The 55,168-nt window shown below is 69.1% G+C and carries 55 protein-coding genes (2 of these 55 running past the window's edge); 28 read left to right on the top strand and 27 right to left on the bottom strand.

Features of this window, described 5'->3' with window-relative positions:
• From mnmG to H1Q64_RS04530, 5 genes are all read left to right on the top strand, one after another.
• Positions 1–427: the final stretch of a tRNA uridine-5-carboxymethylaminomethyl(34) synthesis enzyme MnmG gene (gene mnmG / locus H1Q64_RS04550; protein ID WP_237904558.1), read on the top strand. 1,442 nt of this gene lie to the left of the window's left edge; only the last 427 of its 1,869 coding nucleotides appear in the window; its start codon lies beyond the left edge, outside the window; its stop codon occupies positions 425–427.
• Positions 427–1,041 carry a 16S rRNA (guanine(527)-N(7))-methyltransferase RsmG gene (rsmG, locus tag H1Q64_RS04545; RefSeq protein ID WP_237904557.1) on the top strand — a complete coding sequence of 205 codons (615 nt, stop codon included), beginning with the start codon at positions 427–429 and terminating at the stop codon, positions 1,039–1,041. Before mnmG ends, rsmG begins: the two co-directional genes overlap by 1 nt.
• A gap of 49 nt (positions 1,042–1,090) precedes the next feature.
• Positions 1,091–1,885, top strand: coding sequence for a ParA family protein (locus tag H1Q64_RS04540; protein WP_237904556.1), 795 nt, complete (start codon positions 1,091–1,093; stop codon positions 1,883–1,885).
• Complete coding sequence (locus tag H1Q64_RS04535) at positions 1,885–2,796, top strand: ParB/RepB/Spo0J family partition protein (RefSeq protein WP_237904555.1); 912 nt, start codon at positions 1,885–1,887, stop codon at positions 2,794–2,796. Before H1Q64_RS04540 ends, H1Q64_RS04535 begins: the two co-directional genes overlap by 1 nt.
• A 114-nt stretch (positions 2,797–2,910) precedes the next feature.
• A complete protein-coding gene (locus H1Q64_RS04530) occupies positions 2,911–4,290 on the top strand; it encodes an esterase-like activity of phytase family protein (protein WP_237904554.1) in 1,380 nt (459 codons plus the stop codon).
• A gap of 54 nt (positions 4,291–4,344) precedes the next feature.
• Here H1Q64_RS04530 and holA read toward each other — a convergent pair whose 3' ends face one another.
• From holA to H1Q64_RS04510, 4 genes are all read right to left on the bottom strand, one after another.
• Positions 4,345–5,367, bottom strand: a complete 1,023-nt coding sequence (holA, locus tag H1Q64_RS04525) for a DNA polymerase III subunit delta (protein WP_237904553.1) — start codon at positions 5,365–5,367, stop codon at positions 4,345–4,347.
• Between the two features lie 49 nt (positions 5,368–5,416).
• A complete protein-coding gene (lptE, locus tag H1Q64_RS04520) occupies positions 5,417–5,851 on the bottom strand; it encodes an LPS assembly lipoprotein LptE (protein WP_237904552.1) in 435 nt (144 codons plus the stop codon).
• Positions 5,852–5,966: 115 nt separating this feature from the next.
• Positions 5,967–8,537: a leucine--tRNA ligase gene (leuS, locus tag H1Q64_RS04515; RefSeq protein ID WP_237904551.1), complete on the bottom strand. Its 2,571-nt coding sequence runs from the start codon at positions 8,535–8,537 to the stop codon at positions 5,967–5,969.
• Between the two features lie 110 nt (positions 8,538–8,647).
• Complete coding sequence (locus H1Q64_RS04510; RefSeq protein WP_014238944.1) at positions 8,648–9,187, bottom strand: DUF3576 domain-containing protein; 540 nt, start codon at positions 9,185–9,187, stop codon at positions 8,648–8,650.
• 343 nt (positions 9,188–9,530) lie between these two features.
• On the opposite strand from H1Q64_RS04510, the gene H1Q64_RS04505 reads away from it, so the two are divergent.
• Together H1Q64_RS04505 and H1Q64_RS04500 are read left to right on the top strand one after the other, a co-directional pair.
• On the top strand, positions 9,531–10,703 hold the full coding sequence (locus tag H1Q64_RS04505) for a porin (RefSeq protein ID WP_237904550.1): 1,173 nt from the start codon (positions 9,531–9,533) through the stop codon (positions 10,701–10,703).
• 405 nt (positions 10,704–11,108) lie between these two features.
• On the top strand, positions 11,109–12,266 hold the full coding sequence (locus tag H1Q64_RS04500) for a porin (RefSeq protein ID WP_237904549.1): 1,158 nt from the start codon (positions 11,109–11,111) through the stop codon (positions 12,264–12,266).
• A gap of 91 nt (positions 12,267–12,357) precedes the next feature.
• On the opposite strand, the gene H1Q64_RS04495 is transcribed toward H1Q64_RS04500, so the two are convergent.
• Positions 12,358–12,894, bottom strand: a complete 537-nt coding sequence (locus H1Q64_RS04495; protein WP_237904548.1) for a hypothetical protein — start codon at positions 12,892–12,894, stop codon at positions 12,358–12,360.
• 99 nt (positions 12,895–12,993) lie between these two features.
• Here H1Q64_RS04495 and H1Q64_RS04490 point away from each other — a divergent pair, with 99 nt between their 5' ends.
• Positions 12,994–13,701: a YggS family pyridoxal phosphate-dependent enzyme gene (locus H1Q64_RS04490; RefSeq protein ID WP_237904547.1), complete on the top strand. Its 708-nt coding sequence runs from the start codon at positions 12,994–12,996 to the stop codon at positions 13,699–13,701.
• 6 nt (positions 13,702–13,707) lie between these two features.
• Here H1Q64_RS04490 and H1Q64_RS04485 read toward each other — a convergent pair whose 3' ends face one another.
• From H1Q64_RS04485 to ribA, 3 genes are all read right to left on the bottom strand, one after another.
• Positions 13,708–14,229, bottom strand: a complete 522-nt coding sequence (locus H1Q64_RS04485; protein ID WP_237904546.1) for a L,D-transpeptidase family protein — start codon at positions 14,227–14,229, stop codon at positions 13,708–13,710.
• Positions 14,230–14,279: 50 nt separating this feature from the next.
• Positions 14,280–15,239 carry a hypothetical protein gene (locus H1Q64_RS04480; protein WP_237904545.1) on the bottom strand — a complete coding sequence of 320 codons (960 nt, stop codon included), beginning with the start codon at positions 15,237–15,239 and terminating at the stop codon, positions 14,280–14,282.
• A 179-nt stretch (positions 15,240–15,418) separates the two neighbouring features.
• Positions 15,419–16,576, bottom strand: a complete 1,158-nt coding sequence (gene ribA / locus H1Q64_RS04475; RefSeq protein ID WP_237904544.1) for a GTP cyclohydrolase II — start codon at positions 16,574–16,576, stop codon at positions 15,419–15,421.
• 265 nt (positions 16,577–16,841) lie between these two features.
• Between ribA and H1Q64_RS04470 the strand changes: the two genes are divergently transcribed.
• The 3 genes from H1Q64_RS04470 (at position 16,842) to H1Q64_RS04460 (ending at position 19,453) form a co-directional block, all read left to right on the top strand.
• Positions 16,842–17,531, top strand: coding sequence for a response regulator transcription factor (locus tag H1Q64_RS04470; protein ID WP_109069931.1), 690 nt, complete (start codon positions 16,842–16,844; stop codon positions 17,529–17,531).
• Positions 17,532–17,651: 120 nt separating this feature from the next.
• On the top strand, positions 17,652–18,095 hold the full coding sequence (locus tag H1Q64_RS04465) for a DUF2231 domain-containing protein (protein ID WP_237904543.1): 444 nt from the start codon (positions 17,652–17,654) through the stop codon (positions 18,093–18,095).
• Positions 18,092–19,453, top strand: coding sequence for a PQQ-dependent sugar dehydrogenase (locus tag H1Q64_RS04460; RefSeq protein ID WP_237904542.1), 1,362 nt, complete (start codon positions 18,092–18,094; stop codon positions 19,451–19,453). Before H1Q64_RS04465 ends, H1Q64_RS04460 begins: the two co-directional genes overlap by 4 nt.
• Positions 19,454–19,469: 16 nt before the next feature.
• Here the strand turns inward: H1Q64_RS04460 and H1Q64_RS04455 are convergent, their stop codons facing one another.
• Positions 19,470–20,201: a hypothetical protein gene (locus tag H1Q64_RS04455; protein WP_237904541.1), complete on the bottom strand. Its 732-nt coding sequence runs from the start codon at positions 20,199–20,201 to the stop codon at positions 19,470–19,472.
• A 245-nt stretch (positions 20,202–20,446) separates the two neighbouring features.
• On the opposite strand from H1Q64_RS04455, the gene H1Q64_RS04450 reads away from it, so the two are divergent.
• Together H1Q64_RS04450 and H1Q64_RS04445 are read left to right on the top strand one after the other, a co-directional pair.
• Positions 20,447–21,322, top strand: a complete 876-nt coding sequence (locus H1Q64_RS04450) for an MBL fold metallo-hydrolase (RefSeq protein WP_237904540.1) — start codon at positions 20,447–20,449, stop codon at positions 21,320–21,322.
• A gap of 160 nt (positions 21,323–21,482) precedes the next feature.
• Positions 21,483–22,298: a YcbK family protein gene (locus tag H1Q64_RS04445; RefSeq protein ID WP_237904539.1), complete on the top strand. Its 816-nt coding sequence runs from the start codon at positions 21,483–21,485 to the stop codon at positions 22,296–22,298.
• 3 nt (positions 22,299–22,301) lie between these two features.
• Here the strand turns inward: H1Q64_RS04445 and H1Q64_RS04440 are convergent, their stop codons facing one another.
• From H1Q64_RS04440 to H1Q64_RS04400, 9 genes are all read right to left on the bottom strand, one after another.
• On the bottom strand, positions 22,302–23,474 hold the full coding sequence (locus H1Q64_RS04440) for an ABC transporter permease (protein WP_237904538.1): 1,173 nt from the start codon (positions 23,472–23,474) through the stop codon (positions 22,302–22,304).
• Positions 23,471–24,469, bottom strand: coding sequence for an ABC transporter permease (locus H1Q64_RS04435; RefSeq protein ID WP_119507538.1), 999 nt, complete (start codon positions 24,467–24,469; stop codon positions 23,471–23,473). The genes H1Q64_RS04440 and H1Q64_RS04435 overlap by 4 nt, the downstream gene beginning before the upstream one ends.
• Before the next feature lie 4 nt (positions 24,470–24,473).
• Positions 24,474–26,366: an ABC transporter substrate-binding protein gene (locus tag H1Q64_RS04430; RefSeq protein WP_237904537.1), complete on the bottom strand. Its 1,893-nt coding sequence runs from the start codon at positions 26,364–26,366 to the stop codon at positions 24,474–24,476.
• Positions 26,366–28,294, bottom strand: coding sequence for an ABC transporter ATP-binding protein (locus tag H1Q64_RS04425; protein WP_237904536.1), 1,929 nt, complete (start codon positions 28,292–28,294; stop codon positions 26,366–26,368). Before H1Q64_RS04425 ends, H1Q64_RS04430 begins: the two co-directional genes overlap by 1 nt.
• On the bottom strand, positions 28,291–28,848 hold the full coding sequence (locus H1Q64_RS04420) for a hypothetical protein (protein ID WP_237904535.1): 558 nt from the start codon (positions 28,846–28,848) through the stop codon (positions 28,291–28,293). Before H1Q64_RS04420 ends, H1Q64_RS04425 begins: the two co-directional genes overlap by 4 nt.
• Positions 28,849–28,851: 3 nt before the next feature.
• Positions 28,852–29,652 carry a polysaccharide deacetylase family protein gene (locus H1Q64_RS04415; RefSeq protein ID WP_237904534.1) on the bottom strand — a complete coding sequence of 267 codons (801 nt, stop codon included), beginning with the start codon at positions 29,650–29,652 and terminating at the stop codon, positions 28,852–28,854.
• Positions 29,653–29,766: 114 nt separating this feature from the next.
• A complete protein-coding gene (locus tag H1Q64_RS04410; RefSeq protein ID WP_237904533.1) occupies positions 29,767–30,924 on the bottom strand; it encodes a glycosyltransferase family protein in 1,158 nt (385 codons plus the stop codon).
• 18 nt (positions 30,925–30,942) lie between these two features.
• On the bottom strand, positions 30,943–31,398 hold the full coding sequence (locus tag H1Q64_RS04405) for a cyclic nucleotide-binding domain-containing protein (protein WP_237904532.1): 456 nt from the start codon (positions 31,396–31,398) through the stop codon (positions 30,943–30,945).
• 28 nt (positions 31,399–31,426) lie between these two features.
• A complete protein-coding gene (locus tag H1Q64_RS04400; protein ID WP_237904531.1) occupies positions 31,427–34,066 on the bottom strand; it encodes an ABC transporter ATP-binding protein in 2,640 nt (879 codons plus the stop codon).
• 193 nt (positions 34,067–34,259) lie between these two features.
• Here H1Q64_RS04400 and H1Q64_RS04395 point away from each other — a divergent pair, with 193 nt between their 5' ends.
• From H1Q64_RS04395 to H1Q64_RS04375, 5 genes are read left to right on the top strand one after another with little or no spacing between them, the layout of a single operon-like run.
• Positions 34,260–35,492: a glycosyltransferase family protein gene (locus H1Q64_RS04395; RefSeq protein ID WP_237904530.1), complete on the top strand. Its 1,233-nt coding sequence runs from the start codon at positions 34,260–34,262 to the stop codon at positions 35,490–35,492.
• The gene (locus tag H1Q64_RS04390; protein ID WP_237904529.1) at positions 35,489–36,763 is read left to right on the top strand and encodes a glycosyltransferase; all 1,275 of its coding nucleotides are present in this window, start codon (positions 35,489–35,491) and stop codon (positions 36,761–36,763) included. The genes H1Q64_RS04395 and H1Q64_RS04390 overlap by 4 nt, the downstream gene beginning before the upstream one ends.
• Before the next feature lie 41 nt (positions 36,764–36,804).
• Entirely contained in the window at positions 36,805–37,785 is a 981-nt protein-coding gene (locus tag H1Q64_RS04385) for a sensor domain-containing diguanylate cyclase (protein ID WP_237904528.1), read from the top strand.
• 31 nt (positions 37,786–37,816) lie between these two features.
• Positions 37,817–39,028, top strand: coding sequence for a glycosyltransferase family 4 protein (locus tag H1Q64_RS04380; RefSeq protein ID WP_237904527.1), 1,212 nt, complete (start codon positions 37,817–37,819; stop codon positions 39,026–39,028).
• Positions 39,025–39,612: a histidine phosphatase family protein gene (locus tag H1Q64_RS04375; RefSeq protein ID WP_237904526.1), complete on the top strand. Its 588-nt coding sequence runs from the start codon at positions 39,025–39,027 to the stop codon at positions 39,610–39,612. Before H1Q64_RS04380 ends, H1Q64_RS04375 begins: the two co-directional genes overlap by 4 nt.
• Before the next feature lie 17 nt (positions 39,613–39,629).
• Here the strand turns inward: H1Q64_RS04375 and xth are convergent, their stop codons facing one another.
• Both xth and H1Q64_RS04365 read right to left on the bottom strand, forming a co-directional pair.
• Entirely contained in the window at positions 39,630–40,424 is a 795-nt protein-coding gene (xth, locus tag H1Q64_RS04370; RefSeq protein WP_237904525.1) for an exodeoxyribonuclease III, read from the bottom strand.
• Positions 40,425–40,449: 25 nt separating this feature from the next.
• On the bottom strand, positions 40,450–41,133 hold the full coding sequence (locus H1Q64_RS04365; RefSeq protein ID WP_237904524.1) for a fumarylacetoacetate hydrolase family protein: 684 nt from the start codon (positions 41,131–41,133) through the stop codon (positions 40,450–40,452).
• Between the two features lie 397 nt (positions 41,134–41,530).
• On the opposite strand from H1Q64_RS04365, the gene H1Q64_RS04360 reads away from it, so the two are divergent.
• Positions 41,531–42,025 (top strand): MarR family winged helix-turn-helix transcriptional regulator, encoded by a 495-nt coding sequence (locus tag H1Q64_RS04360; RefSeq protein ID WP_145676155.1) that lies wholly within the window; start codon positions 41,531–41,533, stop codon positions 42,023–42,025.
• An 88-nt stretch (positions 42,026–42,113) separates the two neighbouring features.
• On the opposite strand, the gene H1Q64_RS04355 is transcribed toward H1Q64_RS04360, so the two are convergent.
• Positions 42,114–42,875, bottom strand: a complete 762-nt coding sequence (locus tag H1Q64_RS04355) for a gamma-glutamyl-gamma-aminobutyrate hydrolase family protein (RefSeq protein ID WP_237904523.1) — start codon at positions 42,873–42,875, stop codon at positions 42,114–42,116.
• A 304-nt stretch (positions 42,876–43,179) separates the two neighbouring features.
• Here H1Q64_RS04355 and speD point away from each other — a divergent pair, with 304 nt between their 5' ends.
• Together speD and speE are read left to right on the top strand one after the other, a co-directional pair.
• Positions 43,180–43,593, top strand: a complete 414-nt coding sequence (gene speD, locus H1Q64_RS04350) for an adenosylmethionine decarboxylase (RefSeq protein ID WP_236778146.1) — start codon at positions 43,180–43,182, stop codon at positions 43,591–43,593.
• Positions 43,590–44,450: a polyamine aminopropyltransferase gene (gene speE / locus H1Q64_RS04345; protein ID WP_237904522.1), complete on the top strand. Its 861-nt coding sequence runs from the start codon at positions 43,590–43,592 to the stop codon at positions 44,448–44,450. The genes speD and speE overlap by 4 nt, the downstream gene beginning before the upstream one ends.
• Positions 44,451–44,468: 18 nt before the next feature.
• On the opposite strand, the gene H1Q64_RS04340 is transcribed toward speE, so the two are convergent.
• Positions 44,469–45,422 carry an alpha/beta hydrolase gene (locus H1Q64_RS04340; RefSeq protein WP_237904521.1) on the bottom strand — a complete coding sequence of 318 codons (954 nt, stop codon included), beginning with the start codon at positions 45,420–45,422 and terminating at the stop codon, positions 44,469–44,471.
• 47 nt (positions 45,423–45,469) lie between these two features.
• On the opposite strand from H1Q64_RS04340, the gene H1Q64_RS04335 reads away from it, so the two are divergent.
• Positions 45,470–45,955: a hypothetical protein gene (locus H1Q64_RS04335; RefSeq protein WP_237904520.1), complete on the top strand. Its 486-nt coding sequence runs from the start codon at positions 45,470–45,472 to the stop codon at positions 45,953–45,955.
• 356 nt (positions 45,956–46,311) lie between these two features.
• Here H1Q64_RS04335 and H1Q64_RS04330 read toward each other — a convergent pair whose 3' ends face one another.
• The gene (locus tag H1Q64_RS04330; protein WP_237904519.1) at positions 46,312–47,064 is read right to left on the bottom strand and encodes an SDR family oxidoreductase; all 753 of its coding nucleotides are present in this window, start codon (positions 47,062–47,064) and stop codon (positions 46,312–46,314) included.
• A gap of 148 nt (positions 47,065–47,212) precedes the next feature.
• Between H1Q64_RS04330 and H1Q64_RS04325 the strand changes: the two genes are divergently transcribed.
• Positions 47,213–47,899 carry a TetR/AcrR family transcriptional regulator gene (locus tag H1Q64_RS04325; protein WP_237904518.1) on the top strand — a complete coding sequence of 229 codons (687 nt, stop codon included), beginning with the start codon at positions 47,213–47,215 and terminating at the stop codon, positions 47,897–47,899.
• A gap of 79 nt (positions 47,900–47,978) precedes the next feature.
• On the opposite strand, the gene catB is transcribed toward H1Q64_RS04325, so the two are convergent.
• Positions 47,979–48,614: a type B chloramphenicol O-acetyltransferase gene (gene catB, locus H1Q64_RS04320; RefSeq protein WP_237904517.1), complete on the bottom strand. Its 636-nt coding sequence runs from the start codon at positions 48,612–48,614 to the stop codon at positions 47,979–47,981.
• 305 nt (positions 48,615–48,919) lie between these two features.
• Between catB and H1Q64_RS04315 the strand changes: the two genes are divergently transcribed.
• From H1Q64_RS04315 to H1Q64_RS04300, 4 genes are all read left to right on the top strand, one after another.
• Positions 48,920–49,120: a hypothetical protein gene (locus tag H1Q64_RS04315; RefSeq protein ID WP_137139539.1), complete on the top strand. Its 201-nt coding sequence runs from the start codon at positions 48,920–48,922 to the stop codon at positions 49,118–49,120.
• A 393-nt stretch (positions 49,121–49,513) separates the two neighbouring features.
• Positions 49,514–49,900, top strand: a complete 387-nt coding sequence (locus H1Q64_RS04310; protein WP_237904516.1) for a MarR family winged helix-turn-helix transcriptional regulator — start codon at positions 49,514–49,516, stop codon at positions 49,898–49,900.
• A gap of 97 nt (positions 49,901–49,997) precedes the next feature.
• Positions 49,998–50,477, top strand: a complete 480-nt coding sequence (locus tag H1Q64_RS04305) for a YchJ family protein (RefSeq protein ID WP_237904515.1) — start codon at positions 49,998–50,000, stop codon at positions 50,475–50,477.
• Positions 50,478–50,499: 22 nt separating this feature from the next.
• A complete protein-coding gene (locus H1Q64_RS04300; protein WP_237904514.1) occupies positions 50,500–51,261 on the top strand; it encodes a YkgJ family cysteine cluster protein in 762 nt (253 codons plus the stop codon).
• A gap of 129 nt (positions 51,262–51,390) precedes the next feature.
• Here H1Q64_RS04300 and H1Q64_RS04295 read toward each other — a convergent pair whose 3' ends face one another.
• The 3 genes from H1Q64_RS04295 to murJ form a co-directional block, all read right to left on the bottom strand.
• Positions 51,391–52,008 (bottom strand): pyrrolidone-carboxylate peptidase, encoded by a 618-nt coding sequence (locus H1Q64_RS04295; protein WP_237904513.1) that lies wholly within the window; start codon positions 52,006–52,008, stop codon positions 51,391–51,393.
• 25 nt (positions 52,009–52,033) lie between these two features.
• A complete protein-coding gene (gene trpS / locus H1Q64_RS04290; RefSeq protein ID WP_237904512.1) occupies positions 52,034–53,032 on the bottom strand; it encodes a tryptophan--tRNA ligase in 999 nt (332 codons plus the stop codon).
• 61 nt (positions 53,033–53,093) lie between these two features.
• Positions 53,094–54,668, bottom strand: a complete 1,575-nt coding sequence (gene murJ / locus H1Q64_RS04285) for a murein biosynthesis integral membrane protein MurJ (protein WP_237904511.1) — start codon at positions 54,666–54,668, stop codon at positions 53,094–53,096.
• Positions 54,669–54,862: 194 nt separating this feature from the next.
• Between murJ and H1Q64_RS04280 the strand changes: the two genes are divergently transcribed.
• Positions 54,863–55,168, top strand: the beginning of a protein-coding gene (locus H1Q64_RS04280; protein ID WP_237904510.1) for an ATP-binding protein. 2,208 nt of this gene lie beyond the right edge of the window; only the first 306 of its 2,514 coding nucleotides appear in the window; its start codon is at positions 54,863–54,865; its stop codon lies beyond the right edge, outside the window.

Below are 55,168 nucleotides of genomic sequence, written 5' to 3'. Positions count from 1 at the left end.
CCAGGCCACCCCGGCGGAGCTGCAACGGCAGGGCATCACGGTCAACCAGGACGGCGTGCGGCGGACCGCCGCCGACCTGCTGCGTTACCCAGACCTCGACCTCTCCACTCTCGCCCGGCTGTGGCCGGAGCTGTCGGCGATCCCTGCCGACGTTGTCGAGCAGTTGGAGATCGACGGGAAATACGCCGGCTATCTCGACCGGCAGGAGGCCGACATCCGTGCCTTCCGCAAGGATGAGGCGCTGGAGCTGCCCGATGATCTCGATCCCGACAGCATCGGCAGCCTGTCGGCGGAGATCCGGCAAAAGCTCCGGCAAGCCCGCCCGGCGACCTTGGGCGCCGCGGCCCGCATTCCCGGCATGACCCCGGCGGCGCTGGTCGCCCTGCTCCGCCACGTGAAACGGCGCGACGTGAAGGTGGCCGTCTGATGAGCCTGTTCGATGCCGCAGCCTTCCAGGCTGAGACCGCTGTTTCACGTGAAACGCTCGACCGCCTCGCCGCTTACGAGGCGACGCTGCGCAAGTGGCAGCCAAAGATCAACCTCGTCGGCCCCTCCACCCTGCCCGACGCCTGGCGCCGTCATTTCCTCGACTCCGCGCAGCTCTACCCGCTGCTGCCCGAAGGCGCCCGGGTGCTGGTCGATCTGGGCAGCGGTGCCGGCTTCCCCGGCCTGGTCCTCGCGATCATGGGTGTGCCGGAGGTTCATCTGGTGGAGAGCGACTCCCGCAAATGCGCCTTCCTGCGCGAGGTGGCCCGCGTCGCCGGAGCGTCGGTCACCGTCCACAACAAGCGGATCGAGGCGGTGCCGCCGATCGCCGCCGACGTGGTGACGGCCCGCGCCCTGGCGCCGCTGAACGACCTGCTGACCTGGGCCCATCCCTTCCTGCAGGACCGGGGTGCGGCACTGTTTCCCAAGGGGCAAAATGTGGCGGACGAATTGACCGATACCACCAAATATTGGAAGATGCGGACCGAGCGCTTCGACAGCCGCACCGACCCCACCGGAACCATCCTGCGTGTGAGTGGTATCGCCCGTGTCTAAGACCGCGACCCTGATGCATTCCCGCTCCGACGCTTCCCGCGAGGCTGACATGCCCTCCGCCCTTCCCTCCGCCCGCGTCATATCGATTGCCAACCAGAAAGGCGGCGTGGGCAAGACCACGACCACCATCAATCTGGCAACCGCCCTGGCCGCCATCGGCAAGCGTGTTCTGGTGATCGATCTCGATCCCCAGGGCAACGCCTCCACCGGCCTCGGCATCCCGCGCGCCGACCGGCGTGTCGGCATCTACGACGTCCTGTTCGACGGCATGCCACTGGAAGACGCCGCGACGGTGTCAACGGTGCCGAACCTGTCGATCATCACCTCCTCCGTCGATCTGTCCGGCGCCGAGGTCGAACTGGTCACCTCCGAGCGGCGCGAGTTCCGGCTGCGCGAGGCGGTGGACAAGAGCGCGCTGGAATACGACTACGTGCTGATCGACTGCCCGCCGGCGCTCGGCCTCCTGACGCTGAACGCGCTGGTCGCCTCCCACGCTGTGATGGTGCCGCTGCAGTGCGAGTTCTACGCGCTGGAGGGCCTCAGCCACCTCGTCCGCACCATCGAGCGGGTGAAGCGCGCCTTCAACCCCGAGCTGGACATCCACGGCGTCGTGCTGACCATGTTCGACAAACGCAACAACCTGTCCGACATGGTGGCCGCCGACGTCCGCGGCTTCTTCGGGGAGAAGGTCTACGACACCGTCATCCCGCGGAACGTGAAGGTCTCGGAGGCGCCGTCCCACGGCAAGCCGGTGCTGATCTACGACATGCGCTGCCCCGGGTCGCAGGCATACATCCATTTGGCCGGCGAGGTGCTGCGCCGTGAGAAGAGGCTGAGCGCGTGATGGAGGATACCAAACGTTCGGACGGCGGTGCCCGCCGCGCCAGCCTGGGTCGTGGCCTGTCCGCCCTGTTCGGCGAGGCGGCGGAGGACTATTCCGCGCTCGATAAGGTGCGCCAGTCCAAGCAGGTGCCCATCGAGTTCATCCATCCCGGCAAGTACCAGCCGCGCCGCACCTTCGACGACGAGGCGCTGCAGGGGCTGGTCGAGTCGATCCGCGACAAGGGCATCCTCCAGCCCCTGCTCGTCCGCCGGGATTCGGAGACGACCAACTCCTATGAGCTGATCGCCGGCGAACGCCGCTGGCGGGCCGCGCAGATCGCCGGCCTGCACGAGGTGCCGGTCGTCATCCGCGAGCTGTCGGATCGTGAAGCGCTGGAAATCGCGCTGATCGAGAACATCCAGCGCCAGGACCTGACGCCGCTCGAAGAGGCTGAGGGCTACAAGCGCCTGATGGAGGAGTTCGAACACACGCAGGAGGATCTGGCGCGCTCGGTCGGCAAGAGCCGCAGCCACGTCGCCAACATGATGCGCCTGCTCGCCCTGCCCGACCCGGTCAAGGGCATGGTGCAGGAGGGGGCGCTCAGCGCCGGCCATGCCCGCGCGCTGCTCACCTCTTCCGATCCGGTGTCGGTGGCACGCGAGGTGGTCAAGCGTGGGCTGAACGTGCGCCAGACCGAAGACCTGATGCGTGGCAGTGCGCCGGTCAAGGCCAAGAAGACCGGCGGACGCGGCGGTGCCGCCACCGACCCGACGCTCAGGGACGTCGATCTGGTGAATCTGGAGGAAGAGATCTCCGCCCGCATCGGGCTGAAGGTCGCGATCACGCCGCAGGGCAAGGGCGGCTCCATCACCATCCATTACCAGACGCTGGACCAGCTTGACGACGTGCTGCGCCGGCTTGGTGGTGAATAGGAAGTCGCGGAACCAAACTGTCACTTTAGTGAAACGGCACTAACATGATCTCCCCCTAAACAGGGTCGTCCGGCCGCAGCGACGTGGCCGGAGCCGACAAAGAGGGGGAGATTCATGAAGCCCATCCACGGCCTGTGCCTTGCCGGCCTTACCGCGGCCCTGATTGCGGGGCCGGCTCTTGCGGACCAGAAATTCCCGGCGGAGTTGGCCGGACACGGTGTTATCGACGCGGCGACCTTTGTGGCGCCGCCCGCCGACGCGCCAGACCTCTTCCGCACCTCCGGCAAGTTCACCGCCGCCGACCGCAAACGCGTCGACCAGTCCCGCAGCATCGACGGCACATCCTTCCTGTCGGCACCCGGCGCGGCGCGCGGCACCGGCATGGCACTGCCCTTCGAGGGCCAGCCGGTCCAGGGCTTCTCCGGGATCAAGGCGCTTGGCGACGGCAGCTTCCTGGTGCTGACCGACAACGGCTTCGGCAGCAAGAGCAACTCCGCCGACGCCATGCTGACGGTGCACAGGCTGACCATCGATTGGAAGACCGGCGCGGCGGCGGTGGCCGAGACGCTGTTCCTGCGCGATCCCGACCGCAAGGTGCCCTTCCCCATCGTCACCGAGGCGACCAAGGAACGCTACCTGACCGGCGCCGACTTCGACGTCGAGAGCGTGCAGATCATCGGCGACCGGATGTATTTTGGCGACGAGTTCGGCCCCTACATCCTGGTGACCGACCGGACCGGCACGCTGCTGTCCCTGCATGAGAGCAAGGTGGACGGCAAGCCCGTGCGCTCCCCCGACCATTACGCGGTGTCCACCCCGGCTGTGCCGGGCGCTGTCGGCTTCGAGGTGCGCCGCTCGCGCGGCTTCGAGGGGATGGCCGCGTCGAAGGACGGCCGGTTCCTCTACCCGCTGTTCGAAGGGCCGTTGTTCAACGCCCAGCTTGGGACGGGTGGTGCCTGGGAGACCAAGGACGGGCGGGAGTATCTGCGCATCGCCGAGTTCGACGTCGCCAAGGGCGACTTCACGGGCCGCAGCTTCAAGTACCTTCTGGAGGCCAACGGCAACAACATCGGCGACTTCAACATGATCGACGCCACCACCGGCTTGATCATCGAGCGCGACAACGGCGAGGGCGACCCGGCCAAGGGCTGCAGCGGCCAGCCCACCCCGGACTGCTTCAACGTCCCGGCGCAGGTCAAGCGGGTCTACAAGATCGACTTCGCCCAGGCCGACGCCGAGGGCTTCGTGAAGAAGGTCGGTTACGTCGACCTGATGGACATCGACGATCCGAAGGGCATCGCCCGGCTCGGCGGCGACAAGGGCAAGTTCACCTTTCCCTTCGTGACCATCGAGAACGTCGATGTGGTGGACGCCGAGCACATCGTGGTCGGCAACGACAACAACCTCCCCTACTCGTCGGGCCGCGCGCTGGGCAAGCAGGACCACAACGAGCTGATCCTGCTGCGCGTGCCGCAGTTCCTGGCCACGAAATAAGGGGCCGCGAAATAAGGGGCCGCGAAATAAGGGGTCGCGAAATAAGGAAGAGGTTCAGCGCCGCGCCAGCGAGGCGAGCTGGAAGAGGACGCGGGCGCACAGCGTCTGGTCGGGCATGTTGGTCCGCTTGCAGTCGGCCTCGGCCTCGACCAGCCGCTCCAGCGCCTGCCGAACCAGCGGCGCCGGCCAGCGGCGGGCCTGACCGGTCAACCGCGGCTTCATCTTGAAGAACACCGGCGGGCGCAGCGCCTCCACCGCGGCGTCCGCCGACTTGCCCGCCGCCACCTGCCCGGCGACCAGTTGCAGCCGCTGGAAATGACGCTGGGCGGCGCGCAGGATCGGCACCGGGGACATGCCCTCGGCGAACAGCCGGGCCAGCGAGCGGTCGAGCGTCGCGAAGTCTCCCTCCGCCGCCGCCCAGATCGGCTCGTCGAGCGACAGGGCCGCGCTGTCGCCGACGCAGGCCTGGGCATCCTCCAGCCGGACGCGCGTCTCCGTGCCCATGTAGAGCGCCAGCTTCTCCATCTCGCCGCGCGCCACCATGCGGTCGCCGACCAGATTGCCGGCGAGGAAGGTCAGGGCGTCGGGATCGGCGGTCAGGCCATGGCCGTGCAGGATGTCGGCGATGACCCGGCCGAGCGCCGCCTCCTCCTCCACATAGCAGGGGATGGCGACGGCGCCGTCGGCCCCTTCGAACAGGGTGCGCAACTTCGACCGGTTGCCGAGATCGCCGGCTTCGACGATGACGAGGCTGTCACCGGGCGGCGGGTCGGCCAGGAAGGCGGTGAAGGCGGCGGCGACGTTGTCCTCCGCCTCGCGCACGCGGATCAGGCGGCGGCCCCCGGTGAAGGACAGGGCGGCGGCCTCGTCGGCCAGACGCGCGGGGTCGTCGGCGACGGCGCGGCCCAGCATCTCGGTGACCCGGAAAGGGTCGGACAGGTCGGCGACCACGGTGCGGCCCAGCCCCATGGCGCGGTCGCGCACCAGACCGGTGTCCGGGCCGTAGAGCAGGACCGCGCGGATCTTGGGATCGGGGCTGCGCAGGAAGCCGTCGATCGCCCGGGCTTGCAGCTTCACGAAGACACCGTCGGTGGCGGAGGACCGGCCTCCGGTTGTCCAGTGTGGATCAGAGCTTGCGGCCGAGCTGGGCGGCCACGCGGGTGGTGATCTCGTTGGAGATTTCCAGAATCGCGCGGTCGTAGGCGTTCTCGACCGTGACCAGGGCGCCGTACTGCTGCTCCAGCACGTTGTAGCTGATGTAGGAGCGCGCGTTGGCCTGGAACAGGATCGCGCCCGTCGCCGCGTCGATGAGCTGGTAGGGGGCGTTCACGACGAGCTGGGCGCGTGTGGCGGTCGCGTCCTTCTGAAGGGACAGCTTCTGCTCCGACGCGGTCAGCACGGTCTCCAACCGGTAGCGTGGGGCGGCGGGACGGCCATCGGCGTAGAAGCGGTCGATCAGGAGATTGCGCAGCTTCTGGCCATAACGGTCCTTGATGCCGCCGATCTCGACCTGCTGGAGCTCGGCGGTGCCGATGCTGTTCGCCCCGAGGTTTCCATACATGGGCTGGAAACCGCAGGCCGCCGTGGCAAGCACCGCCGGCGCAAGCAGGGCGAGGGCCAGAAGCCCTCGCCGCCGTACGCCGGCTTTGCGGTTACGGCCATTGTCATTAGGGAGGTCAGACGACGACATTGATCACCCGGTTCGGGACGACGATGACCTTGCGCACCGGCTTGCCCTCCAAGGCGCGCTGGACGTTTGGATCGGCCAGGGCGGCCTGCTCCGCGGCATCCTTCGCCATGTCGCGCGGCAGCTCCAGCGTCGCGCGCAGCTTGCCGTTGACCTGCACCGCCATGGTGACCGAGTCCTCGACCACCAGGGCGGCGTCGGCCTGCGGCCAGGGCTGGTTGACAAGCAGCGTGGCATGGCCGAGCTGCGCCCACAGCTCCTCGGCGAGATGGGGCATCATCGGGGCGATCAGGCGGACGGTGGCCTCGAAGCCTTCGCGCAGGACCCAGGCTTCGCCCTCGCCCGTGCCGTCCAGCTCGGCCAGTGCGTTGGACAGCTCTCGCACGCGGGCCACCGCCTTGTTGAAGCGGAACTTCTCCAGGTCTTCCGAGATGCCGGCGATGGCCTTGTGGACCAGACGGCGGGTGGCCTCGGCCTTGGCGCTGAAGACGTCCGGCTTCGGCGTCCCGGCGGGCGGCAGAGCGACCGGCGATTCCGTCACCATCCGCCACAGGCGGTTGATGTAGCGCCAGGCGCCGTCGATGCCGGCTTCGGTCCATTCCAGGTCGCGTTCCGGCGGGCTGTCGGACAGCATGAACAGGCGGGCGGCGTCGGCGCCGTAGGTGCCGATGATGTGCGCCGGATCCACCACGTTCTTCTTGGACTTCGACATCTTCTCGACGCGGCCAACCGTCACCGGGCCGTCGTTGTCGTTGCGGATGTAGTCGCCGAGATCGTTCCTGCGGATGTCGGTCGGGGCCAGCCAGGCGCCGGTGCCGGTGTCCTTGTAGGTCTCATGGTTGACCATGCCCTGGGTGAAGAGGCCGGCGAAGGGCTCCTCCACGTTCAGGTAGCCGCACTGCTTCATCGCCCGCGTCCAGAAGCGGGAATAGAGCAGGTGCAGCACGGCATGCTCGATGCCGCCGATGTACTGGTCCACGGACAGCCAGTAGTCCACCGCCTCGCGCGTGAAGGCGACATCCTCGGCTTTGGGCGAGCAGAAGCGGGCGAAATACCAGCTCGACTCGATGAAGGTGTCGAAGGTGTCCGTCTCGCGCACCGCCGGCTTGCCGCAGCTCGGGCAGCTCGTGTGCTTCCACGTCGGGTGGTGGTCCAGCGGGTTGCCGGGCTTGTCGAAGGTCACGTCGTCCGGCAGAACGACCGGCAGATCCTGCTGCGGAACCGGGACGATGCCGCAGCTGTCGCAGTGGATGACCGGGATCGGGCAGCCCCAGTAACGCTGGCGGGAAACGCCCCAGTCGCGCAGGCGGTACTGGGTGGTGCGCTCGCCCTGCCCCTGCTCCTCAAGCCGCTTGCCGACCTCCTGCTTGGCCGGCTCGACCTCCATCCCGTCGAGGAAGCGGGAATTGCGCAGCAGGCCGGGGCCGGTATAGGCCTCGTCGCCGACCGCGAAGGTCGCGGGATCGGCGTCCGCCGGAACGACCACCGGCGTGACCGGCAGGCCGTACTTGCGGGCGAAGTCCAGGTCGCGCTGGTCATGGGCCGGGCAGCCGAAGATGGCGCCCGTGCCGTATTCCATCAGCACGAAGTTGGCGACGTAGACCGGCAGCTCCCAGGACGGGTCGAAGGGATGCACCACCCGCAGCCCGGTGTCGAAGCCGCGCTTCTCAGCGGTTTCGATCGCCTCCTCGCTGGTGCCCAGGCGGTTGCACTCGGCGATGAACTCGGCCAGCGCGGGGTTGCCGGCGGCCAGTTCGGCGGCCAGCGGGTGGTTGGCGGAGATCGCCGCGAAGGACGCGCCGAACAGCGTGTCGGGCCGGGTCGTGAAGACTTCCAGCTTGTCCGTCCGTCCGACGAGGTCGAAGCGGAAACGCACGCCGGTGGACTTGCCGATCCAGTTCTCCTGCATCAGGCGCACGCGCTCCGGCCAGCGGTCCAGCGTGTCCAGCCCCTTCAGCAGCTCGTCGGCGTAGGCGGTGATCTTGAGGAACCACTGCGACAGCTTGCGCTTCTCGACCAGCGCCCCGGTGCGCCAGCCGCGACCGTCGATCACCTGCTCGTTGGCGAGGACCGTGTTGTCGACCGGGTCCCAGTTGACCCAGGACTCCTTGCGGTAGGCCAGGCCTTCCTTGAGGAAATCCAGGAACATCTTCTGCTCGTGGCGGTAATACTCCACGTCGCAGGTGGCGATCTCGCGGTCCCAGTCGATGGACAGGCCCATCGTCTTCAGCTGGGCGCGCATGGCCGCGATGTTCTCGCGCGTCCATTTGGCCGGATGGGTCTTCTTCTCCAGCGCGGCGTTCTCCGCCGGCAGGCCGAAGGCGTCCCAGCCCATCGGGTGCAGAACGTTGAAGCCACGGGCGCGCTTGTAGCGCGCGATCACATCGCCGATGGTGTAGTTGCGGACATGCCCCATGTGGATGCGCCCCGACGGGTAGGGGAACATCTCCAGCACGTAATACTTCTCACGGGAAGCGTCCTCGCGCGCGGTGAAGCAGCCCTGCCGCTCCCACTCGCCCTGCCACTTCGCTTCGGTTTCCTTGACATTGTAACGCGACATGACCGCAGACGCCGTTCCGTGAGTTTCGTGGATCTAGACAAATAAGGCGCCGACGGCGGGGCAACAGGCGGCGGACCGATGACCGCGCCCCACCCCGCCCGGCGCCCCGTTCAGCGTGCCGCGGCCTGCTGGGCGACGCGGATCTGGCGGGCGCGGGTCAGCACCGCGTCCTCCAGCGTCGTCGCCGTCTCCGGCCCGACCGCGCTGTCGCGCCAGTCCGACCCGGCGCGCTGCTGCTTGAACACCGACACCCGCACGCCGTCGGCGCGGAGCTGGCGATCCATGATGTACAGGTTGACCTTGAAGCGCTCGTTCGGGGTGTCCGGCGGGGTGTACCAGTCGGTCAGGATGACGCCGCCGAACGGGTCGGCGGAGACGATCGGCATGAAGGACAGCGTGTCCAGCGAGGCGCGCCACAGGAAGCTGTTGACGCCGATGCCGTTGGGATCGCCCTGCTCGGCGCCGTTGCGCTTGTTCTTGCCGAACAGGCTGAAGCCGCCGTCGGTGCCGAGAAGGCTGCCGAACTTGTATTCCTTCTTGATCTGCTCATCGACGGTTTCCGTCTGGCCGCCCCAGCTGGAGCAACCGGCCACGGCGAGCGACGCCGCGAGCACGACGGGGGCAAGGCGAAGGACACGGGAACGGCGCATGGTCGGAACCTGGATCAATAAATTCGGGGTACCGCGCACGATACCGCGGCGGATGCCGGTGAAAAGACCATAAAAGCCCGCCCGCGGCAACAGCCGATGCGGGGCGCAGCCTGTGCCTTTGCTGTGTCCGGGGCGATGCCGGAGCCCTGCGGACGGGATGGCGCGGGCGGCGGAATTCCAACGGCGGCGCACAATCAAGGTGTGTTCCGTCGGACACACTGTTCCTTCATTGCTGCAACTTTTCGATTTCCGGCTTGCTGGCGTCCCCGCATCTGCGTACCACAGAGCCAGCCAGGACGTTAACCGGGCTGAAAATTCTGCTGCCAGGATGGAGGCAACAATCATGAACCGTTATCTGCTCGCGGGCTGCGCCGCTGCCGCTCTGGCTCTGGGTGCCGGCGCTGCCAACGCTCAGGCCAAGTTTGAAGTCAAGGTCGGCGGCGACGCCTACTTCGAAGGCGGCTACGTCAACGAAGACCGCGACCAGGGCGCCCGTTCGGTTGACTTCCGCAACCGCTTCCGCGTCATCGTGACCCCGACCGCCAAGGCCGACAACGGTCTGGAGTACGGTGGCCGCATCCGTATGCGCGCCAACTCGGGTGCCAACAACGCCCGCACGATGGACGCCGACCGCGGCTACATCTTCGCGCAGGGCGCGTTCGGTCAGGTCCAGATGGGCGTGACCAACTCCTTCAACGACGCCACCTACGTCACCGCTCCGCAGGATTACCTGCAGCTCGGCATCTATGACGGCGTCGCCGCCTGGATCGGCCAGACCTCCGACATCGGTGGCGGCCTCGCCGGTCTGAACGGCTCGATGCTGAGCCAGTCGCTGGTCGTCGAGAACAACGCGACCAAGATCGTGTACTTCTCGCCGCGCTTCGCCGGCCTGCAGGTGGGCGCCAGCTACACCCCGCGCAACGACGACTCGCACGCCTCGGTCAACCGCGCTGACCTGACCCCGGTCACCGCCACCGGCCGCGGCTTCTCGACCACGTTCGAGGATCTGGTCGAAGTCGGCGCCAACTACAGCAACACCTTCGGCGGCGTTTCGCTGAAGGCCAGCGCTGGCTACTACTGGGGTTCCGCTGCCGGCACGACCACGGTCGGCGCCAGCGTCGAGGACCTGAACGCTTGGCAGGTTGGTGCCCAGCTCGGCTACGCCGGCTTCTCGCTCGGCGGTTCGTACACCGACTTCGGTGAGTCGGGCCAGATCCAGACCGCGACCTCGGACAACGAGAAGAGCCGCCTCTGGGTTGTCGGCGCTCAGTACACCGCTGGCCCGATCGTCGTCGGCGCCAACTACAAGAGCGGCAAGGACGCCGGCAGCCTCTATGCCGCTGGCGACCGCACCCTGGAAGTCATCGAAGTGGGCGCCGGCTACACCGTCGCTCCGGGCCTGACCCTGCAGGCTCAGTATGACTACTTCAAGGCCGAGAGCGACCTGAGCACGGCCGCTGCGGACCTGGACAACGACGGTCACGTCGTCCTGCTCCGTACGGTCCTGGCGTTCTAATCTGCGGTCATCCGTGGATGGAGAAGGGCGGTGGCTTCGGCCACCGCCCTTTTTCTTTGTCCATCTTCCTTGCCTGTCGCGCTGCCCTTGCCTGTCGCGCTACGCCTTTTCCGTGCGCTTTCGCCCGCCGGTTCGCCGTCCGCCCTGGTGCTTTTCGGTGCGTAAAGTTTGTTCATCGCGCCCAAAATCTGGACAAGCAATGTGCTATATTTACGGCATGCGGGAAAAACCATTAGACACCAAACACTTATGACTGTGTCGGAATGGCAACTGTGTTACAGTTGCACCGTTGCCCCTGTCGAATCGCTCTTGTCGGGTGAGCGAACGGGTGGCTTAGTAATTGATGGGAAGCACAACCGCACGGCTCCAGTCTCCTTGGGAGCCTGCTAGAAGGATGGACCATCAATGAAGCGTTCTCTTGTTACGGGCTGCGCAGCCATCGCGATCATCGCCTGCAGCGGCATGGCTTCCGCCCAGACCAAGTTCGAGGTCAAGGTCGGCGGTGACGCTTTCTTCCAGGGCGCCTATGTCGAACAGGACCGTGATGAAGGCACCCGCTCGACGGAGTTCGCCAACCGCTTCCGCGTGACCGTCACGCCGGTCGCCACGGCCGACAACGGTCTGGAGTACGGCGGCCGCGTCCGTATGCGCGCCGCCAACGGCGCCGGCAACGTCCGCACGATGGACTCCGACCGCGCCTTCATCTTCGTGAACAGCGGCTTCGGCACCCTGCAGGCCGGCACGATCAACGGCTTGTCCGACGAGTTCGGCATCATCGGCCCGAACGTCGAGGGCATCGCCGGCGGTCCGGACAACAACACGGTGGAGTTCCTCACCGGTTCGCAGACCTACTCGCTGCTGCCGACCACCACCAACAACTTCCGCGCCTTCGCCTCGGGCGACGTCGGCACCAAGGTCATCTACCTGACCCCGACCATCGCCGGTTTTCAGGGCGGCGTCTCCTACACCCCGCGCACGGGCGACTCGCACACCTCGATCAACCGTCGTCAGGACAACGGCGGCTTCCAGGACGTCGTCGAGGCCGGCGGCACCTACACCAACGAGTTCGGCGGCTTCAGCGTCGCGGCCAGCGCCTTCTACCAGTTCGGCGATGCGGTCGATGACGGCGTCGGCGTCGGCGCCACCCGCTTCGAGAAGCTCAGCTCGGTCCACGCCGGCCTGAACGTCGGCTACGGCGACTTCAAGATCGGAGGCAGCTACGCCTACAGCGGCGACAGCGGCTACGACAAGTCGCTGACCGTGAAGGAGAAGCAGGACATCTGGATCGTCGGCGCCCAGTACGCCACCGGCCCGTTCATCCTGGCCGCCAACTACTCGCAGTCGCGTTCGAACGGCACCAGCCCGAACACCGGCTTCGTGGCCCCGGTCAAGGCCGAGCTGTATCAGGCCGGCGTGACCTACACCATCGCGCCCGGCCTGACCACGGGCCTGGAGTACAGCTACCTCGACCTCGACTCGAAGATGACGACGCTCGACAACGGCGGCATCAACCCGGACGACCGCGCGCACATCATCATGATCGACACCCGCCTGGCCTTCTGATCGGCCTTGCGGCAACTCTGACAAAAACGGCGGCGGATACCCATCCGCCGCCGTTTTCTTTGGGTGCCGGGCCTTGCTTCCCCAGTGACCCTTACTTCTTGGTCGCTGGCGCCGCTTCGGTCTCGCAGAGCAGCAGGATCGCCGCGTCCTCCATAGGGGTCCAGACGGCCAGCAGGCGCTGCTTGGCCTTTTCCGCCGTGTAGGCGGTGGTTCCCGCATCGCGGATGGAACGGACCTTCACTTCGCCCAGCTTCCAGCCAGCCTTGCGAAAGCCGCCGAGGGTGGATTCGAGAATCTGGTCACGGCGGGCGTCGTCGTCCTTCTTGAACTCCCAACCATAATTTTCCTGCTTGGTGCAGCGCCGGTTGAGGTCGGCGGCGGCGGCGCCCAAGAATTCCTTGTAGGTGCCGTCGTCCTGCAGCGGGAACGGTTGCACGGCGAAGGGCGCCTGGGCGATGGCCGACCCCGCCGCCGTCTTGGGAGCTTCCTTGCCGGCGGCGGGCTTGCCGCCATTCTGGCTTCCGGCGTTTGGGTTCCCGGTGCCTTGGGCAAGGGCGTTGCCGGCCGTGAACGGCGCGGCCCCCAGAATCAGCGCCGACAGGATCAGGGGACGCATCCAACCACGCATGCCTTGTTCTCCTCGGGGTGCTTGCGTTTCGTCGGTCCGTCCGTTACCACGCCCTCCGGTTCCTGTACAGGCAGGCGCCAATAAAGGGGGAGGGCCGGCATGTCCGCTTCGCACACCGATACACCAGACGGCACCGTCACGGCCCGGCTGGAGTCCGTCCGCCGCTCCATCTTGGACGGCTGCGTCGCCAGCGGGCGCGATCCCGGCGCGGTGACGCTGGTCGCCGTTTCCAAGACCCACCCGGTCGAGGCGGTGGAGGAGGCCCTGGCCGCCGGCCAGCGCGTCTTCGGCGAGAACCGCGTGCAGGAGGCCAAGGCGAAGTTCCCCGCACTGCGCGAGCGCTTTCCGGACCTGGAACTGCACCTGATCGGCCCGCTCCAGACCAACAAGGTCAAGGACGCGGTGGCCCTGTTCGACGTGATCCAGACAGTGGACCGGCCCAAGCTGGCCGAGGCGCTCGCCGAGGAAATGGCGCGCAGCGGGCGCCGCCCGCGCTGCCTGATCGAGGTCAACACTGGCGAGGAGCCGCAGAAGGCCGGCATTCCCCCGGCGGAGCTGGACGCCTTTCTGGCCGCCTGCCGCGACAGCTGGAACCTGCCGGTGACCGGCCTGATGTGCATCCCGCCGGTGGACGAGGAGCCGGCGATGCACTTCGCCCTGCTCGCCGACATGGCGCGCCGCGCCGGTCTGCCCGAGGTCAGCATGGGGATGAGCGGCGATTACGAGACGGCGATCCGCTTCGGCGCCACCCATGTGCGGGTCGGCACGGCGATCTTCGGCGCCCGCCCCACCCCCGCCGCCGGATAGCGCCGCCTATTCCGCCGGGTCCGCCACGGTCAGTGCGGTGCCCGGCGCGCAATCCTTGAGAAGCCGCAGCAGGTCCGGCAGGGGCAGCGCGACGCAGCCCGCCGTCGGCGCCCGGTCGGGCCGCGCCACATGCATGAACACGGCGCTGCCCAGACCCGGCACCACCGGATCGTCGTTGTGTCCCATCACCACGATGACGTCGTAGACATGGTCGTCGCGCCACAGCTCCTCGTGGCTGGCGGCGTAGGGGCGCTTGACCGGATGGTTGTAGGCGGGATCCGCAGGGTCGTCGCACCAGCCGTCGTCTGGCGCGATGGGCGACGCTGGCAAGCCTGTCTCGGGCCGCTCCAGACGGTCGTCGCGCCACAGCACGCGGCGCAGCGCGAAGCGGCCGACCGGGGTGGCGCCGTCGCCCTCCCGCTTGTCGGAGCGGATGCCGCCGCGGCCGAGAACGCAGCGGAACGAGCCGCCGGGCCAGTCGAGACGGCCATCGGACGGCGGGTCCGCAAGACGAACCGTGATCTCCATCGCCCTTCCCTCGCCCGTTTCCGGCCTGTCCGTTTCTGGGGTCATTGCGCTCAGCCCGACACCCGCAAGCTGGGCGCCGGGGTCTGCGCGGCCCGCCGGCCCTGCTCGTACTTGGCCAGATTGCGCATCATCGTCTCAGACAGCATGTCCGGCGTCACGGGTGCAAAGGCATTGCTGTTGGCCGCCGCCGGGGCGGCGTTCGCCTGCGCCAGCGTGTTCGTTGGCACATTCGCCGCCCCGGTACCGGCCACGGCGTCCGGTCGGGCCGCCGCCGCCGGCGCCTCCGCGGGTTTGCGGAAGCCGGAGGGAGCCGCGGTGGCGGCGAAGCCGATGGTGGAGGGGTGCGGCTTGGCGGCGTATTTGGCCATCAGGCTGTTCGCCAGCGGGGTGTCGCGCGCCGGCATCCGCGAGGGGTGCGGCGTGTCCGTCAGGCCATCGCGCCCGGACCCGCCCTCCGCCGCCCCCACCCCATGAGGCGGCGCTGCGGGCCGCTTGGCGTCCGGCAGCTCCGCCGTGACGGTGCGGGCCGGCTGGGCGGCCGGCGCCGCAGCGGCCATGGCCGGTGCCGAGGTGCCGGAGGCGGAGTCCGGCAGGGTGGTGACCGCGGTGGCTCCGGCGGTGCCGGCAGCGGCATCCCCGTCGAAGCCGAGCGAGGCCATGATCTGCCCGCCGATGTCCTTGCCCTGGGCCTGTTCCACCACCGCGTTGGCGATGGACGCCATGCCGCCCAGCGGGCCGCCGAACAGAATGCCGCCAATGACCTTGGACGACGGACTGATGGTGTCGCCGGTGATCTCCCGGTAAACGGTGTTGACGATGGGGATGTGCTGGAGCGGGTTGATGATGTCCAGCAAGTCGCCGAAGGACATCTCGGCCTCGGCCTCGTACCGGTCGGGGCTGTCCCGGCTCTCCATGACCGTCAGGGCGGGCGTCGCTTGGCCCGGCGACCGCTCGCGCTGCACCGGCCGCGAAGCGGCGGCTGCGTCGATGGTGGTGGCGTCGATGGCCATGGGCGGTCTCCCGTCGCGGTGTCCAGCCCTGTCCTAAGCAACCGGTGTGCCAGTTCCCTGGGCTGGAATCCCGTCGTCTCGGGCGCTTTCGGCATGGGTCCGGACGGCGACCCGGCAAGAGCTGCCGGGCAAGGGGCGTTTCCTGCCCCCTGAAGAATCGATTCTCGGAAGATGTGGTCTCAGAACATATGCCCGCTGCGCTCCGCCTTGGTGCGCAGATAGCCTTCGTTGTGGCCGTTGGACGGGAAGATATGGGGAACGCGCTCGACCACCTCGATCCCGCAGCGGGCGAGCTGGCGCAGCTTCTCCGGGTTGTTGGTCATCAGCCGCACGGCGGTGAAGCCCAACTGCCGCAGCATCTCCGCCGCCGGCAGATAGACCCGCTCGTCCGCCTCGAAGCCGAGAATCTCGTTGGCGTCCACCGTGTCGAAGCCGCGGTCCTGGATGCGGTAGGCGCGCAGCTTGTTGACGAGGCCGATCCCCCGCCCCTCCTGCGCCAGATAGAGCAGGACGCCGCTGCCCTGCCGGGCGATCTCGGCGATGGCGCCGCGCAGCTGCTGGCCGCAGTCGCAGCGCAAGCTGCCCAGCAGGTCGCCGGTGAAGCATTCCGAATGCAAGCGGGCCAGCACCGGCTCGCCCGCGACCGGGTTGCCGACGATGATCGCCAGATGCTCCGGCCCGCCGTCGATGGGGCGGAAGGCGGCGATGCTGGTGTTCTCGGCGCCGGACAGCGGGACGCGGGCCTCGGCCACCCGGCGCAACGTGCGCACCACATGGACACGGTAGTCGGCGATGTCGCGGGCGCGGACCAGCAGCAGGTCGTGCTTCGCCGCCCATTCCGCGGCGCTGCCGGTGTGGCCGGCGGCGGGGGCGACAATGGCTGCCGGCAGCAGACGCGCCAGCCGGGCAAGGTCCACCGCCGCCGTTTCCCGCGACCCGGGGTCCATGGCCGTGGCGGTCAGGCCCTCCGGCATCGCCCCGTCCGGGCGGTGTTCGGGGTCGGCCAGCGTGTGGGCCTCGTCCGCGGTCAGGCAGCGGGGAAGCGACAGGGCGACGACTCCCGTCCCCTCCCCCATCAGCTTCAGCACCGTGGCGCGGCGGCGGGTGACCGCCAGGACCGGCGCGGCGCCGGTCAGCTGCACCAGCCGCTGCACGGCGTCGATCGCCACGGATTCCACCGACACCGCGGCGCCGACGCTGCCGTCGGCGGTCTCGATGGCGACGGCCTCGCCCCGGCGCAGGGCGGCCGTGGCCCGGTCCACCGCGCGCATGGCGGCTTCGTCCATGGGCAGGACGGCTTCGGGCGGGGCGGAGTCGGAAGGGGCGTCGGCGTACATAACGGAGGCTTCGCGTGCTGCGCCCCGAAGGGCGAAAGATCCCGACATGGGTCGGAGAGCGCGGGAAGCAAAGCGCAGGTGGCGCACCCCTGTCCAGCAAATCCCGCGCGCCACACCGTTGCCGACGGCGCAACGATGCTGGAAACCGCCGCCGGTGCGGGCGAAACCGGATTGTGCCATGCTCAGGCCTTTCCGATAAGTCTAGGGCAATCCCGCGCGGGCCATGATAAGTTCCGCGCCCGGAGCCACCGGTGAACGCCCCCGAATGACGCTTGCGAAACGCATCCTTCTGATCGACGACGACACCGCCCTCCGGCAGTCCCTCGCCGAGCAGCTCCAGCTTCTGGAGGAATTCGAGACGGTGGAGGCCGGGGACGGCGCCTCGGCGCTGGCCGTGGCGCGGGAGGGCGGTTTTGCCGCCATCCTGCTCGACGTCGGGCTGCCGGACATGGACGGGCGCGACCTGTGCCGCCTGCTGCGGCGCGAGGGGGTGCGCTGCCCGGTCATCATGCTGACCGCGGCGGCCTCCGACGCCGACACCATCCTCGGGCTCGATTCCGGGGCCAGCGACTACGTCACCAAGCCCTTCCGCATGGGGGTGCTGCTGGCCCGGCTGCGCGCCCAGCTCCGCGTCCACGAACAGAGCGAGGATGCCGTCTTCGCCATCGGCCCCTACAGCTTCCGCCCGGCGGGCAAGCTGCTCCTCGCCGACGGCGGCGCCCGCAAGATCCGCCTGACCGAGAAGGAAACGGCGATCCTGAAATACCTGTACCGGGCCGGGGGCGCGGTGATCGGGCGCGAGACCCTGCTGGGTGAGGTGTGGGGCTACAACGCCGGGGTCACCACCCACACGTTGGAAACCCACGTCTACCGCCTGCGCCAGAAGATCGAGCGCGACCCGTCCAACGCCGAGATCCTGGTGACGGAACCCGGCGGCTACCGTCTGGTGCCCTGATCCCCAGTCAGGCGACCGCCGGCCTGCCGCGGCGCGGAACCATCCTCATCCCTGCCCATTGAAAAGATTGATTTCCGGGCCGCCGCGGCACGGACCCCCGTCGGGCAAGGAGATGACGTCTTGGTAGCCATCGTCGATCACGGCAGACCGGCAAGGGCCATCCATCCCTTGCACGCGGTGCTGCTTGCCGCCTCCCTTCCGCTGTTCCTGGGGGGCCTGCTCTGCGACATCGCCTATTCCAGGAGCTTCGAGATCCAGTGGAGCAACTTCGCCGCTTGGCTGATCGCCGGCGGCATGGTCTTCGCCGGCTTCTCGCTCCTCTGGGCCTTCATCGACCTGTTCCGCGCCGGCCGGCGCCGCGGCCGCGGGCTCGTCTACTTCGTCCTGCTGCTCATCACGTTCGCGCTCGGCCTCGTCAACGCCTTCGTGCACGCGCGGGACGCCTGGGGAATCATGCCGGAGGGCCTGATCCTGTCGGCGGCCGTCGCCGTGACCGCCCTCCTGGCGACTTGGTTCGGCTTCTCCAGCTTCGGCATGAGCCGTCCGATGGGAGAGACGCGATGAAACGCTCCAGCCTGCTGGCCGCCGCCGCGCTCGTCGCCCTGCTGACCGCCTGCGACGACAACAACCCGTCGCAGCCCGTGTACGGCGCCAACCCGCCGCTGCCGGAGCAGCAGCACGGTCTGCTGCCCAGCATGAAGATCGCCAACCCCGCCTCCTGGGGGGACCGGAAACCGACCGTGCCGGAGGGCTTCACCGTCACGGCGATCGCCACCGACCTCGGCATCCCGCGCCAGACCCTCGTCCTTCCCAACGGTGACATCCTGGTCGCCGAAGGCCGGGGCGGCTCGGCCCCGCCGCTGCGGCCCAAGGACTTCATCGCCGGCATCATCAAGGCCAAGGGCACAACCTCGGTCCCCAGCGGCAACCGCATCACCTTGCTGCGCGACGCCGACGGCGATGGGCAATACGAGGAGCGCACGGTCTTCGCCGACCATCTGAACGCGCCCTACGGGCTGGCCTTCGTGAACGGCCAGATCTACGTCGCGAACCAGGACGCGCTGGTGCGCTTCCCCTACCGCGAGGGCCAGACCCGCGCCGAGGGGCCGCCGGAGAAGGTCACCGACCTGCCCTCCTACATCAACCATCACTGGACCAAGTCGCTGGCGGCCAGCCCGGACGGGCGGTTCCTCTATGTCGGCATCGGCTCCAACAGCAACATCACCGAGCGCGGGATGCCCGCCGAGGCCGACCGCGCGATGGTCTGGGAGATCGACGCGCGGACGGGCGCGCACCGGCCCTACGCCACGGGCTTGCGCAACCCCACCGCGCTGGCCATCCAGCCGGGAACGGGCACACTGTGGGCGGTGGTCAACGAGCGCGACGAGCTTGGCCCCAACCTCGTCCCCGATTACCTGACCTCGGTCCGTGAAGGCGGCTTCTACGGCTGGCCCTTCAGCTATTGGGGCCAGAACGTCGACCCGCGCGCCCAGCCGCAGAAGCCTGAACTGGTCGCCGCGGCGATCAAGCCGGACTACAGTCTGGGATCGCACGTCGCGGCCCTCGGCGTGGCCTTCTCCTCGCCGGTGATGGGCGAGCGCTTCGCTGACGGCGTGTTCGTCGGAGAACATGGCAGTTGGAACCGCAGCGTGCCCAGCGGCTACAAGGTGATCTTCGTCCCCTTCCGCGACGGCGCACCCTCCGGTGATCCGGTCGAGGTCGTGACCGGTTTCATGGGCGAGGACGGCCACACCTACGGCCGGCCGGTCGGCGTCACGGTCGATCCGAAGGGTGCGCTGATCGTTGCTGACGACCTGTCGAACACCGTCTGGCGCGTCGCGGTGACCGATCGCTCGCCCAGCGCCCAGGCACCAGCGGATATGGGCAGCGCGACGTCCGATGGGAACGGATCGTCCAATTGAAACTGGGAACGCCGCGTCAGGGCCGCTTGCCGAGCGGTCCTGACCGGTCCGAGATGGTGACGGCGACCGGATAGCCCATCCAGCGCTGGCGCTTGTTCTCCAGGGCTGCACCGCTGCGGGCCGGCCCGGCTGGACGCCCGCCGCCCCACAGGCCGCGGCCGCGCGGCACCACGGGCAGCAGGCGGATCTTGCGCCCGACGATGGCCAGACGGCGCCGCCAATGGGCGACCAGCTTGGGCGAGGTGCCAACCCGCCGCGCGATCTCGTGATCGGCCAGCAGGGCGCTGTTGGGGTCCTGCAACAGGTCGAGGATGGCGCGGCGCTTGTCCAGGCTGGTGTGGCGGCTGTGCTTGCGCTCCAGCGCCTTGCCGAGGTCCCAGAGCTTTTCCGCGGTTTCGCGGGCGAGGCCGCGCCAGCGGTCGGCCTCCTCGCGCTGGCGCTCCATGTCGCCGTTGCTCTTCTCCAGCTGCCGCTTCAGCCCGGCGATCTCCAGCTCCAGGTCACGCACTTGGCGGCGCAGCCCCTGGACGAGCTGGTCGGGCGGCGGCGGACGATCGGGCGGTGGGGCGCTGGCGGCGGGTGGCGGTTCCGGAGCGGTGGAGACCGGACGGGCGCCGCGGGCGAGATCGCGGAACGACAGGCCGGCCCTCGACAGCATGATGCGCGCGGCGCGCAGAGCGGACTGGGCCTCGCCCTGATGCTCCGACTCGGCCATGGCGAGGACTTTGGCGAGTTTGTCTGGGTCCATCCGAGGGGTCGGGGTCCGGAGGCGATTTTTCGCGTCGATGGGCGAACGGGCGCAAACTACCACATCTTATTGGATTGGGCATCTCCACATCTCGGCGGTGCGGCACGCCTTTTCCTCCTACCCCCGTCTCGCGCCGTCCCCCCTTCCATCGAGGCGGACCGGCTTATGGACGCGCCGGAGGGTCGTTTCGTGAAGCAACCTTTTCACTCGACTCGCGAGGGTCCTACCGCCAAATTGTCGGTACCATGACGGCACGAACCGTTTCCGACGCCTGTTCCGGTGCGCCTGACACCCCGCCGGACTTCACCGTTCGCTTCTGGGGCGTGCGTGGCAGCATCGCCTCCCCGGGGCCGGACACGGTCCGCTACGGCGGCAACACCCCCTGCGTCGAGCTGCGCTGCGGGGACGTTCTTCTGGTTCTCGACGCCGGCACCGGCCTGCGCCCGCTGGGCGAGGCGCTGATGCGCCGGGGGGAGGCGGTGGACGTCGATCTGCTGCTGACCCACAGCCATCTCGACCACATCTGCGGCCTGCCCTTCTTCGCGCCGGCCTTCGACGCGGCCAGCCGCGTGCGGATCAGGGCCGGTCATCTGGAGCGGGAGCGGACGATGCGCTCCGTCCTGGAATGCATGATGTCGGCGCCGCTGTTCCCGGTGCCGGTGGAGATCTTCCGGGCCGACTGCACCTTCCACGACTTCGTCAGCGGCCAGACGCTGGCGGTGAAGCCGGGCGTCACCGTGCGCACCGCCGCGCTGAACCATCCGGACGGGGCCACCGGCTACCGCGTGGAGTTCGCCGGGCGCAGCCTGTGCTACGTCACCGACACCGAGCATCCCGCCGAGGGCCGCGACCCCGCCGTGATGGAACTGGTGCGCGGCAGCGACCTGCTGATCTACGACTGCACCTACACCGACGCCGAATACGCCACCCGCGTCGGCTGGGGGCATTCGACTTGGGAGGAATGCCTGCGCATCGCCGACGAGGCCGATGTGAAGCGCGCGGTCATCTTCCACCACGATCCCCGGCGCAGCGACGCCGAGCTGGACGTCATCGCCACCGCCGCCGAGGCCCGGCGCCCCGGCACGCTGGTCGCCCGCGAAGGCATGGCGCTTCCTCTCTGACTTGGCCCCTTTGACCGACAACTATCCCGTTGGACAGTGATGCGCCGATGACACGGCCAAGCCTCCGTTCGCGTCCCGTGGCCCGTTGTCACTGCCGGATCGTGTGACAATTATGGTATGAAAACCGCCTGCAACCGCAGAGAGAACTCTGGGGAGACGCATGCGGCATCTTCTGCGCTTATCGTTGCTGGGCCTGCTCGCTGGCGGAACGCTCGCCGGCTGCGCCTCCACTCCGGGTTCCCAGGCCTCGTTCGATGGCGGCCCCCGCTCGATCGTCCTGCACCATCCCGCCAGCGGCGAGACGGTCAGCGTCACCTACCGCCGCGCCGACGGCTATGACCCGCAGGCCCTGGACCGCATCGCCACCTTGTTCCGCGACCGCCGCACCGGCGAGACGGTGCCCGTCGATCCCACGCTGGTCGAGCTTCTCGCCGACCTGCGGGACCGCTGCGGGGCCGGCCCCGACACGCCGGTCCACATCACCTCCGGCTACCGCTCGCCGCTGACCAACGTCACGCTGGCCCGCAGCAACCCGAACGTGGCGGAGAACAGCTATCACCTGCGCGGCCAGGCCGCCGACATCTCCATCCCCGGCGTCCCGCCCCGCCGCCTCGCCGACGAGGCTGCGGCCCTGCAGCGCGGCGGCTACGCGCTCTATCCCCACACCGGCCACGTCCATGTCGACACCGGCCCGGTCCGCACCTGGAGCCCGAAGGGTGGCGACCCCCGCATCCTGGAGGCCAGGGCGACCCCGGCGAAGGCCGCGTCGGGCAAGGCGGTCGCCGCCAAGCCCGCTCCCACCGCCCCGCGGACGCAGGTCGCGGCGGCGGAGCCCACCCCGCCGAAGCGTACTCCGGCCAAGGCCGCGCCCGCCTCCACCCCCGCGAAGGGCAACGACGCCGACCTCGCCCGTGTCCGCATGGTGCTGGCCTCCCTCAAGGAGCAGCCGGAGCCTGCGGCGAAGAAGAAGCCCTGAGCTTTACCGATACGGGTCCGCGGCGTCCCGCAGGCCGTCGCCGAGGAAGTTGAAGCTCAGCACGGTCACGATCACCGGCACCACCGGCAGCATCAGCCAGGGGTACAGCGCCACCACGTTGATGTTCTGCGCCTCGGTCAGCAGCACCCCCCAGCTGGTGATCGGCGGGCGCAAGCCGAGGCCGAGGAAGCTCAGCGCCGTCTCGCCCAGGATCATGCCGGGGATGGCCAGCGTCGCCGAGGCGATCAGGTGGCTCATGAAGCTGGGCAGCAGATGCCGCCCGATGATGCGGGCCGGGCTGGCGCCCATCAGCTGGGCGGCGGTGGTGAAGTCCTCCTCGCGCAGGGCCAGCAGCTTGGACCGCACGGCGCGGGCGAGACCCGTCCATTCCAGAAGGCCCAGGATCACCGTGATCCCGAAATAGATGAAGATGGGGTTCCAGGTGACGGGCAGGGCGGCGGACAGGGCCATCCACAGCGGCAGCTCGGGGAAGGAGCGGATGATCTCGATCAGCCGCTGGATCAGGTTGTCCACCCAGCCGCCGTAATAGCCGGCGATGCCGCCGATCACGATCCCCAGCACGAAGCTGACCGCGACGCCGATCAGCCCAATGGTCAGCGAGATGCGTGTCCCGTAGATCATCCGCGACAGCAGGTCCCGCCCCAGCCGGTCGGTGCCCATCAGGAACAGCGTCCCGCCGTCGGCCGGGCAGGCGAGGTGCCAGTCGCTCTCCACCAGCCCCCAGAACTCGTAGCGGTCGCCGCGGCAGAAGAAGCGGATCGGCTGCACCTTCGCCGGGTTGGGCGTGTAGTCCCGCTTCAGGATCTCCATGTCCAGGCGGTAGCTGTAGCCGTAGACGAAGGGGCCGACGAACTGCCCCTCGTGGAACAGGTGCACGGTCTGCGGCGGGGCGTGGATGAAGTGGGAATTGCGGCTGTCCACCGCGTAGGGGGCCAGGACCTCGCTGACCAGGGTCGAGGCGTAGAGCAGCAGCAGCACGATCCCCGACGCCACCGCCAGCTTGTGCCGGCGCAGCTTCCACCAGACCATCCGCCATTGCGAGGCGGTGGTGAAGCGCTCCTGCTCGGGCGACAGCCGCTCGACCTCGTCGGGGTTCCAGGGGGCGGTGTCGACGGTATGGGGCAGGGGAGTCCGGGTCGGAAGGGAGGCGCTCATCGGCTGGCTCCCCCGCTCAGGCGGATGCGCGGGTCGAGCGCGGCCAGCGCCAGATCGGACAGGAAGACGCCGATCACCGTCAGCACCGCCAGGAACATCAGGAAGGACCCGGCCAGATACATGTCCTGGCTGCGCAGCGCCTGGAGCAGCATCGGCCCCGTCGTCGGCAGCGACATCACCACCGACACGATGGCGGCGCCGGAGACGACCTGCGGCAGCAGGTTGCCGATGTCGGACACGAAGGGGTTCAGCGCCACCCGCAGCGGGTATTTCACCAGCGCCCGCCCCGGCGGCAGGCCCTTGGCCCGCGCGGTGACGACGTAGGGCTTGTGCAGTTCGTCCAGCAGGTTGGCGCGCAGGCGGCGGATCATCGCGGCGGTGCCGGCGGTGCCGATGACGATCACCGGAATCCACATGTGCTCGAACACGCTCATCGCCTTGCCCCAGCTCCAGGGCTGGCCGATGTAGCGCGGGTCCATCAGCCCGCCGATCGAGGTGCCGAACCACACGTTGGCGAAATACAGCATCACCAGCGCCAGCAGGAAGCTGGGCGTCGCCAGCCCCAGGAAGCCCAGGAAGGTCAGGACATAGTCGCCCAGGCTGTACTGCCGCGTCGCCGAATAGATGCCGATGGGGAAGGACACCACCCAGATGAACAGGATGGTCGCGAAGGACACGATGGCGGTCAGCGACAGCCGGTCGCCGACCACGTCCGATACTGGCAGGTTGTATTCGAAGGAATAGCCGAAGTCGCCGCGCAGCATGCCGGCCAGCCACAGCGCGTATTGCTCATACATGGGCCGGTCGAGCCCGTAGGTCTCGCGCAGCATGGCCAGCCGGCCCTGGTCCATGCTCTCGCCCCGGCTCTGCATCTCGTTGACCAGCGTGGTCAGATAATCGCCGGGGGGAAGCTGGATGATGACGAAGGTGATGACGCTGATCGCCAGCAGCGTCGGGATCATGATGAGGATGCGGCGGATCACGTAGCCCAGCATGGCCTCACCCCTTTCCGTCGAACCAGAAGCCGTCGGGCCGGTACAGCCCGAAATGCGCGCCGGGGTCGTAGTTGAACAGACCCTCCTCCGGCACGTTGCGCAGGGTGCGGCGCGCCACCACCGGCTGCGGCACCCCGGCCACCGTGCCGATGGTGAAGACCTGCTCGGCGTTGAGCGTCAGGATGCGGGTCCAGGCCGCCGCCCGCCCCGCCTCGTCCGGGGCGTCGCGCCAGGCGCGGAAGGCCTCCAGAAGGTCGCGCGCTTCGGGCATGTCGGGGCGCTCGCCGTCCTTGCCCATGGTCTGGAAGAACTGGCCCCATTTCGGCCACTGGTACTTGGCCTGATCGACCGGCACCAGCTCGCCGGGGCTCATGTCCGCGGTGGCGATGGCGTTGTCCAGCCCGCGCGAGATGGACATGCAGGTGTCGCCGGCGAAGATGCGGTTGCGGAACACATCGAGCTGCGAGGAGCGGATGTAGAGCCGCGCCCCGATGCGCCGCCAGCCGTCGGCGATCAGCTCCAGGGCGTCGGTCTCCTCCGTGCTCTCCCCGGCGGTCTCCACCACGATCTCCAGTGGGCGGCCGTCGGGCAGCAGGCGGACGCCGTTGACGTCGCGCTTCGTCAGGCCGATCTCGTCGAGCAGCCGATTGGCCTGCCGGACGTCGAACTGCGCCCAGCGGTCGCGGAAGGCCGGCACCCACAGGGGCGAAACCTCCAAGAGCGTGTTGTTGGACGGGATGGCGAGGCCGTAATAGATGACCTGGTTCATCTCCTCGCGGTCGATGGCCAGCGACAGGGCGCGGCGGTAGCGCACGTCGCGGTTCAGCGCGCGCCACACCGGGTCGTTGCAGTTCAGGTTGGGGAACAGCGCCACCTGCGCCCCGATGCCGGTGCGCCACAGCGTGACCCGGTAGTCATTGCGCTTCGCCCCCTGCTTCAGGAAGGTGTAGTTGTCGAACCGCAGGTAGCGCGCCTGGAGGTCGCTCTCGCCCGCCCCCGTCTTGGCCGGGATGATCTTGGCGTCGGCCACCGTCATGATGACCCGGTCGATGTAGGGCAGCTGCCGCCCCGCTGGGTCCACCCGATGGAAATAGGGGTTCCTTACGAAGATGAAACGTTCCGCGGGCGGAGCGGTCGTCGGCACCCAGGGCTGCAGGGTCGGCAGGTCCGGGTTGTCGAACTCGGTCAGATTGTCCTTGCGGTTGTGAAGCTGCTGCCAGCTTTTCTGCCGCTCCGCCTCTACCCGCTGCTTCAGCTCCAGCGGCTCGGTGAAGCGGGGGTGGAAGCGCCGCAGGTAATGGGCTGGGGCGTAGATCTCCACCGGCTTGGCCCCGGCCAGCATCGGCAGGAAGAAGGGGTTGGGGCGGGTCCACGTGTAGCGCACCGCGGCGGCGTCCAGCACCTCGAACTTCGGCGCTTCCCCGGCCACCAGCATCTCCGGCGGCGGCCCGCCGGGGAAGCGCTTGGCGTTGTTGGCCATGTCCTCCCACCAGTAGCGGAAGTCCTCCGCCGTGAAGGGATGGCCGTCCGACCAGCGGTGGCCGCGGCGCAGCGTGAAGGTGAAGATCCGCCCTTCCTCCACATCCACCCGCTCCAGAATGTCGGGCACGATGCGCAGGCTTGGGGTCAGCGCGACCAGCCGGGCGTAGCTGTAGACGTAGATCAGCCGCGTGTCCTTGGTCCGCGCCATCAGCAGGCGCAGGTCGCCGCCATGGCGCCCCGGCGACTGCCAGGGCCGGTCCATCGGCTCGACCAGCGGGGTGAGCGGCAGCCGCTTCTCCACCGGCGGCAGCGATCCGGCGCCGACCGCGTTCTCCAGCATCGGCGTCTCGACCGCGTCGAAGGCGCTGAGTCCGAGGAAGGCGAGCAGCAGCAGGGCGGGGCGGGGCAGCCTCATCACGCCACCTCCCGCACGCGGACGGCGGCGTCGGCGCGCACGCAATGGCCGCCGCCGAGATCGACCAGATGGGGCTGGTGGTCGTCGTCGATGGTGAAGGGGGCCGGCCAGCGCGCGGGGTCGGAGGCGCGGCCTTCCTCCAGGTCGGTCAGCGACAGCGGGCGGCTGGGGTCCGGTTCCGGCACGGCGGCCAGCAGGGCGCGGGTGTAGGGGTGGACCGGGTTGCGGAACAGCGCCTCGCGTGGAGCCGACTCGACGATCCGCCCACGGCACATCACCAGGATGCGGTCGGCCAGGTAGTCCACCACCGCCAGATTGTGGCTGACGAACAGGTAGGTCAGGCCGAGCCGTTCCTTCAGATCCTTCAGCAGGTTCAGCACCTGCGCCTGGATCGATACGTCGAGCGCCGACACCGGCTCGTCGAGCAGCAGAAGCTCGGGCCGCAGGGCCAGCGCACGGGCGATGCCGATGCGCTGGCGCTGGCCGCCGGAGAAGCTGTGCGGGTAGCGGCGCAGATGCCGCGCGTCCAGCCCGACCAGCCCCATCAGCTCCTTGACCCGCGCGGCGCGCTCCGCCTCGTCGCCGATGCCGTGGATGACCAGCGGTTCTTCAATGATGTCGAAGACGGTCATCCGCGGGTTCAGGGAACCGAAGGGGTCCTGGAAGACGAACTGCACCTTGCGGCGGAAGGCGGTCAGGGCCGCACCCTCCAGCCCCAGAACGTCGACGATCCGGCCATGGTCGTTGAAGCGGACGCTGCCCTGATCCGGAGTCAGGGCGCGCATCAGGATCTTCGACAGGGTGGTCTTGCCGCAGCCCGACTCGCCGACCAGCCCGACGCATTCGCCGCGCGCAATGGCAAAGCTGACGTCGTCCACCGCCAGCGTGCCCGCCCCGGCCTTGGCGCCGAACCAGCCGGCCTTGCGCGCGCCGTAGCGTTTGCGCACCCCCTCCACCGCCAGCAGCGGCCCCGCCGCGTCGGCGCCGGGCGGCCAGGGCTGGTGATCCTTCTCCAGCAGGCTGCCGCCCTGCGATGTAATCGAGCGGATCGGCACCAGCCGTTCCCCCGGCGCCATGTGGAAGCGCGGAACGGCGCGCAGCAGCGCCTTCAGGTAGGGATGGCGCGGATCGGCGAAGATGTCCTCGCGGGTGCCGGATTCCATGATCCGCCCGCGGTGCATCACCACCACCTCGTCGGCGAGGTTGGCGACCACCCCCAGGTCGTGGGTGATGAGCAGGACGGCCATCCCGAGATCGGCCTGGAGGTCCTTGATCAGCTTCAGGATCTGCGCCTGGATGGTGACGTCCAGCGCGGTCGTCGGCTCGTCGGCGATCAGCAGGGCAGGGCGGCAGACCAGCGCCATGGCGATCATCGCGCGCTGGCGCAGGCCGCCCGACAGCTCGAACGGGTAGGTGTCCAGCGCCCGCTTCGGGTCGGGGAAACGCACCCGGCGCAGCATGTCCTCGGCTTGCGCGCGGGCCTGCCGGGCGGTCACCCGCTGGTGCAGCCGCACCGCCTCGCCCACTTGGTCGCCCACCGTGTGCAGGGGCGACAGCGAGGTCATCGGCTCCTGGAAGATGATCGAGATGCGGCCGCCGCGCAGCGCCTGCATCGCCGCACCGTCGGCCTTCAGCCCGGCGATGTCGACGGGGCCACCACCATTGTTCACTGCGCCCTTGTTTACTGGGCCCTCGTTGACGATTCCGTCATCGAACAGGATTCGCCCGTCCGCGATGGCGGCGTTGCGGGGCAGGATGCGCAGGATCGACTGCGCCGCCACCGACTTGCCCGACCCGGATTCCCCGACCAGGGCGACGGTGGAACCGGCCCGCACCCGGAAGGACACGCCGCGCACCGCGTGGACCACGCCGCCCGGCACCTGGAAATCGACCTTCAGGTCCTCCACCCGGAGCAGCGTGCGGCTCATGGCGCCGGCCTCTTTTCGTTGGGGTCCTCCGGCGGCTCGATGCCGAGGGCGATCAGATTGTCCACCGTCACCGGGGTCAGCGCCACGCCGTTGCGCCCGGCGGCGAGGGCGGCCTGTTCGATCAGCGCGTCGAAGCCCTCCAGGTTGCTGTCGAAGCGCAGGGTCGTGCCGCCACCCGTCAGAGCCGCCTGCATCCAGCCGTCGTCGCGCCCCCGCCTGGTCGCGTAGTAGCGCAGCTTCAGCCCGGACAGCGCGTCCCAGCGGATGGCGCCGCCCAGCGGCCCGTCGGCCCGCAAGCCCTCGCCGTCCATGGTCAGGCGGGTCAGCTGGCGTTGCAGGGTGCGCGCCGCGAAGACCGCGAACAGCACCGCGCAGGCCCCCAGCGGCACGGCGATCCAGGGGATGACGGGCAGGAAGGCCAGCGGCAGCACCGTCAGTGCCAGCCCCGCCCCGGCCCGCGCGTAGTCGCCGGCGAGCGCCCCGGCGGGGTAGCGCATCTCCGCGACGCTCGGCGTCTCTCTGGTCGAGGGTCTGGCCATGGGCAGCTCGGCCATGTCTCAGCGAAGTCCTTCTGCGGCGAACAAGGTATCAGCGGACAGCCAACGAGCCGCCGGGTGGCGGCGGGTCTCGGTCAGGAAACGCGCGGTGAAGGCCCAGGTTTCACCGTCCATCGCCAAATGATGCGTCAGCAGGCCGGTCGCCTCCGCCGCGTCCACCGCGCCCAGCCGCCGGGCGCGCAGATGGGCGACCGTCATGCCCAGCGACTCCGCGTCGCCCAGGAAGCGCTTGCCGTTCTTCCAGGCCACCGGATCGATGTGTGTATTGACACACATCATGTTGACGGTTGACACACGTCGCGGCCCGAACACCGATAGGCCGACGAAGCCCGCGCCGTGCAGGCCCGCGGCCACGCCGGGCGCGATGCGGTTCCAGGGCGGCACCAGAACGGGCAGGGCGCGCAGCCCGAACCGACGGTCCAGCACGCTCCGCCCCTCGGCCAGTTCCGCCAGCACAGCGGCGGCGGGCCGGTCCGCGCCAAGCTCCGCCTTCTTCGCGGGGGGAGCGGCATGGTTGATGTGCGACCAGCCATGCTGAAGCACCGTGACGGTGGGGGCCGCGTCCACAACGGGGGCGAGGGCGTCCGTGACCCCTGCGGGGATGACCGCCAGGGCCAGCGGCGCCCCGGTCTCGACGGACAGGGCGATCATCCGGTCGAGCCCTGACGTCGGCTCGACGGCGTCGTCGTCACGCCACCAGAGGGTGGCGGTGCGCTCGGCAGCGGCCCAGGCGTCCAGCTCGGCGGTCAACGCGTCCCAACCGGCGCGCGGCGGGCTGTCGGAAGGGGCGGTTGCGGTCACGGTTATCGCCTGTTCTGTTCCCTCTCCCCTCCGGGGAGAGGGTTAGAAGGACAGCGAACGCGGTGACCGTAAGCATGGCCCCCGCACTGGAAAAATCCAAGCGTCTTGATTGGTTTAGCGCCTGTTGCCTTGGCGGTAGGCCACCGCGTCCAACAGCAGCCGGGCGGTGGTGGCGGCACCGTCCAGGCGCAGCGGGATGGCCGGCGCCGGGGGCAGGGCGAGCGTCCTGGCAACGCCCGCGGCCAGGGTTTCCGGGGTCAGGGTGGCTTCGTCGACCACGGCCAGCCGGCCCCGCTCCTCCAGCAGGCGGGCGCGGGTGGCCTGCTCCGTCTCGCTGCCCGCGGCGAAGGGAACGACGACCGCCCGGCAGCCGGCCTGGAGCACGTCGAGCACGGTGTTGTAGCCGGCCTGGCTGATCGACAGGCGGCAGCGGCGGAGCAGGGCGGGGAAGTCGGGCCGCGCCCGCTCCACGACGGTGCCCGGCGGTGCCGCGGCGGCGAGCGCGCGGAAATCCGCCTCCGGCACGTCCGGACCGGCCAGCAGGCGCCAGGGTGCGTCAAGTCCGGCGGGAGTTGACGCACGCACCGCCAGGGCCGCCCGCAGCAGCGGCAGGCCGACCGCGCCGCCGCCCACCGACACGATCACCTCGCCGGTGCCGTCGGCGCCGGTCGCAGCGCCGCCCTGCGGGGCTGCGACGTAACCGGTGTAGCGGATGCGGTCGGCGATCCGCGCGGCGGCGGGGAAGGTCGCCGCGAAGGGGATCAGCTCCGGGTCGCCATGGACCAGCACATGATCGAACAGCCGTTCCACCGTCGAAACGGTTTCCTCCAGCCGCTCCGGCTTGGCCTTGGTCACCAGGATGTCGCGCACCGACGCGGCGGTGACCGCCCCGCCGGCCTTGGCGGCCTCCAGCAGCGGCAGAAGCTCGAACCGGAAAGCGCGGCGCCCGAAGGGGAAGGATTCGATCAGCAGCGCGTCGGGCCGTACCCGCTCATGGGTTTCCAGAACCGCGGCGCGGCGCCGGGCGCGCCACGCGTCGTCGATGGGCCGGTCGTGCTCGTCGAGCAGGGTCTTGAAGCCGCTGTCGGCGGCGCGGGCGGGGGGGAGCTGGACGATCTCCGCCGCCGGGCCGTAAACGATCCCCGGCACCGGATGCCCGCCGCGCAGCACGGTGACGGCGACGCCCGCCTCGGCCAGTCCCCGGGTGATCAGCGCGGCGCGGCGGTCGTGGCCGATGCCCAGCAGATGCTGGACGTGGAAAAGGACACGCATGGGGGCGGCCGGAAGGCGTCAGATCGCCTGGGCGGCCAGCACCTCGCGCAGGCGCGTCGTCGTCTGCTCCAGGCGGTGGGCCAGGGAACGCATGATCTCCAGCCCCATCTGCGGGAAGTCGGCGATCATCTGAAGGAAATGGTCCTTCGGCACGCACAGCGCCTCCAGGTCGGTGCTGGCACGGACGGTGGCGGTGCGCGGCACGTCGCACAGGATGGCGATCTCGCCGACGATCTCGTTGGACCCCAGCGTCGCGACGGTCAGCGGCCCGCCGGGGCCGGTCACGATCACCTCGGCCTCCCCGCGCAGCAGGATGTAGGCGCAGGTGCCCATCTCGTCCTGCTCGAACAGGATGTCGCCGGACCGGAAGCTCAACCGTTCGCTGGTGAAGGCGAGAAGCTTGAGCTTGGCAGTGTCGATGTTGGCGAACAGGGGAATCCTGCGCAGGCAATTGACTTCTTCGGCGATGCTCATGCCGTCTGCCTCCTCAACGCCGCCGGCTTTATTCGGCGGACACCAATTCATGCAACAACGTACCGGGCCTGTTCAACTCGTCGAAGCGCCCATGTTCGGCGATTCGCCCGTCCTTCATTACAATGACTCGCTCGAACGCCCGTGCCAAGCCGGCGCGGTGCAGAACCCACACAAGACCACATCCTTTGCGTTCCCCCATGATGGCGGAATGCACCTTGGTCTGGCTGCTGGTGTCCAGTCCGCTGGTCGCCTCGCTCAGCACCAGCAGGTCCGGCCGCTTCAGCAGGGCGCGGGCCAGCGCCGCCTTCTGGCGCTGCGCCGCGGACAGGCGCGACCCGGCGACCCCCACGGGATGGTCCAGCCCGACCTCCACGATGGTGTCGCGCAGGTGAAGCTGGTCCACCAGATCCGCCACGATGCGGCCCACCTTGGATTGCACCTGCGCCTGCCCGTAGACCATCTTGCCGAACAGGATGTTGTCCTGGATGCTGGCTGCGGCGTTGTAGGCCTCCGGGTCAAAGAAGGCGACGGCGTGCTTCAGGTCCGCCGGCAGGTCGCTGGCGAAGAGGTGCCGCGCCTGCAAGAGCTTCTTCTCCAGGTCCGGGGTCATCAGACCCAGACGGTGGCGGGCGCCGATCAGCTTGAAGGGCAGGGTCATCAGGCGCGTCCGCTCCTCGGGCCGCAGCGCGCCCAGCCCCTCCTTCGCGGTGCGTGCCAGGATGCCCTGATACTCCGGCAGCTCGGCGAAGCCGATGAAGGAGAAGCGCTCGAAGAACTCGTGGCCGGGCGGCAGGCCGGCGAACAGCTCGACCATGGTTTCCGCCACCTTGTGGCCGGTCTCCAGGATGGTGTCGGTCAGCCCCACCTTGTCCAGCACATGCAGCATGTAGGGGTTGGAGGCCAGCGCGTCGGTCTGGAAGATCGGGCCGACCGGCGTGCCGAACAGCAGATTTTCCGCCAGCGTAGCGTTCGCGGCGTAGCGGGCGGGGTCGAAGCGCTCCACCAGCCGCCCCAGGTCCGGGTTGTTCAGCATCGTGGCGCGCATGGCGTCGCGCGCCTCCAGCACGCGGGCGGCCACGTCGGGGCGCCGCTCCGGATCGACGGTGCGGTTGAGGCCCATGCCGTACACGTCGTCCTGAAGCGAGACCATCGTCACCACGCGCAGGATGCGGGCCTTCAGGTCCTCCGGCCCGTCGCAGCCGGCGGCGGCGTAGTCGATCCAGTCGGCGTCCACGTCGTCGGTGGCGTTGCCGGACAGCACCGACTCGGCCATCCGGCGCTTGCGCCGCTCCGCCGCTTCCTCACTGTCGCCGTTCTCACGCAGCGGCCGGTGGCGCAGCCCGTAGACGAGGTTGTCGTAGAGCGAGGCCGAGAACAGGTATGGGGTGGCGCCGACATAGGCGGCGCGCCGCCCGGTCACGCTCTCCGGCAGCTCCGCATAGTCGCGCTCGCCCAGCCGGATCTGGCCCGACGAGGGCAGCAGCACGCGCGCGGCGAGCTGCGCCAGCTCGTCCCGCCCGGAGCCGACGCCGATCAGCGCGGTGTGGCCGTCCAGCGGGATGTCGCAGGTCACCCCCTCCAGGATGGGCGACCCGCCGTCCTCCCCGAACGCGACGTTGCGGAAGGACAGGCTGCCCTTGAACGGAACGTCCTCCTCCTCGCGCAGCAGGCGTTCGGCCAGCAGGTCGGGGACATGGAACTGCTCCACCACCTGCTCGTACTTGATCCGGTTGTCCTCCTTCTGCTGGTACCAATCGAGAAGCTCCTTCCAAGGAGCGGCCAAGTCCTTGTAGGCGGCCAGCACCGCGACCAGCGCGCCGAAGGACAGCTGGCCGTGGATCACCAGATAGCCGCCGATCGAATAGAAGAAGAACGGGGTCAGCTGGTTTATGAAATTGTTTAGGAATTTGACAAAAAACTTTCTTTGGTAAATCTCGAAACGGATACGGTACACGTCGCCCAGGCGGTGGCTGAGATCGGCGAGATGCCAGGACGCGGTGTTGTGGGTGTGCACCTCCTGGATGCCGGACACCGTCTCGCCGATCCGGTCGGCGATCTGGCGCATGGCACGTACGCGCTGTTTGCCAAGCTGATTGACCTTGCGCTGCAGCCGTGGGATGAGCCAGCCTTGGAACGGGTACAGCGACACCGCCGCTGCCCCCAGAACCGGGTCCTGGACGAAGATGAAGGCGATGTAGACCAGCAGGGTGCCGCCCTGGAACACCGGGATGGCGATGGCGTCCCCGATGAAGCCGCCCAGCGGCTCCACCTCCGCCGTGATCATGGGGATGATCTCCCCGGGCGACATCTTGCGGAAGCGGGGCAGGGGGAAGCGCAGGACGCGCACGTACAGCTCGTAGCGCAGCCGGCGCAGCATCCGCTCGCCCAGCCGGCCCTTGTAGGTGTTGATGACGTACTTGAACGCGCCGTTGACCAGCACCAAAGTCAGGAACAGTCCGCATAGGACGAACAGGTAGGTCACCTGATCGAGATGGAAGCCGAGGAAGGATTCAGGCAGCTTCTTCCCGGCGATCGCCTCGTTGACGATCCTCTTCGGAAGGTCGAGCGAGGCATAGAGGAAGGGAAAGGACGCCAGGGTCATCAGGGTCAGCACGATCTGCTGACGGACGCTGTGCCGAAGGATGAATCGGAAAATGCTGGATTCCATAGCGCCATTCTACGCAAGGGGACGCCGGTGCCGGGAGCAGGCAGAAACCTTACCCCCTCTGCCGCTTGGCCGCTGGGACTGTGGTTTGCCTGCACGCGGTCTGCCGCCATTGTGACGGCGGCATGACGCACACCCGTTCATCGGCCAAGCCGCGGCCGGACACAAGAGGCCAATCGGGAGAGGTAGGAACTTCATGAGCGAACGTCCGACCTCGGGCCGCGTGCTCATCTACAGCCATGACACGTTCGGCCTCGGCCATCTGCGCCGCTGCCGGGCCATCGCGCATGCGCTGGTGGAACGCTACAGCAACCTGTCCGTGCTGATCCTGTCCGGCTCGCCCATCGTCGGCAGCTTCGACTTCCGCACGCGGGTGGACTTCGTGCGCATCCCCGGCGTCATCAAGCTGCGCAACGGGGAATACACGGCGCTGAACCTGCATCTGGACATCGACGAGATCCTGTCCATGCGGGCCTCGCTGATCCGCCACACGGCGGAGATCTACCAGCCCGACCTGTTCATCGTGGACAAGGAACCGCTCGGCCTGCGCGGCGAGGTGCGGGAGACGCTGGAGCTTCTGAAGGGCCGCGGCGTGCCGCTGGTTCTGGGCCTGCGCGACGTGATGGACGAGCCGGCCCTGCTCGCCCCGGAGTGGGAGCGCAAGAAGGTCCTGCCGGCACTGGAAAACCTGTATGACGAGATCTGGGCCTACGGCCTGCCGCAGATCTGCGACCCGCTGGAGGGGATCGAGGTCCCGCAGTCGGTGCGCGACAAGATGGTCTACACCGGCTACCTGCACCGCACCGTGCCCCCGGCGGTCCCGCACGGTCCCGGTCTGCCGGATGAACCCTACATCCTGGTCACCCCCGGCGGCGGCGGCGACGGCGAGGCGCTGGTCGATTGGGTGCTGCGCGCCTACGAGAGCGATCCCGGCATCCCCTACCGCGCCGTGCTGGTGTTCGGCCCCTTCATGCAGCCGGACCTCCAGGCCGAGTTCCTGGCCCGGGCGGAAGCCCTGCCCAACGTCGAGGCCACCGCTTTCGAGGCGCGGATCGAGCGGCTGATGCAAGGGGCGGTGGGGGTGGTCGCCATGGGCGGCTACAACACCTTCTGCGAGATCCTGTCCTTCGACAAGAAGGCGCTGATCGTCCCGCGCGAGGTGCCACGGCGCGAGCAGACCATCCGCGCCGCCCGCGCGCAGGAGCTGGGTCTGGTCTCCGTCCTGATGGACGACGGGGTGCGCGACGCCGCGGCGATGGCGGCGGCGCTGCGGCGGCTGCCCTGGCAGGCGCCGCCCTCCTCGGTCGTAGTGCCGGGCCTGCTCGGCGGGTTGGAGAGCGTCAACCGCCTGTCGGCGCGCTACCTTCCGGAGCTGTCCTCCGAACCCTGCGCCACGGAACGCCAGATGGCCGCCGGGGACGCCGCGTGACCATTGCCGTCATCGTCAAGGGCTGGCCCCGCCTGTCGGAAACCTTCATCGCGCAGGAGATTCTGGGGCTGGAACGGCGGGGGTTGCGTCAACTGATCGTCAGCCTGCGTCAACCGACCGACAAGGCGGTGCACGAGTTGAACCGCCGCGTCACCGCCCCGGTGACCTATCTGCCCGAATATCTGCACGACGCGCCCGCCCGCGTGCTGCGCGCGCTGGCCGCGGCGCGGCGGCGCCCCGGCTGGCCGGCGGCGCGGGCCGCCTGGCTGGCCGACCTGCGGCGCGACCCCAGCCGCAACCGCGCGCGCCGCTTCGGCCAGGCCTGCGTGCTGGCGGCGGACCTGCCAGCGGACGTCACTTGGCTGCACACCCATTTCCTGCACACCCCGGCCAGCGTCGCGCGCTACACAGCACTGCTGACCGGCCTGCCCTGGAGCTTTTCCGCCCACGCCAAGGACATCTGGACCTCGCCGGACTGGGACCTGCGGGACAAGCTGGCCGAGGCTCGCTGGGGCGTCACCTGCACCGCGCTCGGCCTCGCCCGCCTGCGCGAACTGGCGCCTGAGCCGGAGCGGGTGGACCTGCTCTACCACGGCCTGGACTTCAGCCGCTTCCCCGCCCCGCCGGACGCGCGCCCGGCGCGCGACGGGTCCGACCCCGCCGACCCGGTGCGGCTGCTGTCGGTCGGGCGGGCGGTGGAGAAGAAGGGCTTCGACCTGCTGCTCGACGCGCTGGCGCGCCTGCCCGCCGGGCTGCACTGGCGCTGGACCCACATCGGCGGCGGCGACCGGCTGTCCGCGCTGAAGGCGCAGGCGGCGGCGCTGGGGCTGGAGGGGCGGATCGACTGGCAGGGGGCGAAGGCCCAGGACGCGGTGATCGCCCAGTACCGCCGTGCCGACCTGTTCGTCCTGCCCTGCCGCACCGCGCGCGACGGCGACCGTGACGGGCTGCCCAACGTGCTGATGGAGGCGCAGAGCCAGGGGCTGGCCTGCCTGTCCACCCGCGCCGCCGCGGTGGCCGAGCTGATCGAGGATGGGGTCACCGGCACGTTGGTGGACCCCGAGGACCCCGCCGCGCTGGCCGGCGCGCTCGAGTCGCTGCTCCGCGGCCCGGCCCGCCGCGCGGCGCTGGGTGCGGCGGGTGCCGCGCGGGTACGCCGCGACTTCGGCAGCGATTCAGGCATCGATCGGCTTCACGATCGTTTCACAACCGGAAATAGCCAACCCTCCTTTATGCCGTTTGGGGGATGCTGTGCATTGCACGGCGGCTGATGACGGGATAGAGTGCGGCTTTGCTCCACCTTTGCGACGTCATGTCGACTCTGTCCGCCTTTCCCGAACCGGAAATCCTTTCCTTCATCGACTTCGACGACGACAGCGACGCCGTGGCCACCAGCCACGAGCTGTCGCTGACGCGCAGCAAGCTGGGCGACATGCTCGACCTGCTGCCCGCCGGGCTGTTGATCCATCAGGAAATGGGCATCGTCTTCGCCAACCAGGAGGCGGCGCGCATCCTGGGCCAGAGCGGCGACGCCCTGGTCGGGCGCCATTTCCTGGACTTCGTCGAGGAGTCGGGCATCGACGACCAGCGGGGCGCCTTCCAGCGCTGCCTGCGCGAGCGGGAACTGGTGCGGTCCCAGGACGGGGTGATGGTGTCCACCGACGGGCAGCGCACCTGCGTCCAGGTCAGCATGTCGCCCCTGCCCTGGGACGGGTTGCCGGTCATCTACGTCCTCATCAACGATGTGACGGCGCTGAAGGAGTCGGAGGAGCGGCTGCGCCGGCTCTCGATCACCGACTCGCTGACCGGCGTGTCCAACCGCCGCCATTTCGTCGAAGCGGCGGAGCAGGAACTGGCCCGCGCCCGGCGCTATGGCCGGCCGGTCACGCTGCTGATGCTCGACCTCGACCATTTCAAGAGCATCAACGACACCCACGGCCACGCCGTGGGGGACGAGGCGCTGCGGGCCTTCACCGCCGCCTGCCGCGCCCTGCTGCGGGAGAACGACCTGTTGGGCCGCACCGGCGGCGAGGAGTTCGCCATCCTGCTGCCGGAGACCGACATCGCCGGAGCGCGCATGGTGGCGGAGCGCATCCGCCGCCGCACGGCCGAACTCGCCGTTCCGGTGGGGGACGAGACGGTGCGCTTCACCGTGTCGATCGGCGTCGCCTGCTGCGCGGCCGGGACGCGCGACGTGGACGCCATGCTGTCCAGCGCGGACGAGGCGCTGTACCGCGCCAAGGCCGCCGGACGGAACCGGGTCGTCTGCGCGCGGGAACCGACCCCGTTCTGAGCGTTTTTTCCACCATGACATCGGGGCCGCGATGCGCATCGCCTTTTATGCCCCGCTGAAATCCCCGACCCACCCGGTGCCCTCGGGCGACCGGCGCATGGCCCGGCTGCTGATGGCCGCGCTGGAGGCGGCCGGGCACAGGGTGACGCTGGCCTGCACCTTGCGCAGCTGGGACGACGGACGCCGTCCGGGCCGGGCGGAGCGCCTGGCGGCGCTGGGGGCGCGCTGCGCCGACCGCCTGACGGCGCGCTGGCGGGACGACGCGCCGGATCTCTGGTTCACGTATCACCTGTATCACAAGGCGCCGGACTGGATCGGCCCGGCGGTCAGCCGCCGTTTCGGCATCCCCTATGTGGTGGCGGAGGCGTCCTTCGCGGCCAAGCGGGCCACCGGCCCCTTCGCCGCCGGCCACCGCGCCGCGGAGGCGGCGATCCGGCAAGCCGCCGCCGTCGTCAACCTTGCCGGCCACGACGCGGAGGGGGTGCTGCCGCTGCTCGAATCGCCGGACCGGCTGGTGCGGCTGCGGCCCTTCCTCGACACGCGCTCCTTCGCGGCCGCCGCCGCGGAGCGCGACCGGCACCGGGCGGAGCTGGCCGAGCGTTACGGCCTGAAGCCGGACGTTCCGTGGCTGCTGGCCGTCGGCATGATGCGCGGCGGCGACAAGGAACGTTCCTACGAGATTTTGGCGCAAGCCCTTTCTCCCTCCCCTGCGAAGCGGGGGAGGGTTGGGGTGGGGGCAAGTGCCTTGCCTCCGCATCACCTTCTCATCGCCGGCGACGGCCCCGCTCGCCCCCGGATCGAGACGCTGTTCGGGGGAGGTGCGCTTGCCCCCACCCCAATCCTCCCCCGCTCCGCAGGGGAGGGAGTCTTGATCCTCGGCCAGCAAAGTTCGGATGCCCTCACCGCTCTCTACGCCGCTGCCGACCTGATGGTCTGGCCGGCGGTGAACGAGGCCTACGGCATGGCCCTGCTGGAGGCCCAGGCCGCCTGGCTGCCGGTGGTGGCGGGGCGGACCGGGGGGGTGCCGGACGTGGTGCGCGACGGGGTGACCGGCCTGTTGCCGCCGGTGGGCGACGCGGAGGCCTTCGCCGCCGCCGTCCGGGCGCTGCTCGACGACCCTGGGAAACGCCGCCGCTTCGGCGAGGCGGCGCGCGCCATCGCCGCTGCGGAGCACGATCTGACCAACGCGGTGGCGGTTCTGGACACCGTTGTCCGGCGCGCCGCGCGGAAAGGGAATCCATGACCGACCTCATCATCCTGCGCCACGGGCCGACCGCCTGGAACGCCGCGCACCGTCTCCAGGGCGGCATCGACGAGCCGCTGTCCGACGAGGGCCGCGCCCGAGTCGCCACTTGGAGGCTGCCGCCGGACGTTCTGGGCTACCGCTGGGTCGCCAGCCCGAAGCGGCGGGCCTGGGAGACCGCCCGGCTGCTCGGCCTCGACCCGGTGCCGGAACCGCGTCTGGTCGAGATGGGCTGGGGCGAGTGGGAAGGCCGCCTGCTGGAGGAGCTGCGGGCGAGCGGCGCCCTGACCGCGGACCGCGAGCGGATGGGCCTCGACTTCCGGGCGCCGGGCGGGGAGCGCCCGCGCGATGTGCAGGCGCGGCTGATTCCCTGGCTGGCCGAGGTGGGCGCCGGAGGCGTGCCGACCGGGGCGGTGGCCCACAACGGGGTGATGCGGGCGCTCTACGCGCTGGCCACCGGCTGGGACATGGTGGGCAAGCCCGGCCACCGCCTGACCGACGGCTGCGCCCACCGCTTCCGGGTCGCGGAGGACGGGACGCCGTCGGTCGTCGCGATGAACGTGCCGCTGGTCGGGGAGAGTTAGCCGATCACACGTCTAGATCACACGGCGAGATCGACCATCACCGGAACATGGTCGGACGGCTTGGGCTCCCAGCCGCGGGCCTCGCGCAGGACGCGGTGGCCGGTCAGCGCGTCCTTCAGCGGGGGCGTGACCCAGATGTGGTCCAGCCGCCGGCCGCGGTCGGACGCCGCCCAGTCCTTTGCGCGGTAGCTCCACCAGGTGTAGAGCTTTTCCGTGGGCGGAACGAAATGGCGCAACGCGTCGACCCAGCCGATGGATGCCTGCATCGCCGTCAGCTTCGCCACCTCCACCGGGGTGTGGGAAACGATCTTCAGAAGCTCCTTGTGGCTCCAGACGTCGTTCTCCAGCGGCGCGATGTTCAAGTCGCCGACCATGACCATGCGGCGGTCCGGGCTGCGCCGGGTTGTCCACCACTCAGTCATTTCGTCTACGAACTGAAGCTTGTGGGCGAACTTGTCGTTCTGTTCCGGGTCTGGAATGTCCCCGCCCGCCGGGATATAGACGCTGTGCAGCTCGATCCCGCCGGGCAGTTCGGCGAAGACGTGGCGGCAGTCCTGCTTGCCGCACCAGTGCTGCACATCGCGCGACGCGAAGGGCAGCTTCGACAGGATGGCGACGCCGTTGTAGCTCTTCATCCCGTGGATGTGGGCGTGGACGTAGCCCTTTCCGGCCAGCGGGGCCATCGGGAAGTCGGTGTCGACGACCTTGGTCTCCTGCAGGCAGATGACGTCCGGCTGCGCCTCGTCGATGAGGCGCAGCAGCAGGTCCATCCGCATGCGGACGGAATTGATGTTCCAGGTGGCGATGCGCATCGTCCAGTGATCCGTATTGCCGATGTCAGGCGATGGTGACGGCGATGGAGCCGACGCCCTCGACCGCGCCTTCCAGCCGGTCGCCGGCGACCACAGGGCCGACGCCCTCCGGCGTGCCGGTGTAGATCAGGTCGCCCGGCTGCAGCTCGACCAGACCTGACAGATAGGAAATCGTTTCGGACACGGACCAGATCAGGTCCGCCAGATCGCCCTTCTGGCGCAGCTCTCCGTTGACCGACAGCGTCACCGACCCCTTGTCGGGGTGCCCGATGTCGGTGGCGCGGCGCAGCGTGCCGCAGGGGGCGGACTGGTCGAAGCCCTTGCCCATGTCCCAGGGCTTGCCTTCCTTCTTCGCCGCGTTCTGCAGGTCGCGGCGGGTCATGTCCAGCCCCACGCCATAGCCGTAGACATGGTCCAGCGCGCTCTCCACCGGGATGTCGCGCCCGCCGGTGCCGATGGCCACGACCAGCTCGATCTCATGGTGCAGGTTGGCTGTCCGGGGCGGGTAGGGGATGGCGGTGCCGTCGGCGACGATGGCGTCGGCGGGCTTCATGAAGAAGAATGGCGGCTCGCGGTCCGGATCGGCGCCCATCTCGCGCGCGTGGGCGGCGTAGTTGCGGCCGACGCAGTAGATGCGGCGGACCGGGAACGGATCGCCGCCGGCGACCGGAACGGTGGGCTGGGGCCACAGGGAAATGGCGTAGGCCATGGCGCGCCTTTCTTTCGGAGGGGTGCGGTTCGGGCAACCACCCTACCGGAAAGAGCACCAGAAAAAAGCCCCAGCCGTTGGGCCGGGGCTTTGGCGCGAAGACGCCCGGCCTGGGGGGGACCGGGCGTCGGAAGCTCCGTTTTCGGAACCCGTCTGCGGCAGGGGAATGAACCGTCGGCGGGCAACCGCGCCGGCATGCCTGTTTCCGGGGGGGCCGGGGTCAGGAGCGCGATCACTTCATAGGGCTAGAGGTGGAGCCGCTTCCGGGTGGAACCAATGCGTAACGGGAATGGGTGCTATGCATACGAGGCGGATTGTGTGGTTCTTGCTGACAAAATCGGCACCTGCCTGCATTTTACACGACCAATAGACTAGTCAATAAACGACGGCTTTCACGTTGACCGACATCGACCGCCCCACCCCCTCGGACCGGCGCACCCGCCAGCGTCCGAGCAAGTCCGGAAAGATGGCCCTCGGCCCTCTGCCGGAGCTCGTCGGCTACAATCTGCGCAAGGCGCAGGTGGCCGTGTTCCAGAGCTTCCAGAACGCCGTGGCGCCCCACGACATGACGCCGGGGCAATTCGGCGTCCTGATCATGATCAAGGAGAACGAGGGCTTGTCGCAGTCCGACCTGGGCTCGGCGGTGGGCATCGACCGTTCGACCATGGTCGCGGTCATCGACCGGCTCGAGTCGCGCGGCCTGGTCATCCGGGCGCCCTCGCCCAACGACCGCCGCTCCTACGCGCTCCGCCTGTCCCCGGAAGGGGAGAAGCTGCTGGACGAGCTGATTCCGCGCATCCAGGCCCATGACAAGGCCATGGTGAAGGATCTCTCGGCCGAGGAGCAGGCGCAGCTCATCGACTTCCTCCGCCGCATCTCGCGGGCCGGCTGAAGCTGACGGGCTGAGAGTAGCGTGCCCAAGTTTTGGGCACGCGGCACCCGCCGATTGTTGACCTAATCTATTGTCCTGAAACCATCTTTCAGGAAAGGCGCCGCCGCGCCCGGTCGGCGGCGGCGCTTCCAAAGGCGCACAGGATCGCCGCCGACAGCGGGTTCTCCCAGAACCGCCATTCCGGGTGCCACTGCACGGCCAGCGCGAAGGCCGGCGCCCCCGCCACCCGCACCGCCTCGACCAGCCCGTCCTCGGCCATCGCCTCCACGATCAGCCCGTCGGCCAGCCGGTCGATGCCCTGCCCGTGCAGGGAGTTGACGGTCACCGCCGCCTCGCCGCCGGCCAGCCTTTCCAGCAGGCCGCCGGGGGTCAGCCTCACGCTGTGCGACGGCCCGTACTGCACGGCCAGCGGCGCCTCCTTGTCCTCGCGGTGGTTGGCGTAGCCCGGCACCTCGTGCACCCGCTGGTGCAGCGTGCCGCCCAGCGCCACGTTCAGCTCCTGGAAGCCGCGGCAGATGCCCAGCAGCGGGACGCCCATCTCCAGCGCGGCGCGGATCAGCGGCAGGGTGGTGTCGTCGCGCTCCGGGTCGTGCAGGGTGCCCGGCTCGCTGGGCGACCCGCCGTAGCGGTGCGGCTCGACGTTCGACGGGCTTCCGGTGACCAGCAGCCCGTCGAGCCGTCCGGCCACCTCGTCCATGTCCAGCGCCGTCCCCAGCGCCGGGATCAGCAGTGGCATGCCGCCGGCCCCGTCCGACACCGCGCGGACATACTTGTCGCCGACGACGTGGAAGGGATGCTCGCCCATCATGCGGGCGCAGGCGGGAACGCCGATCAGCGGCTTGCGGTTCATGGCGGGGACCTCCAGACAGGATGCCGGACCGCTCCGGAAGGCGGCGGACGGGCGATTATGCTCTGCCGCCGCGCGCCGCGCCAGAGGTCCGCCGCCAAGCACAAAGGGGATGCAGGGACAGAATTCTGTTGATTCGCATGCGAATTTGTCCCATATGCCCCCCTCCTCCGCGCCATCTGCGCGGAACATCTGCTGATGGGGGAGAACGATGGCGAAGACCGCTTCTCTCTTCCAATTGGGGATGGACTTGGGAAGCGATCCAAGGAAAGCCCAAACGGAAGGTCAAATCTCCAACCGGACCAACGTGACTTCTGGTCCCTGGAGGGAATCTCAAGACGACCGCAAGGACCATTTCATCGTCCGCGATGGCAAGGTCTGCGCCGGCACCCACCTGATCGTCGATCTGTGGGGTGCCGAACGTCTGGACGAGCTGGACCATGTCCGTTCCACGCTGATCGAGTCCGTGGAGGTGGCGGGGGCGACGCTCCTGCACATCCACCTGCACCATTTCACGCCGAACGGCGGCATTTCCGGTGTGGCGGTGCTCGCCGAGTCGCACATCAGCATCCACACCTGGCCGGAACGCGGCTACGCCGCGCTGGACATCTTCATGTGCGGCGACGCCCAACCCATGAAGGCCATCCCGGTGCTGGAGCGCGCCTTCAAGCCCACGGGCGTGAAGTGCGACGAGCTGCTGCGCGGCGAAACCGGGTCATGAGCGACTCCGGCTCCGGCTGGTACGACGAGACGCTGCATAAGGACGTGGCCCAGTGCCTGCGCATGGGCCGCGTCCTGCACCGCGACCGCACCGGCCTCCAGGACTTGGTGATCTTCGAGAACCCGGTGCTGGGCCGCGTGATGGCGCTCGACGGCGTCGTCCAGACCACCGAGGGCGACGAGTTCGTCTATCACGAGATGCTGACCCATGTGCCGATCCTGGCGCATGGGCGCGTCCGCCGCGTGCTGATCGTCGGCGGCGGCGACGGCGGCATGCTGCGCCGCTGCCTGGAGCACAAGGCGGTGGAACGGGTGACGATGGTGGAGATCGACCGCTCGGTGGTCGACCTGTCCATCGCCCATCTGCCGTCGATCAGCGCCGGCGCCTTCGACGACCCGCGCGCCGATCTGGTGATCGCCGACGGTTGCGCCTTCGTGAAGGAGACCACGGAACGGTTCGATGTCGTCATCGTCGATTCCACCGACCCCCACGGGCCGGGCGCCGTCCTCTTTACCGAGGACTTCTACGCCGACTGCAAGGCCCGGCTGACCCCCGGCGGTGTGCTGGTCACCCAGAACGGCGTGCCGTTCCTCCAGCCGGACGAGCTGAAGGACAGTCACCGGCGGCTCGGCCGGCTGTTCGGGGACGCCGGCTTCTTCGTGGCGCCGGTGCCCAGCTATTATGGTGGCTTCATGGCCTTCGGCTGGGCCACCGACGACGCGGCGCTGCGCCGCCAGACGGCGGAGGCGATCCGCCCGCGCTTCGAGGCGGCGGGGCTGGCCACCCGCTACTACACGCCCGACATCCACGTCGCCAGCTTCGCCCTGCCGGCCTTTATGCTGGACGCGCTGAAGTAGAGCTCATTGACATAGGGCTCAGGGCGGCTGGAATCCCGGCGGCTTGGCCGCCGCTGGGCAGGCGTTGGCGGGCAGGCTTTCCGAATCCACGAACTGGTGGGCGGCGGCGACGGCGCAGTCGTCCGACGCCGTGACCAGATGCCCGGCGCTGCGGAAGACCAGATGCCGGCTTTTCGGCAGGGTCGCCGCGGCGCGCTCCGCCCATTCCGGCGGGGTCAGCGGGTCGTAAGCGCCGGACAGCAGGAGCACCGGCACCGGGCTGGCTACCGGCAGCCGTTCCGACGCCTCCTGCGCGGCGGCGGGCCATTGGGCGCAGACGCGTCGGCCGGGATCGTCGGCGGTGACGGCGCCGTAGGGGGCGAAGCGGCGGGCGGCGTCGGCCAGCCGCAGCGGGTCGGCGGGGTTCACCGTCTCCCGGCATTCGATGGAAAAGGCCATGCCCTCCGCCGAGTCGGGGTCGCCCAGCCAGGGGGCGGGCACCCAGTCGGACAGGCGGTCGTACCGCCCCCGCCACGCCCGTTCGATCAGGGCGGGCAGGCGGGGCACGCTCTCGCCCTCGGCCATCGCCTCCAGCAGGGCCGATAGAGCGGCGCCGCTGTCCAGCCGCGCCCAGCGCGGAATCTCTGGATCGCCCACCGGCACGTCCACCGGGGCCTTGCCCAGCCGTTCCACCAGCTCCAGCAGATGGCGCTCCAGGTCGGGATAGGCGGCGCGGCACACGCGGTTGGCCGCGCAATCGTCGAACAGCCGCTTGAACGCCCGGTGCGCCAGCCAGGGCGCCTCCTCCGTCGCGTTGACGTCCGGCGGGTAGATGGAATCGAGCACCGCCGTGCGCACCCGCCCGCCATGGCGCCGCAGGATCTCCAGCGCCACCCGCGTGCCGTAGGACACGGCGAACAGGTTGACCCGCTGCGCGCCCAGCGCCGCGGCGACGTCCATGGCGTCGTCGGCGGCGATGGGGGTGGTGAACATGGCGCCGTCCAGGCCCGGCGGCGGTGAATCGGTCGCGGCAAGCGGCGATGGCGGTGCGCTCCAGCGCGGCGCGGCGGTCCCGCGACACCGGGCGCAGGCGGGGCGAGGCGCCCAGCACGTCCAGCTCCGGGCAGTCGGTGTCCGGCTCCGCTCGCCCGGCGCCGCGCGGGTCGAACAGCACGACGTGGCGCGACCGGCGGAATCCGGCGGTCAGCGACCACCACACCTCCATCCGCTCCTCCACCGCCTCGCCACTGCCGAAGGGGGAGGCGCCGGGGCCGCCCTCCAGGAACAGGACCGGGTCGGGGGACGGCTGCTTGGCGGTGGACAGCAGGACGACGACCGGCAGACGGAAGGCCCGCGTCACCGGACGGTCGCGCCGGTCGGGCACGCCGACGGTCCCGCACAGCGCGGCCTCCTCCGGCACGGAGAACCAGCAGGGGCCGGGCACGAAGCGGGGGTCGGCCTTGGCCGGCTGCGGGGCCAGCGTCACCGCCAGCAAGGCGGAGGCAAGGGCTCCGAACCACCGATGATGGGCGCGTCTCGTCACGCGGGTCGATCGTCCTCAGCAGCGAAAGAGGGACGGGGGAGGGGGCTCGCCACGCGGCGGCCCCCCGCCAAGTCCACCACTTTTGATGCTTTCTCTTTGACCCAGCTTGGCGGCGTTGTCCAGGGCAAGGGCGGTTATGGCCCCGCCGCGCGATTAGGACCCCATCATCGCGGGATTGGTCACGAGCAGGACAACGTGCTTCACGTTCGGTCTCCTGATGGAGAGCTGCGGGTGCCTCTCGGCTGGGAACGGCAGCCAGCATGCACCGGGTGGGGTGCGCTGTCAGGCAGGCCCGCCAATCGCCCGGTTGAACACGTCCTTACGGGAGGAGGCGAGGCTTCAGGCGTTCAGGCCGCCGTCCACCGTCAGGGTGGCCCCGGAAATCTGCCGCGCCGCCGGGCTGGCCAGGAAGGCCACCGCCGCCGCCACGTCCTCTGGCTTGCCGTAGCGGCCGAGCGGCGTCTGCGAGCGCAGGATTTCGGCATGGTCGCCGTTCGCCGGATTCATGTCGGTGTCGGTCGCCCCCGGCTGGACCAGATTCACCGTGATGTCGCGCGGGCCAAGCTCGCGAGCGAGGCCGTGCGTCAGGGCGATCTGCGCCGACTTGGTCATCGAATAGACGGTGACGCCCGGGGCGGTGATGCGGTCGGCGAGGCACGACCCGATGAAGACGATGCGCCCCCCGTCCTTGAGATGCGGGATGGCCGCCTGCGCCACGAGCACCGCCGCGCGCACGTTGACGTTCAGAAGCGCGTCGATGTCGGCGAGGCTCATCTCCGCGACCATGCCCTGGCGGGCAATGCCGGCGTTGTTGACCAGGACGTCGAGGCCGCCGAGCGCCTCCACCGTCCGGCCGACCAGGGCCGCCATGGCCGCCGGATCGGCGCTGTCGGCCGGGATGGCGACCGCGCGCCGGCCCTTCGCCTCGATCGCCCGGACGACCTCGGCGGCGCGCTCGGCCGACCGCTCGTAGGAGATCGCCACATCCGCGCCCTTGTCGGCGAGCGCCAGCGCGATGGCGGCGCCGATGCCCCGCGAACCGCCCGTCACCAGGGCGCGCTTGCCAACCAACTCACCACTCGGCTCAACCATGATCCGGCCTTTCTGTGTCGTTCGATACAAAAATAGCTAGAGGCGTTCGGTACCTCGGTCAATGGTTTTTGTATTGATCGACACAAAAATAGAACGCCGCTGTCCGAGGCCATTGCCCCCACGCGGCGGCGGGATTAAATAGTGATCGATGCAGAAATCACGCCCGACTCCGCCCACCGAGGACAGGACCGCCCAGACGGCCGGCACGCTGCCCGCCCGTGGGCGCGGACGACCGCGCGCGTTCGACCGCGAGGCTGCCCTGACCCAAGCGACCCGCCTGTTCTGGTCCAAGGGCTACGAGGCCACCTCCATCGCCGACCTGACGGAGGCCATGGGGATCGGCTCGCCCAGCCTTTACGCCGCCTTCGGCTCGAAGGAAGCGCTCTACGTCGAGGCGGTGAACCACTACCGCAAAAGCTACGAGGGGTTGGTCTGGGGGCGGTTTGCCGCCGCCGGCACGGCGCGCGAGGCGGTGATGGCGCTGCTGATGGACTCGGCCGCGGCGCTCACCGGCTGCCGCGGCGACATCCCGCGCGGCTGCATGGTGACGCTCTCCGCGGTCGGCAGCGAGGGGCACGCCGAACTGGGTGAAGTGGTGCGGTCGGCGCGCGCCTCGGCGGTCGGCATCCTGACCGAGCGTCTGACGCGGGCCGTGGCCGAGGGCGAGATCCCGGCCTCGGTCGATCTCCACGCGCTCGCCCGTTTCGTGCAGACGGTGCAGGCCGGCATGTCGATCCTCGCCCGCGACGGCGCGGAGCGCGCCGAGCTGGAGGCCGTGGCCGAGGTCGCGATGCTGGGTTGGGACGCCCGCGTCGGCGGCCGCCCGGCCCCCTGAGCTTTCCGGACGCGTCCGGTGTCACTCACGGGGGGTGGCTTCGCCTGCCAATGAACAGGCGAAGCCGACAAGGTTGCCGTCAGCTGGGTTTGACCATGTCCTGCCAGTGGCGGTGCAGAAGCGCGACGTCGCCGCTGGTCAGGATCGGCATGGCGCCCTGCAACTGGTCATCGGACCAATCCCACCACCTCATCTCAAGCAGCAACGCAATGAGATCGTCGTCGAAGCGCTTGCGGATCACCCGGGCGGGGTTGCCGCCCACGATCGCGTAAGGCTCGACGTCCCGCGTCACCAAGGCCCTCGTGCCGATCACAACGCCGTCGCCGATGGTGACGCCGGGCATGACGATCGCCTCCGAACCGATCCAGACGTCGTTGCCGATCACCGTGTCGCCGGCAGGCCGATAGCCATTCCGGGCGCCGGCGAACGACGGGACCTCGGGCATCCAGAAGAAGGGAAAGGTGCTGATCCAATCGTTCCTGTGGCCTTGGTTGCCTGCCATGATGAACGCCGCGCCAGACCCGATCGAGCAGAAGCTGCCGATCACCAACCGGTCGACGCCCTCGTCCGGGAGAAGGAACCGGGCGCAGTCGTCGAAGCTGTGGCCATGATAATAGCCGGAATAATAGCTGTACCGGCCGACGATGATGTTCGGATTGGTGACCTGCTTTTCCAGCAACATGCCCTTGAACGGGCTTTCAAAGACGTTTTCCATGAAGTTGCTCACTGCCTGTGAGCCGCCGACGCGGCCGCTTTCCGCCTGCGCGCGGGCGCAGGGACACACCGCGGGCTCCCCTTCCGGGGCGCGCGCGTTCAGGCTCTCCGCGTCGAACGCGTCAGAGCACGATGCAGGTGGTACTTGGGCTCGCCTTCATGACGGAACTCTATACGGCGGGAAACGCGGATCGCCAAGGGCGAACGCGGAGCAATCCAACCGCTTGGTCCGGCAGGTGGGAATCAGGCTTGACGGAAATCATCCGATAGCGGATTAATTGCTCCTCTGCACCAAGGAGAGGAGTCATGCAGACCTTGTGGAACGCCCTGCTGCGGCAGTGGCTGGACCGCGACGGCGACGACGCCGGCGTGGAGACGCTGAGCGCCCACCTGCGGCGCGACATCGGGCTGGACGGAACCGAAGCGGGCTATGTTCCGGCCCAACACATCCGGGAGCGGAACCTTTCGGATGCCCGGTCATTTTTGACGTTGCAAGCGTATCGCTGACAGGCGATACCCGATCCTGCGGTTCCCTTCGGGGCCGCGCCTTCCTTCAACCCCTGCCTTCCTTCAACCCATGGAGACCACGATGAAAGCCATCGTACCCACCACCCCGAATCGCCGACAGGGCGATTGGTCCAACCATACCACCCAGCGAGCTACCGGCTCCCTTCTTCAACCCAGCGCATTGGAACGCGAATTCCGGATATCGAGAGGAAGCCATGTGTGTCTTTTTGGGGTTTTGCGGTCGTTCGGTCTTCGTTGAGCACGCCCACTGGGCCTCTCCGGATCGTTTCTTCGACGCCCGGCGGGATAACGGGGAATTCGTGATATGGCTTGGACGCCTGAACATCATCTACACACCGGCCCGATGGGGTCCTCGCTCGGGGAGGGTCGCTGATGCCGGCCCACGTTCGCCCTGACGAGGTGACCACCGTCGTCCATGTGCTCGAGGCGTTTCGCAAGCTCGATCCCGACCTGCCGATTCAATACGCGCTGTCCTTCATGACGATCGCGCAGAACGAAGGGATTTCCATCGGCGAGCTTGCGGAACGCCTGGGCATCGCCCAATCCTCCGCGTCGCGCAACGTCGCGGCCCTCAGCCGCTGGCACAGCTTCGGGAAGGCCGGACTCGACCTCGTCCAGGCCCAGGAAGACCCGCGCGAACGCCGCCGCAAGATCGTCACGCTCACCGACACCGGCCGCGCCTTCCTCGAGGAACTGCGCGCCATCGTGAAGCCGGTGGTCCACACCCCGTCCGAACCGCGCCGCGCCCGTTCGGCCTGAGTCCACCTGCCCATCCGTTGTGTTCGGTCCGCAGCGCTTGACCGGGGTGGCCCATCCTGCCACACCAGCCCCGGACCCACCGACGGACCCGCGCGCCATGACCTCCTCCGCCTGCCCCTGCTGTTCCGGCCTTTCCTTCGAGACCTGCTGCGGCCCGATCCTGGCCGGCGCGCCCTCCGCGACGGCCGAGGCGCTGATGCGGTCGCGCTACACCGCCTTCGTGCGCCACGACCTCGACCATGTGGAGCGCACCCACGCGCCGGAGATCCGCGACGACTTCAACCGCGCCGAGGCGGAGCGGGTGGCCGACGAGTGCGACTGGCAGCGGCTCGACGTGCTGCGCGCGACGGAGGAGGGCGACGAGGGCACCGTCGAGTTCCTGATCCATTTCCGCCGAGACGGCCAGGACATGCGCCACCACGAGCGCGCGTCCTTCCGCCGCGTCGACGGCCAGTGGCTCTACAGCGCGGGCGAGGTGAACCCGAAGGGCGAGCCGCGCCGGGTCGTCAAGGTGGGCCGCAACGAGCCCTGTCCCTGCGGGTCAGGAAAGAAGTTCAAGGCCTGCTGCGGCCGGTAGAGGCCGGACGGGGACCCGGACCATGGAACCGCGCTTCGCCTGCACCGCCTGCGGAAAATGCTGCCATGGGCTGCTGCCGCTGACGCTCACGGACGCGGTGGCCCACGCCGTCCGCTTCCCGCTGGCGCTGGTCTGGACGGTGGTGCGGTCGAACGCGAAATCCTACGACCTCGCCACCCGGCTGGGCACCAGCGTGCGCCTGCCCAACCGCAAGACGGTGGCGGTGCTGATCCAGCCCACCGCCTACCTGCCGAACCATTTTCCCTGCCCGGCGCTCCAGCCCGACAACCTCTGCGGCATCCACGCCGACAAGCCGTCGCGCTGCCGGACCATGCCCTTCTACCCCTACCGCGAGGAAAAGGATCAGGCCGACCTGCTGGTTCCGCGCAAGGGCTGGGAGTGCGACGTCTCGGCGGAAGCGCCGGTCGTCTACCGCAACCACGCCATCCTCGACCGCAAGGACTTCGACCGCGAGCGCGCCGAACTGCTGGAGCAGGCGCCGGTCATGCGCACCTACGCCGACTATGTGCTGAAATACATGCCGTGGATCGTCAACGATCTGGCGAAGATGGCGGCGGCCCCGGCGGGGGGAAAGCTGGTCACCAGCCTGTCCTCCTTCCTGACGGCGACCCGGCGGACCGATGCGCGGGAGCTGGCAGCGGCCCAGGCGCCGCTGATGCAAGCGATGGCCGAGCGCACCCGGACCGATCCGGCGCTGGCGGATTTCCACAGGAACTACGCGGGCTGGGCGAAGGAGATGGAGCGGCTGGCGCAGCGGGGGTGACCGCTCCGTCGGCAGACAACAGGGTCTTCACGGATTTCACAGATTTGGACACGGATTTCGCGGAATTTTTCCATCCGGTTCATCCGTGCCCAAATCCGCGAAATCCGTGAAGAATCCGCACGTCTTCAATCAGGCGGCGATCCCCAGCCCCTGGCGCAGCAGCCCGACCAGTGCCCGCACCGCCCGTTCCTGTTGCTCCAGCGTCAGGCCGGAGCGGCCCGGCTGGTCGGCGACCTGCTCCGGCAGCGGCGGCAGGTGGACGAAGCCCATGGGTACGTCGAGGTCCGTCGTCTCGATCACGTGGCGGGCGCGGTAGAACAGGTGGTTGCAGACGAAGCCGCCGGCATGGTCGCTGAAGGTCACCGGCAGGCCGGCGATGGCCAGCTCGCGGACCAGCGTGGGGACCGGCAGGGTGGAGCCGTAGGCGGTCGGCCCGTCCGGCTCGATGGCGTCGTCGGTGCGCACCACCCCCGCATTGTCGGCCTGCTCGCTCTCGTCGCGGTTCCAGGCCAGCCGCTCGATCTTGATGTATTCGGACCCGGCGGCCAGCCCGAAGCACAGGGCAGCGGCGGGCCGGTGCTCCTCCAGCAGGACGGCGAAGGCCACGCCGCAGGCGTCGTACTCGACGGGCAGGACCGCGGTGACGATCCCCGGCTCGCCGGCCAGCCGCTCCATGAGGAGCGCCGTCGGGTTGACGGCGTGATCCCCGAAGGGCTGGAACCCGGTGAGCAGGATGGGAGCCGTCACGGCGGACGCCTTTCGGTCGGGGTGTTCAGGGACGCAGAAGGCCGATGATGTCCTTCACGCCGTTCAGGTTTGCCTCGGCGATGGCCGCCGCGCGCTCGCCGCCGCGGCGCAGCAGGCGGTCGATCTCCGCCTTGTCGTCCAGCAGCTCCTTCATGCGGGTGGTCATCGGGGCGAGCTTGGCGACCGACAGGTCGACCAGCGCCGCCTTGAAGCCGGAGAACTGGGCGCCCGCGAACTGCTGCACCGTCTGCTCGCGCGTCTGGCCAGACAGGGCGGCGTAGATGGTCACGAGGTTGTCGGCCTCCGGACGCTTCTCCAGGTCGGCCACAGTGTCCGGCAGCGGCTCCGGATCGGTCTTGGCCTTGCGGATCTTCGTCGCGATGGTGTCGTCGTCGTCGGTCATGTTGATGCGCGAATATTCGGACTCGTCCGACTTGCTCATCTTCTTGGTGCCGTCGCGCAGGGACATCACGCGCGTCGCCTCGCCCAGGATCTGCGGCTCGGGCAGCGGGAAGAACTCGGTGTCGTAGCGGCGGTTGAAGGCGCCGGCGATGTCGCGGGCCAGCTCCAGATGCTGCTTCTGGTCCTCGCCCACCGGGACGTGGGTCGCCTTGTAGAGCAGGATGTCGGCGGCCATCAGCACCGGGTAGGAGTAGAGGCCGAGGTTCGCCATGTCCTTCTGCTTGCCGGCCTTCTCCTTGAACTGCGTCATGCGGTTCAGCCAGCCGAGCGGCGTGTGGCAGGAGAGGATCCAGGCCAGTTCCGAATGGGCCGGGACGAAGGACTGGTTGAAGAGGATGTTCTTCTCCGGGTCGATGCCGGCGGCGATGTAGGCCGCGGTGACCTCGCGGATGTTGTTGCGCAGGACCTCCGCGTCCTGGTCGATGGTCAGCGCGTGCAGGTCGACGACGCAGAAGATGCACTCGTAGCTGTTCTGCAGCTCGACCCAGTTGCGCAGCGCCCCCAGATAGTTGCCGAGGTGAAGCTGCCGGGTCGGCTGCATGCCGGAGAAGATGCGGTTCACGGGAGGTCTCTCGCTCGAAACTTCTGGAAGGCGGCTGTTATCGCGCCGGAACCGGGCGGGGTCAAGACACGGGCGGCTCCAATTCCGGAGTGTCCTTGCGCAGGAAGCCCTTCAGGTCGGCAAGGTCAGCGGCGCCGGTCAGCTGCGCCAGCGTCCCGAACACCGCCACGCCGCCGCCGACCAGCAGGGCCAGCGCGCCGAAGCGGACCAGAGTGGACGCCGCCTCCAGCCACGGCGCCAAGGCCGACGCGCCGGCCAGCAGCGCCGCCCCCATTCCCAGCGCCGCCGCGGCGATGCGCGGCGCGCGGCCGAGGAAGCGCCCGTCCAGCTGCAGGAATCCGCGGCGGCGTAGCGCGTGGGCCAGCAGGGCGAGGTTCAACCAGGCGGTCAGCCCCGTCGCCAGCGCGATCCCCACATGCCCCAACACCGGCATCAGCGCGATGCCCAGCGCCAGGTTGGCCACCGTCACCACCACGGCGACGCGCACCGGGGTCGCCGTGTCCTGGCGGGCGAAGAAGGCGGCGTTCAGCGCCTTGACGATCACATGGGCGGGGATGCCAATTGCGTAGGCGCCCAGCGCCCAGGCCGTCGCCTGCGCCTCCGCCGGGCCGAAGGCGCCGCGCTCGAACAGCACCGAGACGATGGGCGCCCCGGCCACCCCCAGCGCCACCGCGGCCGGCAGGCCGAGCAGCAGGCTGAATTCCAAAGCGCGGCTGAGGTAGTGGCGGACCATCCGCTCGTCCCCCGCCGCGGCGTGGCGGGCGAGCACGGGCAAGAGCGCGGTGCCGATGGCGATGCCGATGACGCCCAGCGGCATCTGGTTCAGCCGGTCGGCGTAATAGAGGAAGGACACCGCCCCCGACGGCAGCAGCGAGGCCAGTACGACGTTCAGGAACAGGTTGATCTGCATGACCCCGGCGCCGATGGCCCCCGGCCCGACCAGCCGGAACAGGCGGCGCATCCCCTCGGTCATCCGCGGCAGGGTCAGGCGCAGCGTCACCCCCGCCGCCCGGCAGGCCCATCCCATCCAGACCAGCTGCACCACGCCCGACAGCGTCACCGCCGCGGCCATCGCCCGCCCCGGCTCCAGCCCCAGCCGCGGCGCGGTCAGCAAGGCGGCGATCAGCGTCAGGTTGAAGGCGATGGGGGCGGCGGCGAAGGGGCCGAAGCGGTCCAGCGCGTTCAGCACGCCGCCCAGCAGCGCCACCAGCGAAATCAGCGTCAGATAGGGAAAGGTCAGCCGCGCCATGTCGACGGCCAGCGCGAACTTCGCCGGCTCGTCGACGAAGCCCGGCGCCAGGACGTGCATCAGCGCGGGCATCCCCAGGATGGCCAGGGCGGTGAAGGGCAGCAGCACCGTCAGCAGGATCGCCAGCGCCTGCTCGGCGAAGGCCACCGCGGCGGCGCGGCCGTTGCGCTGAAGCTCCGCCGCGAACAGCGGGACGAAGGCGACGCTGAAGGCCCCCTCCGCGAACAGGCGGCGGAAGAAGTTGGGCAGTTTCAGCGCCACGAAGAAGGCGTCGGCCACCGGCCCGGCGCCGAGCACCGCCGCGGTCAGAATGTCGCGGGCGAAGCCGGCCAGCCGGCTCAGCAGCGTCAGGCTGCCGACGGTTGCGATGGCGCGGGCGAAACTCATCCGCCGACCGTCCCGTTCGGCGCCGATCCTTGCGGCGGCGGTACCAAAGAACCCGCAAAAGTTTGATTGCTCTCTATTTCCTGTATCATTGGTCGCCGGTTTGTCCATTGAAGGGGGAAGTCGGCTGGCGCATAATGACCATTAGGCAGTGTTTGAGGTCGGCAGTGCGACGAAGGATCGCTTTTCCGCGGGGGATGGAGGCTCGTCTCGTTCTTCCCGCCGTTGCGGTCGCCGTCGCCATCGCGGCGCTGTGGTGGACGCTGCTGACCCGCATCGACCGCGAGGAACGCTTCCTCGACCAGACGACCCGCCAGCACACGGCGGCGATGGCGCAGCTGGTCGAGGAACAGGCCATCGCCACCTTCCGCCGGCTGGACGATCTTCTGATCGACGTCGCCTCCCATGTCGAAAAGGACATTCCGCTCCTGATTCCCACCCGGCGGTCGTTCGAGGAAGGCTTGGCCGCCTCCATCCGGATTTACGACGCGAACAGCTGGCTG

The sequence above is a fragment of the Azospirillum brasilense genome (assembly GCF_022023855.1).
In the GTDB taxonomy this organism is placed as follows: Bacteria; Pseudomonadota; Alphaproteobacteria; order Azospirillales; family Azospirillaceae; genus Azospirillum; species Azospirillum brasilense_F.
Note: the sequence above shows the minus strand (reverse complement) of the source record. Positions and strands in the feature narration are given on the sequence as shown.

Coding starts and splice junctions, on each gene's coding strand:
- H1Q64_RS04425 (WP_237904536.1), bottom strand. CDS start 28,294: ATGAGCCGCACGCTGCTCCGGGTGGAGGACCTGAAGGTCGATTTCCAG.
- H1Q64_RS04540 (WP_237904556.1), top strand. CDS start 1,091: ATGCCCTCCGCCCTTCCCTCCGCCCGCGTCATATCGATTGCCAACCAG.
- H1Q64_RS04300 (WP_237904514.1), top strand. CDS start 50,500: ATGGAACCGCGCTTCGCCTGCACCGCCTGCGGAAAATGCTGCCATGGG.
- H1Q64_RS04440 (WP_237904538.1), bottom strand. CDS start 23,474: ATGAGCGCCTCCCTTCCGACCCGGACTCCCCTGCCCCATACCGTCGAC.
- H1Q64_RS04445 (WP_237904539.1), top strand. CDS start 21,483: ATGCGGCATCTTCTGCGCTTATCGTTGCTGGGCCTGCTCGCTGGCGGA.
- H1Q64_RS04495 (WP_237904548.1), bottom strand. CDS start 12,894: ATGCGTGGTTGGATGCGTCCCCTGATCCTGTCGGCGCTGATTCTGGGG.
- H1Q64_RS04375 (WP_237904526.1), top strand. CDS start 39,025: ATGACCGACCTCATCATCCTGCGCCACGGGCCGACCGCCTGGAACGCC.
- H1Q64_RS04510 (WP_014238944.1), bottom strand. CDS start 9,187: ATGCGCCGTTCCCGTGTCCTTCGCCTTGCCCCCGTCGTGCTCGCGGCG.
- H1Q64_RS04400 (WP_237904531.1), bottom strand. CDS start 34,066: ATGGAATCCAGCATTTTCCGATTCATCCTTCGGCACAGCGTCCGTCAG.
- H1Q64_RS04535 (WP_237904555.1), top strand. CDS start 1,885: ATGGAGGATACCAAACGTTCGGACGGCGGTGCCCGCCGCGCCAGCCTG.
- ribA (WP_237904544.1), bottom strand. CDS start 16,576: ATGTACGCCGACGCCCCTTCCGACTCCGCCCCGCCCGAAGCCGTCCTG.
- H1Q64_RS04325 (WP_237904518.1), top strand. CDS start 47,213: ATGCAGAAATCACGCCCGACTCCGCCCACCGAGGACAGGACCGCCCAG.
- murJ (WP_237904511.1), bottom strand. CDS start 54,668: ATGAGTTTCGCCCGCGCCATCGCAACCGTCGGCAGCCTGACGCTGCTG.
- H1Q64_RS04485 (WP_237904546.1), bottom strand. CDS start 14,229: ATGGAGATCACGGTTCGTCTTGCGGACCCGCCGTCCGATGGCCGTCTC.
- H1Q64_RS04385 (WP_237904528.1), top strand. CDS start 36,805: ATGTCGACTCTGTCCGCCTTTCCCGAACCGGAAATCCTTTCCTTCATC.
- H1Q64_RS04340 (WP_237904521.1), bottom strand. CDS start 45,422: ATGTTCACCACCCCCATCGCCGCCGACGACGCCATGGACGTCGCCGCG.
- speE (WP_237904522.1), top strand. CDS start 43,590: ATGAGCGACTCCGGCTCCGGCTGGTACGACGAGACGCTGCATAAGGAC.
- H1Q64_RS04355 (WP_237904523.1), bottom strand. CDS start 42,875: ATGAACCGCAAGCCGCTGATCGGCGTTCCCGCCTGCGCCCGCATGATG.
- H1Q64_RS04470 (WP_109069931.1), top strand. CDS start 16,842: ATGACGCTTGCGAAACGCATCCTTCTGATCGACGACGACACCGCCCTC.
- H1Q64_RS04315 (WP_137139539.1), top strand. CDS start 48,920: ATGCAGACCTTGTGGAACGCCCTGCTGCGGCAGTGGCTGGACCGCGAC.
- H1Q64_RS04435 (WP_119507538.1), bottom strand. CDS start 24,469: ATGCTGGGCTACGTGATCCGCCGCATCCTCATCATGATCCCGACGCTG.
- H1Q64_RS04505 (WP_237904550.1), top strand. CDS start 9,531: ATGAACCGTTATCTGCTCGCGGGCTGCGCCGCTGCCGCTCTGGCTCTG.
- H1Q64_RS04330 (WP_237904519.1), bottom strand. CDS start 47,064: ATGGTTGAGCCGAGTGGTGAGTTGGTTGGCAAGCGCGCCCTGGTGACG.
- H1Q64_RS04380 (WP_237904527.1), top strand. CDS start 37,817: ATGCGCATCGCCTTTTATGCCCCGCTGAAATCCCCGACCCACCCGGTG.
- rsmG (WP_237904557.1), top strand. CDS start 427: ATGAGCCTGTTCGATGCCGCAGCCTTCCAGGCTGAGACCGCTGTTTCA.
- H1Q64_RS04410 (WP_237904533.1), bottom strand. CDS start 30,924: ATGCGTGTCCTTTTCCACGTCCAGCATCTGCTGGGCATCGGCCACGAC.
- H1Q64_RS04305 (WP_237904515.1), top strand. CDS start 49,998: ATGACCTCCTCCGCCTGCCCCTGCTGTTCCGGCCTTTCCTTCGAGACC.
- H1Q64_RS04480 (WP_237904545.1), bottom strand. CDS start 15,239: ATGGCCATCGACGCCACCACCATCGACGCAGCCGCCGCTTCGCGGCCG.
- H1Q64_RS04365 (WP_237904524.1), bottom strand. CDS start 41,133: ATGGCCTACGCCATTTCCCTGTGGCCCCAGCCCACCGTTCCGGTCGCC.
- H1Q64_RS04310 (WP_237904516.1), top strand. CDS start 49,514: ATGCCGGCCCACGTTCGCCCTGACGAGGTGACCACCGTCGTCCATGTG.
- H1Q64_RS04395 (WP_237904530.1), top strand. CDS start 34,260: ATGAGCGAACGTCCGACCTCGGGCCGCGTGCTCATCTACAGCCATGAC.
- lptE (WP_237904552.1), bottom strand. CDS start 5,851: ATGTATGGAAACCTCGGGGCGAACAGCATCGGCACCGCCGAGCTCCAG.
- H1Q64_RS04455 (WP_237904541.1), bottom strand. CDS start 20,201: ATGGACCCAGACAAACTCGCCAAAGTCCTCGCCATGGCCGAGTCGGAG.
- H1Q64_RS04500 (WP_237904549.1), top strand. CDS start 11,109: ATGAAGCGTTCTCTTGTTACGGGCTGCGCAGCCATCGCGATCATCGCC.
- H1Q64_RS04490 (WP_237904547.1), top strand. CDS start 12,994: ATGTCCGCTTCGCACACCGATACACCAGACGGCACCGTCACGGCCCGG.
- catB (WP_237904517.1), bottom strand. CDS start 48,614: ATGGAAAACGTCTTTGAAAGCCCGTTCAAGGGCATGTTGCTGGAAAAG.
- H1Q64_RS04430 (WP_237904537.1), bottom strand. CDS start 26,366: ATGAGGCTGCCCCGCCCCGCCCTGCTGCTGCTCGCCTTCCTCGGACTC.
- H1Q64_RS04450 (WP_237904540.1), top strand. CDS start 20,447: ATGACGGCACGAACCGTTTCCGACGCCTGTTCCGGTGCGCCTGACACC.
- H1Q64_RS04460 (WP_237904542.1), top strand. CDS start 18,092: ATGAAACGCTCCAGCCTGCTGGCCGCCGCCGCGCTCGTCGCCCTGCTG.
- H1Q64_RS04420 (WP_237904535.1), bottom strand. CDS start 28,848: ATGGCCGAGCTGCCCATGGCCAGACCCTCGACCAGAGAGACGCCGAGC.
- xth (WP_237904525.1), bottom strand. CDS start 40,424: ATGCGCATCGCCACCTGGAACATCAATTCCGTCCGCATGCGGATGGAC.
- H1Q64_RS04405 (WP_237904532.1), bottom strand. CDS start 31,398: ATGAGCATCGCCGAAGAAGTCAATTGCCTGCGCAGGATTCCCCTGTTC.
- H1Q64_RS04530 (WP_237904554.1), top strand. CDS start 2,911: ATGAAGCCCATCCACGGCCTGTGCCTTGCCGGCCTTACCGCGGCCCTG.
- leuS (WP_237904551.1), bottom strand. CDS start 8,537: ATGTCGCGTTACAATGTCAAGGAAACCGAAGCGAAGTGGCAGGGCGAG.
- H1Q64_RS04335 (WP_237904520.1), top strand. CDS start 45,470: ATGGCGGTGCGCTCCAGCGCGGCGCGGCGGTCCCGCGACACCGGGCGC.